Below are 55,077 nucleotides of genomic sequence, written 5' to 3'. Positions count from 1 at the left end.
GGGGGCCAGCCAGCACTGCAGGTTCAGCAGCAGCGGCGCCAGGTGCGACTGGGCGCGCAGGCCGCCCAGGCCGCCGGGCGAGGCGCTGGCCATGCCCACGACCTTGCCGCGAAAGGGCAGGGTGCCATCGGACCAGACCGGATCACCGGCCACGGGGCTGGAAGCCCAGTCAATGGCGTTCTTGAGCAGGGCAGGGTAGCTGCCGTTGTACTCGGGCGAGCAGATCAGCCAGGCCGGGTGGCTGTGCAGCGCGGCCTTGAAGCGCAGCACGTCGGGCGGCGTGCCGCTGGCCTCCAGGTCGGCGTTGTACATGGGGATGTCGAAATCCGACAGCTCCAGCAGCGTGGGCTGGGCGCCCAGTTCGCGCGCCATGTCGGCGGCGGCGGCGGCCAGGCGCCGGTTGTGCGATTGTTGGCGGGTACTGCCCGCGAAGATGAGGATCTGCATGGCCGCCATTGCATCACAGGCCCTGCACATGTTTCTTGCAAGCGGGCCGCCCTGCGGGTGGCGGCGCGCAGCATCCTGCGGTGTACACGCTGGTCCGCCACACGTGTTTCACGTGGAACACCGGTACAGTGCCGGCCCGGTGGCGGGGCCGGCCGACCCCTTGCAAGGCATTGGTGCGGCAAAGGTGGGAAAATCGCGGGTTCCCCGCTGGGTTCCCCTCGCTACATGAACGAGGGCCGCCTGCCATGAGCGCCGGAGCGTGAGTGCTCCGTGTCGGGGGCTTGGGCCGGGCAGGCCCCCGGAGTGATAAGCATGTTGTACCCACAGGAATTTGATGTGATCGTGGTCGGTGGCGGCCACGCCGGCACCGAGGCCGCGCTGGCGGCTGCGCGCATGGGCTGCAGGACGCTGCTGCTGAGCCACAACATCGAGACCCTGGGCCAGATGAGCTGCAATCCCAGCATCGGCGGGATCGGCAAGGGCCATCTGGTCAAGGAAGTGGATGCGCTGGGCGGCGCGATGGCGCTGGCCACCGATATCGGCGGCATACAGTTCCGCATCCTCAACAGCTCCAAGGGCCCGGCCGTGCGTGCCACGCGCGCCCAGGCCGACCGCATTCTCTACAAGGCCGCCATCCGCGACATGCTGGAGAACCAGCCCAACCTGTGGCTGTTCCAGCAGGCGGTGGATGACCTCATGGTCGAGGGCGACCGCGTGGTGGGCGCCGTCACCCAGGTGGGCGTGCGCTTTCGCAGCCGCACCGTGGTGCTCACGGCGGGCACCTTCCTGGACGGCAAGATCCACGTGGGCCTGAACAACTACGCGGCAGGCCGCGCGGGCGATCCGCCGGCCGTCAGCCTGTCGTCGCGGCTCAAGGAGCTGCAGCTGCCCCAGGGGCGCCTGAAGACCGGCACGCCGCCGCGCCTGGATGGCCGCAGCATCGATTTCTCGCAGTGCGAGGAGCAGCCCGGCGACGGCATGCCCGGCGGTGTCAACGAAGGCGTGCTGCCGGTGTTCAGCTTCATCGGCAATGCGGCCATGCACCCGCGCCAGATGCCTTGCTGGATCACCCACACCAACGAGCGCACGCACGACATCATCCGCAGCGGCTTTGACCGCAGCCCCATGTTCACGGGCAAGATCGAGGGCGTGGGCCCGCGCTACTGCCCCAGCGTCGAGGACAAGATCAATCGCTTTGCCGACAAGGAAAGCCACCAGATCTTCCTGGAGCCCGAAGGCCTGACCACCAACGAGTTCTATCCCAACGGCATCTCCACCAGCCTGCCCTTCGACATCCAGTACGAACTGGTGCGCAGCATGAAGGGGCTGGAGAACGCGCATATCCTGCGCCCCGGCTACGCCATCGAGTACGACTACTTCGATCCGCGCTCGCTCAAGAGCAGCTTTGAGACGCGCCAGATCCAGGGCCTGTTCTTCGCGGGCCAGATCAACGGCACGACCGGCTACGAGGAAGCGGCGGCCCAGGGCCTGTTCGCCGGCCTCAACGCCGCGCTGCAGTGCCGCGGCCAGGAAGCCTGGCTGCCGCGCCGCGACGAGGCCTATCTGGGCGTGCTGGTCGATGACCTGATCACCAAGGGCGTGACCGAGCCCTACCGCATGTTCACCAGCCGCGCCGAGTTCCGGCTGCAGCTGCGCGAGGACAACGCCGACATGCGCCTGACCGAGGCCGGCCGCGCCATGGGCCTGGTGGACGATGCGCGCTGGGATGCCTTCAGCCGCAAGCGCGATGCTGTTTCACGTGAAACAGAGCGCCTGAAGTCCACCTGGGTCAATCCGCGCATCGTTACGCCCGAGGAATCGGAGCGTGTGCTGGGCAAGTCCATCGAGCGCGAGTACAACCTGTTCGACCTGCTGCGCCGGCCCGATGTGGGCTACGGCAAGCTGATGAGCCTGAACGAGGGCCGCTATGCCTCGGCCGATGTGCAGCCCGACGTGCTGGGCGATCTCAGCGCCTCCGTGGTCGAGCAGGTGGAAATCGCGGCCAAGTACGCAGGCTACATCGACCGCCAGAAGGACGAGGTGCAGCGCGCCGCCCACTTCGAGAACCTGCGCCTGCCGGCCGAGCTGGACTACATGCAGGTGCCTGCCCTGTCCTTCGAGGTGCGCCAGTCGCTGCAAAAGCACAGGCCCGAAACCTTGGGCCAGGCGTCGCGCATGTCGGGTGTGACGCCGGCGGCGATCTCGCTGCTGATGGTGCATCTGAAGAAGGGCGGCTTTCGGGGCTTTGCACCGGATGTGACTGACGCGAAGGGCGAGGAGGCATCCGCATGAGCCAGGAACTGCGCGCTCCGCTCGAAGCCGGCCTGCAGGCGCTGGGGCTGGACCTCACCCCCGCCCAGATCGATACGCTGATGGAATTCCAGGCCCTGCTGGGCAAGTGGAACAAGGTCTACAACCTCACGGCCGTGCGTGATCCGCAGGAGATGCTGACCCATCACCTGCTCGACAGCCTGGCTGCCGTGCCGGCGCTGCAGCGCCATCTGGCACAGATGCCTGCGCGCGAAGGCCGCACCGCCATGCTGGACGTGGGCTCGGGCGGCGGCCTGCCCGGCGTGGTCTTTGCCATCTGCTGCCCGCAGATCGACGTGCACTGCGTGGACACGGTGGGCAAGAAGGCGGCCTTCATCCAGCAGGCAGCGGCCACGCTGCGCCTGCCCAACCTGCGCGGCATCCACAGCCGCGTGGAGCAGCTGACCACGCGGTATCCGCTGATCAGCTGCCGTGCCTTTGCCTCGCTGGTGGACTTCACCAGCTGGTCGCGTCAGGCGCTGGAGGAGGGCGGCACCTGGCTGGCCATGAAGGGCAAGCACCCCGACGATGAAATCGCCGCGCTGCCCGCCGACGTGCAGGTGTTTCACGTGGAACCATTGAAGGTGCCGGGCCTGGATGCCGAGCGCTGCATCCTCTGGCTGCGCGTTTGCGCCTGATTTTTTTACCGAATGGCACACTGCCGCGTTGCGGCGGGGCCATGTTCCACATGCGCTGGCCATGGCCCTCGCATAAACTCCCAGCTTTCATCGCTCAGGGGTCAGCATGTTCGGCATCTCCGATTTCAGCGCATTCGTTGTTGCCATTCTTCTGTTTTTGCTGATTCCGGGGCCAGGCAATCTGGCGCTGATCACCTCCACCGGCAAGGGCGGCATACGTGCCGGAATGGCGGCCTGCGCCGGCGTGCTGGCGGCCGACCAGGTGCTGATCTGGATGGCCGTGGCGGGCGTTGCCGCGCTGCTGGCCTCCTATCCCACGGCCTTCCATGCCGTGCAGTGGCTGGGCGCCGCCTACCTGGGCTGGCTGGGTTTCAGGATGCTCACCGCCAAGCCCGGCGACAAACCCGTGCTGCACATCGAGCCGCGCCACTACTTTCGCCAGGCCGGCCTGATCACCCTGATGAACCCCAAGTCCATCGTGTTCTACATGGCCTTCTTCCCGCTGTTCGTGGATCCCGCAAGCCACCAGGGCCTGCTCACGTTCGCGGTGATGGCGGCCACGGTGGCCGCGCTGACCTTTCTCTATTGCCTGATCGTGGTGCTGCTGACCGCGCATCTGGCCGAGCGCATGCGCGCCAATCCTGCGGTTTCCCGGGTTCTCGAAAAGACTGCGGGCGTGTTCCTGATCGGTTTTGGCCTCAAGCTGGCCATCGCCAAATAAGCGTGTAAATACCATGGCCAAAATCTTCTGTGTCGCCAACCAAAAGGGCGGGGTCGGCAAGACCACCACCGCCGTCAACCTTGCAGCGGGCCTGGCCAAGGTCGGCCAGCGCGTGCTGATGATCGACCTGGACCCGCAGGGCAATGCCACCATGGGCTCGGGCGTGGACAAGCGTGCGCTGGAGCTGTCGGTCTACGACGTGCTGCTGGAGAACGCCAGCGTCAAGGAAGCCGCCGTGCGTTCCGATGCCGTGGGCTACGACGTGCTGGGCGCCAACCGCGAACTCAGCGGCGCCGAGATCGAGCTGGTCACCCTGGAGCGCCGCAACGATCGCCTGAAGGGCGCCCTCAAGGCGGTCGATGCCGACTACGACTTCGTGCTGGTGGACTGCCCGCCCAGCCTGTCCATGCTCACCTTGAACGGCCTGTGCGCGGCCCATGGCGTGGTCGTGCCCATGCAGTGCGAGTACTTCGCGCTCGAAGGCCTGACCGACCTGGTCAACACCATCAAGCAGGTGCACGCCAACATGAACCCCGACCTGCAGATCATCGGCCTGCTGCGCGTGATGTTCGATCCGCGCACCACGCTGCAACAGCAGGTCAGCGACCAGCTCAAGGAGCACTTCGGCGACAAGGTGTTCGACACCGTGATCCCGCGCAACGTGCGCCTGGCCGAAGCGCCCAGCTATGGCGTGCCCGGCGTGGTCTTCGACCCGGGCGCCAAGGGCAGCAAGGCCTTCATCGATTTCGCGCACGAGATGGTGCGCCGCATCAAGAAGATGTAGCCATGCAAGGTTCACATGAAGCGGCAGGGCAGGGCGTTCCGACCGCGTGGGCTGCCGAGGACGTCTGGCTGCTGCCCGGCTGGCAGAACTCGGACGCCGACCACTGGCAAAGCCGCTGGGAGCAGCGCCACGGCTACCGCCGCCTGGAGCAAAACGACTGGGACCGCCCGCTGCGCGGCGACTGGAGCGCCAGGCTGCAGGAGACGGTGCTCGACGCGCCGCGCCCCGTGGTGCTGGTGGCGCACAGCCTGGGCTGCATCCTTGTGGCCTGGTGGGCGGCGCATTCGCCGCTAGCCGCCCGCAAGGTGCGTGGCGCGCTGCTGGTGGCCCCCGGCGATACCGAGCAGCCCCAGCTGCGCGAGCAATTGCCCGGCTGGTCGCCCGTGATGATGCAGCGCCTGCCGTTTGCCTCCATCGTGGTCGGCAGCGACAACGACATTTACTGCAGCGCCCAGCGCGTGCAAGCCATGGCCGATGCCTGGGGCGCACGCTTCGTCGACGCAGGGCCTTCGGGCCATCTCAACACGGCCAGCGGGCTGGGCGACTGGGACAGCGGACACGCGCTGCTGGCATCGCTTTGACAAGGACAACACCATGGTGACCAAGAAACCCAAGGGACTGGGACGCGGGCTGGAAGCCCTGCTCGGACCCAAGGTCCACGACAAGGAAGAGGGCGGCGGCCCGGTGGCCGAGACCGGCCTGCCCAGCATCCTGCAGCTCGACGTCATGGTGCCCGGCCAGTACCAGCCGCGCACCCACATGGACGAGGGCGCGCTCTACGAGCTGGCCGAAAGCATCAAGGCCCAGGGCATCATGCAGCCCATCCTGGTGCGCCGCCTGGCCAAGGGCGACCACGCCGGCAAGTACGAAATCATCGCGGGCGAGCGGCGCTTCCGTGCGGCCCGCATCGCCGGCCTGGCCGAGGTGCCGGTGCTGGTGCGCGAGGTGCCCGACGAGGCCGCCGCCGCCATGGCGCTGATCGAGAACATCCAGCGCGAGGACCTCAACCCGCTGGAAGAGGCCCAGGGCCTGTCGCGCCTGGTCAAGGAATTCGGCCTCACGCACGAGCAGGCGGCCCAGGCCGTGGGACGCTCGCGCAGCGCAGCCACCAACATCCTGCGCCTGCTCAACCTGGCCGACCCGGTGCAGACCATGCTCATGGCCGGCGACATCGACATGGGCCATGCGCGTGCCCTGCTGTCGCTGGATCGCGCGGCCCAGATCACGGCCGGCAACCAGATCGCGGCCAAGAAGCTGTCGGTGCGCGAGGCCGAGGCTCTGGTCAAGAAGATCGGCGCCGACTTCAGCCTGGTGCGCCAGAAGTCCAAGAAGGACGGCAAGTCGCGCGACATCAAGCGCGTGGAAGAAGAGCTGTCCGACCTGCTCATGGCCGATGTCGAAGTGCGCATCAAGAAGTCCGTGCGCCGTGGCGGCAAGCTGCAGGAAATGGGCGAAGTGGCGATCCAGTTCGGATCGCTCGATGCGCTCAACGGGCTGATCGAACGTTTGCGCGGCGATGCACCCGAGTGATGACAACAGCTTGTAACCGTCTGTGATCTGTCGTTCTCCAGCAAAGCAGCGCTTTTTCGCAAGGGTGAATCCCGGTATATTTGCGCGCTGTTATGCGGGGTAATTGTGTGTAATCGCTGACTGGCGACGCTGCCAGTGCGTGGACGCCCATTGCCCTGGCGCTGATTCACCTAGACCAGACCAAGAGGATTACAACGTGAAGAAGTATCTTGCCCTGACTGCCATCGCTGCCGTGGCGCTGACCGGCTGCGTGACCACCGACATGCGCATGGGCTCGCCCGAAGCCAAGACCGTGGCCACGGGCGCCGCAGGCGGTGCCAGCGCCGAGAACGCCAACACCGAGCTGGAGCGTTGCGACTCCTCGCTGGGCACCATCTCCCTGGTCGAGAACCAGACCGCGGGCTGGTACACCATCCTCACCCAGCAGTACCGCCTGCCGCCCACCTCGCAGCTGCTGCGCCTGATGATCCAGCAGTCCAACTGCTTCATCGTCGTGGAACGCGGCGCGGCCGGCATGGGTGCCATGGCGCGTGAACGCGCGCTGATGGACTCGGGCGAAATGCGCGGCGGCAGCAACCTGGGCAAGGGCCAGATGGTGGCCTCCGACTACGGCCTGTCCCCCGAAGTGATCTTCAACCAGAGCGATGCCGGCGGCATGGGCGGCGCCATCGGCGGCCGCGCAGGCGGCATCTTCGGCGCGCTGGCTGCGGCCACCAAGACGCGCGAGGCTTCGGTCATGCTGGCTCTGGTGGACAACCGCTCGGGCGTGCAGGTGTCGGCTTCCGAAGGCTCATCTTCCAAGACCGACTGGGGCGGCATGGGCGCGCTGTTCGGCGGCTCTGCCGGCGCCTCGCTGGGCGGCTACACGCGCACGGCCGAAGGCAAGGTGATCGCCGCCGCCTTCATGGACGCCTACAACCAGATGGTGCGCTCGCTGCGCAACTACAAGGCGCAGACCGTCAAGGGCCAGGGCCTGGGCGGCGGCGGACGCCTGGGCGTGGACGGCGGTGCCGCACCGTCGCAGACATCGGCTCCGGGCGCCAATGCCGCCGGCATGTCGCTGCGCGCGGCCCAGCAAAAGCTCAATGCCCTGGGCTACACCGCAGGCACGCCTGACGGCTCCATGGGCAAGAACACCCAGAACGCCCTGCGCGAGTTCCAGCGCGACCAGAGCCTGCCGCAGACCGGCCGCCTCGACCGTGCCACCTCGCAAGCACTGCAACAGCAATAAGCGGCTCCCGGCCGGAGGGCGCGCATGATGCGGCGCCTTCCCTGGCCGGCCCCGGCCCTTCTTGCCTGGGCGGGCGCCTGGCTTGTCTACGCCGCGCTGCAATCGACTCTAGGGCCGCTGGCCGCCTGGCTGGCGGCCTGTTTTTTGGGCGTGCTCGCCAGCCTGCTGGCCACGCCCTGGTGGCGGCGCCTGGCCGTGGCGGCGGGCTTTCCGCTGTCCTGCCTGATGCTGTGGGGGCCGGGCGGCCTGGCCGCCATCAGCCCCTGGCTGTGGCTGGCGGCGCTGGGTCTGCTGACCCTGGTCTACCCGCTCAACGCCTGGCGCGATGCGCCGCTGTTTCCCACGCCGACCGATGCGCTGCAAGGCCTGGCCGATGCTGCGCCGCTGCCCGACGGCGCCGCCGTGCTCGATGCCGGCTGCGGCCTGGGTGACGGCCTGCGCGCGCTGCGCGGGCAGTACCCGCAGGCGCGGCTCAACGGCATGGAGTGGAGCTGGCCGCTGCGCTGGCTGTGCGCGCTGCGCTGCCCCTGGGCCCGCGTGCGCCGCGCCGATATCTGGCTGGCCGACTGGAGCGGCTACCAGATGGTCTACCTGTTCCAGCGCCCCGAAAGCATGGGCCGTGCGGCCGTCAAGGCCGCCACGGAGCTGCCCGAGGGCGCCTGGCTGGTCAGCCTGGACTTTGCGCTGCCCGGCGTGGAGCCCTCCTGGCAGCGCCAGGGCCCGGGCCGGCATAGCCTCTGGGTCTACCGCATGCCGCTGGGCGGTGCCGGCGAGGCCGTGGTGCATGTGCCCGAGCCCGAGGAGACGCCCTACGAAAAGGCGCGGCGGGAGCTGCAGCAGCGCCGATGAGAGCCTGTGCCGCTCCAGCCGTGACGTTGCACGGCCGGGGCCAGGCACTGAGTCCGGACGGCGGGCCCACACACTTCGCGCCTTTGTCTTACAGGAGAAAGGCAGGCTCTCCATGCTCCCCGGAATTGACTCTTTGTGTACGTGCGCAAGACTTGCTGTGCCTGCCATCCACAGATGCAGGACCTGCAAGCCTTGACCCATCTGCTGCGCCAGGCTGCGGTGCAGATGACAAACACAAAGATCGCCAAGATGGATATGGAACTGTCTCGTGCATGCACGGCCCGCAGCCGCATGCGTTCGCCTTCTTTTTCGCTGCCTGTGCCCCCTCGGTCCGTGTTGAAAATCCTGGCATGGGGCGTGGCCTTGTGCTGCACCCAGGCGCAGGCCCAAACGGTCACTTCTACCGGCGATGTGGTGCCTGTCCAGGTGCCCAACCCCTCGCCCAGCTGGAATGCGGGCACCACGCTGCACGTCGGCAGTACGGGCACGGGAACGCTCACCATGGACAGCGGAGGCTCAGTGACCCACTCCGGGGTCGGCACCGTGGGCTACGACCTGGGCAGCAATGGCACGGTCACCGTCCGGGGCCCGGGTTCCACGTGGAACGGTTCAAGCAGTCTCGTGATTGGTGGCAGGGGCACAGGCACCTTGAAGGTCGAAGATGGGGGCGTGGTGTCAGGCGTGGTGGGTGCTTTGGGCGATGTCCCTGAAGGCGTGGGCACGGCGACGATCAGTGGAACAGGCTCGGCCTGGCGCAGCACCCAGGATTTCTTCACCAGCTTCAACGGAACGGGCACGGTCACCGTGCGCGATGGTGGTGCGCTGTCTGTGCAGGGGGGCGCCGGGACCATCACCATGGATGCTGACGCGGGCGCTGTCGGAACCCTCCAGGTGGGAGGTGGACCGGCCGACGCCGCCATGGCGCCCGGCGTGGTCGATGCGGCCCGCATCGACTTCCGCCTGGGGACCGGCACCCTGCATTTCAACCATACGGGCGCCAACCTGGGCTTTGCGCTTGCGCTGTCCAGCGTCGATCCCGGCACGCACCGCATCACCCATCAGGCCGGCACGACCACGCTGTCGGTCGACAGCTCCGGCTTCTCGGGCAGCACCGCGGTCTCCGGGGGGCGGCTGGTGGTCGCCAATGCGCTTGGCGGCACGGCGTCGGTCACGGGCGGGCAGCTGGATGTCGATGGCACGCAGGGCGGCACCGTCACGGCCAGCGGCTCCGGCGTGGTGACCGGGGCGGGCACGGTCTCTGGCGACCTGGACCAGACCGGCGGCGGCGTGCTGCTGGGCCAGCAAGGCCGCAAGCTCAGCGTTGCAGGCCTGGCGACGCTGGGCGGCGGTGCGGTGGTACAGGCCGGCCTGGGAGCGCCTTCGGCCACGGCCCTGTTCGATGTGAACGGCAATCTCACGCTGGGCGGCACGCTTGGCATCAATGACCTGGGCGGCTTTGGCGCAGGCGTGTACCGGCTGTTCGACTACCGCGGCACGCTGGCCGGGAGCCTGGCCTTCGGCGCGCTGCCGCCAGGCGTGGTGGCGGACAACCTGACCCTGCAGACTTCTGTGCCCGGGCAGGTGAACCTGCTCTCCACGGTCGGCGTGGCACTGGGCTATTGGGATGGTGGCAATGCCGCGCTCAGGGACAACAACGTGGTCAACGGCGGCACAGGCGTCTGGCGCGCCGATGGCCGCAACTGGACCGGCGCGGGCGGCGCGCTCAACGGCCCTTATCAACCCAACCCCACCGTGGCCCGGTTCCAGGGCGTGGCCGGTGTGGTGACGGCGGATGCCGGTGCGGGGGCCATCGGCATTACCGGCATGCAGTTCGATGTCGATGGCTACCGCCTCCAGGGTGCGGCCCTGGAATTGCAGGGCGCGGGAGCCAACACGGTCAACGTGGCCAGCGGCGCGACGGCGACGGTGGCATTGGTGCTGTCCGGCCCGGGTGGCCTGGCCAAGGCCGGCGCCGGCACGCTGGTGCTGGAAGCTGCCGGCAGCTACGGCGGCGCCACCACGGTCCAGGGCGGCAGTCTGCGTGCCGGCGCTGCCAATGTGCTGACCAGCGTTTCGGCCCATGAGGTGCAGGCTTCGGGCGTGCTGGATCTCGACGGCCTGGCCCAGACCGTGGCCAGCCTGGTGAACGCGGGCACGGTGCGCCTTCCCAGGAACGGCTCTCCGGCCGTACCCGGCACCACGCTGAGCGTGACAGGCAACTACAGCGGCGGCGGCGTGCTGGCCATGGCCACGCAACTGGGCAATGAAGCGTCGCCCAGCGACCGCCTGGTGGTGAACGGCAGCGTGACGGCAGGTGCGCCCACGCGCCTGGACATTGCCAACGCCGCAGGCCTGGGCGCGGCGACCGCGGGCAACGGTATTTTGGTCGTGCAGGTCAATGGTGCGGCATCGCCTGCAGGTGCCTTCGTGCTGGCGGCGCCGCTGCAGGCCGGAGGCTACAGCTACCAGCTGGTGCAGGTGGGCAGCCACTGGTATCTGCAGTCACGCCTGGCGGGCGCCACAGGGGTGCAGCAGATTCCCGCGCTGGGCACGGCGGGCCTGGCAGGCCTGGCCCTGATGCTGGGCGGGCTGGCTGCCTGGCGGCAGCGCCGCCGTCCGGGCGCCGTGCGGGGCTGAGCACGGCGGCCTGCCTCTACTTCTTCGCGCTGGCCTTGCTCACATAGAGCGACAGCGCGGCGATATCGGCCTCGCTGAGCGTGGCCTTGAACGAGGGCATGGCGCCTATGCCGTCGCGCAGGGCACGGGCCACGCGCGCGGCGTCGGGCTTGAGCTCGTCGAGCACGGGGCCGATGGCGCCCTCTGCGCCCGCGTCCTTGAGCGTGTGGCACAGCGCGCAGGCGGGCGTGGCCGTGGCGAACAGCTTCTTGCCCAGGGCCATCTGGGCCGCTTCATCGGCAAAGGCGGGGGCGGACAGCAGGGCGCTGCCGAGCAAAGTGCTGCCCAGCAGGGCGGTGTGGATCAGGTGTTTCATCGTGAACATGGCAATGGGGGTACGGGCCCGCCACGGTCTGGCGCCGTGTGCGGGAAGTGACGGGAGTGAAGAGAAGGGGTGGCGGGATGAGCGCGCGGGCCGTGCTCAGGCCACGGTGACGGTCACGGCGTGGTCGGCCCAGCTGGTGTTGTTGTAGCCACTCTGGTTTTCACCGCGCGTCTCGGGCTGGACCCGGCCGCGCGCGTCGGTGGCGCGGCTGGCCAGCACATGCGTGCCCTTGGGCAGGCGCGCCTGCAGCACGAACTGGCGCCAGGCGTACTTGCCCAGGTCGGGGCCGACCAGGCGCGCGGCCTGCCAGCTCTTGCCGCCGTCCGTGGACACCTCCACGCCCTTGACGGCATCCATGCCGCCAAAGGCCACGCCGTGGATCTGCACCAGGCCGGCGGCCTGCCCGCCGTCCTCGGGCAGGGGCGAGTTGATCCAGGACTTGACGCTCATCTCCTGCACCGAGGGCTGGCTCGGGTCGCCCTTGCTGCCGGGTGGCGAGATGCGGTAGCCGTGGGACATGATGTGGGCCTCGCTCTCGCGCGGCGTGAAGGCCAGCTGCTTGATGTACTTGATGTTGTTCACGCCCGTGTAGCCGGGCACGATCAGGCGCAGCGGCCCGCCGTGGGCCAGCGGGATGGGCTCGCCGTTCATCTCCCAGGCCAGCAGGGCGTCTTCCATGGCCGACAGCGGCACCGAGCGCTCGACGATGACGCTCTTGGGGTCCAGCCCCGCAGGCAGCACCTCGCCGCCCGTGCCGGTCATGTAGAGGCCGCCGTCTGACACACCGCCCAGGGCCTTGACCACCTCGCGCACGGGCACGCCGCTCCAGACCACGCAGCCGGCCGCACCCACGGTCCAGGCCGTGCCGCTGGGCTTGCTGGGAAAGAAGGCCCGGCCATTGCCCGAGCACTGCAGCACCATGGCCACGGTCTCCAGTCCCAGGGACTTGAGCTCGCGCACGCTGAGGCTGCGGGGCTGGCGCACGCCCTCCACCTGCAGCTGCCAGGCATCGCGGTCGGCCACGATGGATTCGGGCGGCGTGGGCAGGTTGTTGCGCACATAGAGCTGGTCGCTGGGCGTGATCACGCTGGTGCCGAAGGCGCCGCGCCGCGTCTCTATGGTGGTGGAGCTGTGGACGATGAGGGCATCGGCCTTCTTCCAGCCCGCGTAGCCGGGCAGGGGCTTGGTGGCCGGTGCTGCCGCAGCTGTCGGTGCCTGGGCCTGGGCCTGGGCCTGGGCCTGGGCCAATGCGCCCTGGTGCAGGCCGGCCAGGCTAGCTGCGGCCAGTGCGCTGGCGCTGCCGGCCAGCAGGCTGCGGCGCGCGGGGGAGGTGGGCGATGTCGGCAAGTGGTTCATGGTTGTCTCCTCGTGGTGGTTGTCAGGGGGCGTGTCATGGCGTCTCATGGCGTCTCATGGGGCAGGGGTGCCCAGGGCCTTGCTGGCCACGGCCAGGGCCTGTTTCTTCTGGGCCACCAGCACCAGCGGCCGGCCTTCGCGCGAGCGGACGACCTGCCAGTGCATGTTGGCCCACCAGCCCTGGCCATCGGCCAGGCGCTGGGGCTGGTCGAAGGCCAGCACGGTGACGATGCCGCCCTTCTCGAAGAAGGTGGTCAGGTGGTAGGCGCGCGTGCCGTCGATGTCGCAGGGCCGCATCAGCTGGGTGTAGCCGGGCAGCTTCTCGCCGGCCGGCAGGTCCATGCGGCGCGCGACCTCGGCCTCGGGCATGAAGCTGCCGCGCAGCGTGCGCTCGTAGTACTCATGCTCGATGGCGGCGCGCACCAGCTCGGGCGGGCGCATGGCGAACACGGCGGTGGCGGCCGAGCTGCCCACCAGCAGCGCGGCGATCAGCCGGCGCACGCCGCTGCGCGCATGCCAGGGCGTGTGGCGCAGCAGATGGGCGGGCGGCTCGCCGTGCGGTCCGGGGTCGAAGGCCAGGGCCAGTTCGGCGCGTGCGCGCAGGTCGAAGGCCGATTCGTCGGTCGTGTCCGGGGCAGTCATTTCAGCCTTGGTATCGGGTGGGGCGCAGCGGGGTGGAGCGCAGCGGAATCACGCTGGCAGTCTCTGGCGCAGGCGCCGGGGCCGCCTGCTCCAGCGCCGCCTTCAGCGCATCGCGGGCGCGTGACAGGCGCGACAGCACCGTGCCTGGCGCAATGTCCAGGGCCTCGGCCATCTGGGCCGTGGGCATGTCGTCGAAGTAATAGAGCACCAGCACCTCGCGGTGGATGGGCGCGATGCGCGCCAGCGCCTTGACCACGTCGAGCCGGTCGTCCAGCGCCGAAGGCGAGGGGGCGGGGGAGGGATGCTGGTCCAGCGCCTCGTCATCGCTGACCAGATGGGCCGATGGCGCAAGGTGCCGGAAGGCATGGCGGCGCATGATCTGGAACAGCCAGGCCCGTGCCATTGCGGCCTCGCGCAGCTGGTGGCGAAAGCGCCAGGCGCTGGTGAAGCAGTCCTGCACCACATCCTCGGCCAGCGCGCGCGAGCCGGTCAGCGCCCAGGCGCTGCGCAGCAGGAATCGGTAGTGCTCGCGCACCCACTGGTTGTAGCGCGACTCGGCGGTGGAGATCATGCGGCATAAGAGCACGCAGGGCGCCGCCGCATTCCATGGCCTGCCTATCGGCAAACCCTATATCGGATCAGCTATCGCGAAGAGGCGATGGCTCCCTGTCATTCCCTGGTCGGCCGCGATACAGCGCCTGTTCCGACCCTGTGGGCAGCGGAGCCGGCCTGCTGCCCGAAGAACCGTGCCGGAGGCATGCCCACCGTGCGGTGCACCATGGCGCTGAAGGCGCTGGGGCTGTAGCCCAGCTCGGCGGCGATCTGCTGTATGGGCAGGCCGCGCGCGGCCAGGCTCAGGCCATGGGCCAGCACGACTTGCTGGCGCCAGGTGGTGAAGCTGCAGCCCAGCTGCTGCTGGAACAGCCGGGCCACGGTGCGCGGGCTGGCGCCGGTGTCTGCCGCCCAGTCGGCCAGGCTCTCGTGCTGGGTGGGGTCGGCCACCACGGCCTCGCAGAGCATGCGCAGCCGCTTGTCCTGGGGCATGTTCACGCCAAGGTGGACTTCGCTGGCCCGGCGAAGCTCTTCCAGCAGCAGGGCGCTCAGATGGTGCTCGCGCTGCAGGGTGGCGGCGTCCGGGGCGGGCTGGTCATCGCTTTGCTTGGGCAGGGCCGTGATCAGCTCGCGCATCAGCGGCGAAACCTCCAGCACGCGGCAGCGTGCCCAGTCCTGCGGGTTGCAGGCCACGCCGCAGGGCGGGAGGTCCGGCAGTACGGGGCCCTGGGCCGGATCGTCCTGTAGCACGTAGATGGAGACGAGGTCGGCTTCCTCGACCATGGCCACGGCGTGGACCAGGCCGGGCGGAATCCACACGGCCTTGGACGGCGGTGCGATCAGCGTGCCCTGGGGGGCCGACAGGTGCAGCACGCCGTCCAGCGAGATGGCGATCTGTGCCCAGCTGTGGCTGTGCGGTATGACGCGCGTGCGTGCCGACAGGCGGTGCTGCTTGGCGCGCACGGGGCGCTGGGGCGTGGGCACGAACAGGTGCGGATGCAGGGCCTCCACCGGCTCCATCGGCCGGGCCCTGCGCACCGACCGCAGCGCGGCTGCGGGGCAGGCGCTGGGCAGGGTGTCGGCACAAGTGTCGGCAAGGGTGTCGGCAAGGGTGTGGGCAGGGGTGTGGGCAGGGGTGCCGGGCGTGGAGACAGGCTTTGGCATGTTTGCGACAGAAGTTGGCAGACTATCGCATACAAGACGAAACGCTGCTGCCTAAGATGCGGCCCATGACCGCCTCTTCTTCTTCCATGCCGGACGCCGTGGCTCCGGACCCGCTGCGCAGCGATGTGCGCACCATCGGCCTGATCGGCCTGGCGCATGGTTCCTCGCATTTCTTCCACCTGCTGCTGCCGCCGCTGTTCCCGTGGCTGATCGCCGAGTTCGGCTACAGCTATGCCGAACTCAGCGTGATGGTGTCGCTGTTCTTCGTGGTCTCCGGCGTGGGACAGGCCATGGCCGGCTTTGCCGTGGACCGCTTCGGCGCGCGCCCCATTCTGTTTGCGGCGCTGGGCAGCTTCACCGTGGCGGGCGTGGTCGCCAGCCTGGCACAGGGCTATGGAATGCTGCTGCTGGCAGCCTTCTTCGCGGGCCTGGGCAATGCGCCCTTCCACCCGGTGGACTTCACCATCCTCAACAAGCGCGTGTCGGCCAAGCGCATCGGCCATGCGTTCTCGGTGCACGGCCTGTCGGGCAATATCGGCTGGGCGCTGGCGCCGCTGTTCATGGCGGGCATCACCACGGCCACGGGCTCGTGGCGCCTGGCCTGCCTGTGCGGCGCGGCCCTGGCCGCCGTCATCCTCACCATCATGGTGCTCAACCGCGAGGCGCTGGACGACCGTGCGGCCGATGCCCAGGCCCCCGCGGCGCGCGCCGCTGCGGCCGCCGTGCCGCAGGAGCATCCCATGGCCTTCCTGAAGCTGCCCTCGGTCTGGCTGTGCTTCTCGTTCTTCTTCTGGAGCACCTGCGCGCTCAGCGCCATCCAGAGCTTTGCCAGCCCCGCCATGCAGTCCATGTACGGACTGCCGCTGAGCGTGACGGCGCTCATCGTCACGGGCTACATGCTCTGCGGCGCGGCAGGCATGCTGGCCGGCGGCTTCCTCGTGGGCCGCGTGCAGCGGCTGGAGAAGGTGATCTCCATCTGCATGCTGGGCTCGGGCGTTGCGCTGTTCCTGGTCGGCACGGGCTGGCTGCCGGCCATGGCGGCCGTGGGCGTGGCCTCCATCGCGGGCCTGGGCACGGGCCTGGCCGGCCCCTCGCGCGACATGCTGATCAAGCGCGCCGCCCCGCCCGGCGCCACCGGCCGCGTCTACGGCACGGTGTATTCGGGCCTGGACCTGGGCTTTTGCCTGGCGGCCCCTGTGTTCGGCTACATGCTGGACCACGGCATGAGCCACGGCGTGTTCTACGGATCGGCCATTGCCCTGGTGCTGAGCGTGGTGTCGGCCGTGGTCGTGGGCGATGGCGTGAGCAAGAAGGGCGGCATGGCGCTGAGCGCGGGCTGATCCCGGGTCTCGCTCCCCACAAGGCCCCGCAGGCCAAGGCTTGCGGGGCCTTTGCTTTTGGGCGGGGAGATGGACAAAACAGGCACGGCAATTGCGTGCGCCCTGCGCGGCGCCTGCTATCGTGCAGGCACAACTTTTTCAACACAGGAGACCTGTCCATGCGTTCCGCCTTCGCACCGCTTTCCCTCATGTTCCGCAGCGCACCGCTGGCGCTGGCCCTTGCCATGGCCGGCCTGTCCGGCAGTGCCCTGGCTGCGCCCAAGGCCGATATCCAGGCGCTGGCGCAAAAGCACCAGCAGCCCTTGCTGGACACGCTGCGCGACCTGGTGCACATCGAGTCGGGCAGCAAGGACATGGAGGGCGTGGAGCAGATCGCCAACTACGTGGCCGGCAAGCTGCGCGAGCAGGGCGGCAAGGTCGAGATCCTGCAGCCCACCGACGTCTACCGGCTGGGTGACACGCCCGAGAAGATCGGTCCCATGGTGCATGCCGAGTTCAAGGGCAAGGGCACCAGCCGCATCATGCTGATCGCCCACATGGACACGGTCTACCTGCGCGGCATGCTCAAGGACCAGCCGTTTCGCATCGACGGCGAGCGCGCCTACGGCCTGGGCATTGCCGACGACAAGCAGGGCGTGGCCCTGATCCTGCACACCGTGGCCATGCTGCGCCAGCTGGGCTTCGACAACTACGGCACGCTGACCGTGCTGATGAACAGCGACGAGGAAATCAGCTCGCCCGGCGCGCGCAGCACCATCACGCGCATGGGCGCCGAGCAGGATGCGGTCTTCTCGTTCGAAGGCGGCGGCACCGACGGCGGCGTGCGCCTGGCCACCAGCGGCATCGGCGCGGCCTACCTCAAGGTCGAGGGCAAGGCCTCGCACGCGGGCGCCAAGCCCGAGGACGGCGTGAACGCGCTGTACGAGCTGTCGCACCAGCTGCTGCAGATGAAGGACCTGTCCAAGCCCGAGACCGGCCTCAAGCTCAACTGGACGGTGGCCAAGGCCGGCACCAACCGCAACGTCATTCCCGCCGAGGCCACGGCCCAGGCCGACGCCCGCGCGCTGCGCGTGGCCGACTTCACGGCGCTGGAGCAGGCCATGCAGGCCAAGGTGGGTAACAAGCTGCTGGACGCCAGCAAGGTGCAGCTCAAGTTCGAAGTGCGCCGCCCGCCGCTGGAGGCCAACGAGGCCTCGCGCAGCCTGGCCAAACAGGCGCAGACCATCTACAGCGATGAGCTGGGCCTGAAGATGAGCGTGATGGAAAAGGCCACGGGCGGCGGCACCGACGCGGCGTTTGCGGCGCTCAAGGCCAAGGGTGCGGTCATCGAGGGCTTTGGCCTGAGCGGCTACGGTGCGCACTCCAATGATGCGGAGTATGTGCAGCTGAACACCATCGTGCCGCGCCTGTACCTGGCCACGCGCATGATCATGGATCTTTCCAAGTAAGCGTCGGCTCCCGGGCTTCTCAGGAGCGGCAGCACCCCATGCGTCAAGCCGTAGCAGACGTTGGCTTGAGTCGCTTTTTCTGACCCTGCCGGGAGGTTGTTTTTCGAGGCCGGGTTTCGGCCCGGCAGCCGACTGCCCTTTCTTGTTTCGCCAAGAAAGGTCAGGTCAAAGAAGGCGACCCGAATGTCCGCGACCCCTTCGCTTCGCTGCGGGGCAACCTGCGTCGTGGCGGTTGCGGGGTTCGCCGTGAAACTCTCTTCGCGCTACGCGCTACGTTCAAACATCACGGCGAGTCAGATCACGAAGCAGTCCTGTCCTTCGGCAGGACTGCAACCCCGCAACCACCACGCCGCAGGCGCGGCCATACGGGAGTGAACAGCGGGCGCCGAGCATTTGCGGACGTAAAAAAGGGCATGCCTTGCGGCATGCCCTGAAGGCGCATCGTGGGGCGCTCTGTGTTCTTTACTGCGAAGAGATGTTCTTGTCCTTGGCGATCTTGCTCCAGCGTGTGAAGTCGGCATTCAGGCGCGCCTTCATGGCCGCGCCGTCCTGGTAGGTGGCGATGGCGCCTGCGGCCAGCATCTTCTTTTGCAGCTCGGGCTCGGCCAGGATGAGCTTGAGCTCCTGGTTCAGGCGCTGGACCACGGCGGGCGGCGTGTTCAGCGGGGCGATCAGGCCGCCCCAGGTGTCGGCGTCGAAGCCGGGGAAGCCCTGCTCGGCCACCGACTTCACATTGGGCAGCAGCTGCTTGGCCTTTTGCGAGCTGACGGCAATGGCGCGCAGCTTGCCTGCCTGGATGTGGGGCAGGGCCGCGACCACGTCGGCGAACATCACGGCGATCTGGCCGCCGATCAGGTCGGTCACGGCCGGCGCGCTGCCGCGGTAGGGCACGTGCTGCATGTCGAAGCCGCCCAGGTCCTTGAGCTGCTCCATGGACAGGTGGCCGAAGCTGCCCGTGCCCGAGCTGGTGTAGTTCAGCGCCGGCTTGGCCTTCTTGGCGTGCTCGATCAGTTGCTGCAGGTTGGTCACGTCCGGCAGCTCGCGCGGGTTGATGACGATGGCCATGGGCAGGTCATAGACCGTGGCCACGGGCAGGAAGTCCTTGCGCACGTCGTACAGGTTGTTGTTGAACAGCATGGGCGCCAGCAGCGCGGGCATGCCGAACATGGACAGCGAGTAGCCGTCGGGCTGCGACTTGATGAAGGCCGCCGTGCCCACCGAGCCCGAGGCGCCAGGGCGGTTGTCGATGACGATGGTCTGGCCCAGGCGCTCGGTCAGGCGCTGCGCGACGATGCGCGCGGCCGTGTCGGTGGGGCCGCCGGGCGGGAAGGCCACGGTCAGCTTGATCAGCTTGTCGGGCCACTGGCTCTGGGCCCGGGCGGCGGGGGCCAGCGTGGCGATGGCGGTGGCGCAGGCGGCGGAAAGGATCTGGCGGCGCGAGGCCTGGAAGGGGGTGGAAGTCATATGTCTCCTCAAGCGGGAAGGGGTGGAAATGAGAGCCGTGGAGCGGTCTGGGGGGGAACGTCTGCGCGCTCTCAGATGATGTTTTTGGCGCGCAGTGCGGCGCGGGCCTGTTCGTCCAGGCCCAGGCGCTGCTGCAGCACCTCGTCGGTGTGTTCTCCCTGGTGCGGCGGCGGGCGGCGCACGGGCAGGCGCTGGCCGTCCAGCGCATAGGGCGGGGCCAGCACGGACTGGCTGCCGGCCTCGCTGTCCTCGAAGCGGTGCAGCAGGCCGGCGTCGGCCGTGCGCTGCGAGTTCAGGGCCTCGAACAGGCCCAGCACCTCGCCGCAGGGAATCTGAGCGGCCGTCAGGCATTCGAGCAGTTGGGCGCGCGTGAAGCGCAGCAGCTCGGCCTGCACCAGCGGCATCAGCAGATCGCGGTTTGCCGAGCGTGCGGTATTGGTGGCAAAGCGTTCGTCGGCGGCCCACTCGGGCTTGGCGATGACGTCGGTGCAAAAGCGCTGGAACTGGCCGTTGTTGCCCACGGTGATGACCAGCGGGCCGTCGGCCGCCTCGAACACGCCGTAGGGCACGATGGACGGATGGGCGTTGCCGAACTTGGGCGGGTCGCCGGCCTTGAGCAAGGCTTCCATGCCGTAGTAGCTGGTGATCATCAGGCCGCAGTCGTACAGGGCCATCTGCACATGGCGGCCGCGCCCGCTGCGCTCGCGCTCGTAGAGCGCGGCCAGGATGGCCTGGGCCGAGTACATGCCCGTGAACATGTCCACGGCGGCCACGCCGAACTTCAGCGGACCCTGGCCCTGCTCGCCGTTCATGGCCATGATGCCGGACTCGCCCTGCACCACCAGGTCGTAGCCGGGCCGCGTGGCCTCGGGGCCGCTGCGCGAGTAGCCCGAGATGGAGCAGTACACCAGGCGCGGGTTCAGCTGCGACAGCTGCTCGTAGCCCAGCCCCAGCTTCTCGGCGCCGCCGACCTTGAAGTTCTGGATGACCACGTCGCTGTCGGCCGCCAGCTCGCGTGCGATGCGCAGGCCCTCTTCGGCCTGCAGGTCCAGCGTGACCGAGCGCTTGTTGCGGTTGGCGCTGTTGAAGTAGGAGGTGTTGCGCTGGCCCACGCGCACGCCCCAGTCGCGCGTGTCGTCGCCGCGGCCCGGGTGCTCGACCTTGACGACATCGGCGCCCAGGTCGGCCAGCGCCATGGCGCACATGGGGCCGGCCAGCACGCGCGAAAGATCCAGGACGCGCACGCCGTCCAGCGGCAGGGAAGAGGGGAGAGCACTCATGCGAAACCTTGTCGAACCACGAAAACCGCAACGGGCCGGTGATGCCCGGGCAGGCCCGCATTCTTCATTCGTTTATGGACTTTGACAATCGTGCTAAAAAATGGACATTGTGTGTACTGAGGTTTGACAATGGATCTGGGCGGACTGTCCCTGCTGGTGGACATCATCGAAGCCGGCAACCTGAGCCGCGCCGCCGTGCGCCTGGGCATGAGCCGCGCCAACGTCAGCCACCGGCTCAACCAGTTCGAGCGCCAGATCGGCCAGCAGCTGCTGCGCCGCACCACGCGCCAGGTCGAGCCCACCGAGCTGGGGCTGCGCCTGTATGCCCATGGCCGCGCGATACGCCAGGAAGCCATGGCGGCGGACGAGTCGGTGGACAGCCTGGGCCAGAGCCTGCAGGGCACCGTGCGGCTGAGCGTGCCCAGCGGCTACGGCCAGCTGCAGATGTCGGGCTGGCTGACGGAGTTCATGCGCATGCATCCGGGCATCACGCTGGAGGTGATCTTCGACAACGACATCGAGGACCTGATGCAGGGCGCGGTGGACTTCGCCGTGCGCGTGATGACCGAGCCCCCCGAAAGCCTGGTGGCCTGCAAGCTCGGTGACGTGCTCTACGAGGCCTGCGCCACGCCGCAGTTTCTGGCTGCGCATGGCCATCCCGACTCGCTGCTGGCGCTCAAGCGCGTGCCGCTGATCACCTCGGCGCTCACGGGCCAGAAGCTGCGCACGGCGGGCATGAACGGCGCCCGGCCCACCGAGCTGCGCATACGCCCGCGCCTGATGTCGCCCAACTTCCATTTCCTGCGCGATGCCGTGCTGCAGGGCCTGGGCGTGGCCGTGGTGCCGCGCTACATGGTGGCGGCCGAACTGGCCAGCGGCGCGCTTGAGCGCCTGCCGCTGCCGCCGGGCAGCCTGGACTTTCTGGCCACGCGCCAGTACCTGCTGTACATGCCGTCCCACTACCAGACGCGGGCCATCACCACGCTGATCGACTTCCTGCGCGAGAAGGCCGCGGCGGAGGGACTCAGAGGCTGAAGATCTTGCCGGGGTTCAGGATGTTCTTCGGGTCCAGCGCCTGCTTGATGGAACGCATCATCTGCACCGCGCCGTCGCCGGCTTCCTCGCGCAGGAAGTCCATCTTGTGGATGCCCACGCCATGCTCGCCCGTGCAGGTGCCGCCCAGCGCAATGGAGCGCGACACCAGCTGGTGGTTGAGCTGCTCGGCGCGCGAGCGCTCGTCCTCGTTGTCCGGGTCGATCAGGTAGCCGAAGTGGAAGTTGCCGTCGCCCACGTGGCCGACGAGGAAGTAGGGAATGCCGCTGTCATCTGCCTCGCGCACCGAGTCCAGCAGCGCATCGGCCAGGCGGCTGATGGGCACGCAGGCGTCGGTGGTGATGCAGCGGCAGCCGGGGCGGCTGGAGACGGCCGCGAAATAGGCGTTGTGGCGGGCCGTGAACAATCGCGTGCGGTCCTCGGGGCGCTCGGCCCATTCGAAGGCGTTGCCGCCGAACTCGCCTGCAATGTCCTGCACCATCTCGGCCTGCTCCTTCACGCCCGTGGGCGAGCCGTGGAACTCCATCAGCAGCATGGGCTCCTCGCGCAGCGTGAGCTTGCTGTAGGCATTGACCATGCGCACCGAGTTCACGTCCACCAGCTCCACGCGGGCGATCGGCACGCCCATCTGGATGGTCTGGATCACCGTGCGCACGGCGGCCTCGATGCTGGGGAATGAGCAGATGGCCGCGCTCACGGCCTCGGGCAGCGGGTACAGGCGCACCGTGATCTCGGTGACCACGCCCAGCGTGCCTTCGCTGCCCACGATCAGGCGCGTGAGGTCGTAGCCCGCGCTGCTTTTCTTGGCGCGCGTGCCGGTGCGCATCAGCTCGCCGCTGGCCGTGACCAGTTCCAGCGCCAGCACGTTCTCGCGCATGGTGCCGTAGCGCACGGCATTGGTGCCGCTGGCGCGCGTGGCGGTCATGCCGCCGATGGAGGCATCTGCGCCGGGATCGATGGGGAAGAAGAAGCCCGTGTCCTTGATGGCATCGTTGAGCTGCTTGCGCGTGATGCCGGGCTGCACGGTGACCGTGAGGTCCTCGGTGTTGACCGAGAGAATGCGGTTCATGCGGCTCAGGTCCAGGCTGATGCCGCCCTCGACGGCCAGCAGATGGCCTTCGAGCGAGGAGCCCGCGCCGTAGGGGATGACCGGCACGGCGTGCTCGTCGGCCAGCTTCAGCGCGTCCTGCACGTCCTGCGTGCTTTCGGCAAAGACCACGGCCGCAGGCGGGGGCGCCTGGATGGCGCCCTCGTCGCGGCCGTGCTGTTCGCGCACCGCCAAAGCCGTGGAGCACTGGGCGCCGAAACGCTGGGCCAGGGCTTGGAGGAAGGCTTCGGGGATGGGGCGCTGAGCGAAGTCAGGCTGCAGGCGGACGGGGGCGACAGGGGCGTTCATCGGTGTTCTCCAGGGGGAACTGGAAAGAATACCACCGGCCCTGCCGCCCAACCGTGTGGGTCAGCCGCCAGGCATCCGGGTGTCAGCGCGGCTGGACAGCCTTGCTGAATTCATCGCGCGACAGCGATCCGTTCTTGTCGGCATCGATTTGGGCGAAATTGCTGCTCACGGCGGGCAGGGCCTCGGCCTCCTTCTTGCTCAGCTTGCCGTCCCGGTTGGTGTCGGCGCGGTCGAATGCGGCCTGGACGTCGTTGGCGCCGGCCGACGATGGAGTGGGTGCGGCTTGCACACCAGTTGCAGGGCCGCTGCCGGCGCCGAAGGAGGCCTGCGATGGGGGCGCTGCCGTAGCAGGCGCCTGCGCCATGGCAGCGACGCTGCCCAGCGAAATGGCCGCGAACAACATCACGCTGCGGATTTCAAAACCAGAGACTTTGCGCAGTTGAGAGGTCATGTGTCGAACTCCTTGTCGAACGTGGAACATGACTGCATTCCACCTGTTGCAGCGCAGCAGGGCCAGCACTTTTGCCGGCTGTTGCCTGCTACAACATTTGCGTGCCGCCTGTAACGCACAATTGGGTGTTGGGCCGTTACGGGTCCGGCTTTCCACCCCCGCACCGCCAAGGAGAACGCCCATGGGCAACCGTTTGACACAGATCGCCACGCGCACCGGAGACGACGGCAGCACGGGCCTGGGCGACAACACGCGCGTCTCCAAGAACAGCGGCCGCCCGCACGCCATGGGCGATGTGGACGAGCTCAATTCCCACATCGGCCTGCTGCTGTGCGAGGCCCTGCCCGACGACGTGCGCGAGCTGCTGGTCGATGTGCAGCACCAGCTGTTCAACCTCGGTGGCGAGCTGTCCATTCCCGGCTATGAACTGCTCAAGGACGAGGCCCTGCTGCAGCTCGATGAAGCGCTGGCCCACTACAACGCGCAGCTGCCCCGGCTGCAGGAATTCATCCTGCCGGCCGGCAGCCGCGCCGCGGCCCAGGCCCATGTCTGCCGCACCGTGGCACGCCGCGCCGAGCGCATGGTGGTGGCGCTGGAGCAGGGCGAGGCCATGCGGCCCGCGCCGCGCCAGTACCTGAACCGCCTGTCGGACCTGCTGTTCGTGCTGGCGCGCGTGCTCAACCGCATGGATGGCGGCGACGACGTCTACTGGAAGAGCGATCGGATGGCCCGCGCGCAGTCCGCCGAAGAGTGAATCCGCGCTGAACCCGCGCTGAACCTGCGCCAATTCCGCATTTAGGACGGCCCATGCGCCTGCGCCACATCGAGGTCTTCAATGCCGTCATGCAGACCGGCAGCGTCAGCGCTGCCGCACGGCTGATCAACATCACCCAGCCGGCCGTCAGCCGCACCCTGCAGCACGCGGAGCTGCAGCTGGGCTTTGCGCTGTTCCAGCGCGCACGCGGGCGGCTCACGCCGACCAATGAGGCGCTGGCGCTGTTCCCCCACATCGAGAAGCTGTTCGAGCAGCTCGACGAGGTCCAGCGCCTGGCCGACAACCTGCGCCATGGCCAGGCGGCGGACCGGCTCACCGTGCTCACCGTCTTCGCGCTCAGCCGCGAGGTGCTGCCGCGCGCCGTGGCGGGCTTTCGGCGCCGCCACCCGCAGGTGCAGGTCCATGTGCAGGCACTGCACACCCCCCAGGTGGTCTCGGCCCTGCTGCTGCAGGAGGCCGACGTGGGCTTCGTCATCAGCTCCGTGGGCCAGCCCGCGCTGGAGCATGAACTGCTGGCCGAGGTGGACATGTTCTGCGTGCTGCCCAAGGGCCTGCTGCCACCCTCGCGCGTGCGCGAAGAGGGGATGGAGCTCAAGGACCTGGCCGAGCTGCCCGTGGTCGCGCTTGATGCGCGCGACCCGCTGGGCATGCGCCTGGGCCAGGCCTGCCGCGAGCACGGCGTGGGCCTGTCGCCCGTGGTCACCGTGCAGACCTACCACGCGGCCCTGTCCATGGCCGAGTACGGCCTGGGCGCCGCCATCATGGACGGCTGCACCGCCCTGGCCGCCGACCGCCGCAAGGTCCATGTCGTGCCCCTGCTGCCGCGCATCACGGTGGGTGTGAATGCACTCAGCCTGCCCCAGCGGCCGGGGTCCGTGCTGGCGCGGGCAATGACCGAGGAAATGCGCAAGGCCTTGCGCGAGTTGCTGGCTGGTTGAGGCCGTTCAGACAAGCATGCCTGCTGGACTGCGGCTGGTGCGCCGTGGTCATTGGCACGATCGATTGTCAAATTCAACTGAATTCTCATGATCGATTGATTTGTTAATGAGAATTATTCACAATCATTACCCGGGATCTGACAACGGCATCGTCATGAAGGAGGGTCATGAGAAATTCAGGAGCTTTGCGCCCGCGCTGGCAGGTCGTTGCCTGCGCATGTGCTGCTCTTGCCTTTGCCGGTGGGCTGGCGCTCATCTTTTTTGCCGAACCAGCGCCTGAGGTCAGGCATGCACAGGTGAGCGCAACCAAGCCACCTGCGCAAGCTTCCGGGCCTGCTGCGCCAGCACCTGAAACTCCCGCTCCACCGACGATCGCTTCCGTACCGGCGCCCGTGCCGGTGGCGCCCCCCACGACACCTCGAGCCAAGGCGTTTCCTGCCGTTGTCGTGGATGCATCGGCGGAGATTCTGTACAACCGGCTTGCCCGCAGCGAGGTCACGCTGGACCAGGCCGGCGAAGTCGCCAAACTCCACAAGGCATTAGAGCGTTGCTGGATGGTGTCCCTCTACGGGCGCATGGCGCAGTGGGCTTCCCCGGCTTCCGATCCTGAAGGACATGCGATGGCCCAGACGCTGCTGCGTGAGGAAGGGGCCAAGGCGCGGCCCGGCTGTGGTGAGCTTCCCGAGGACGCATATGCCAGGGCAGATGAATGGACCGCCCTGCTAGCGGCCCAGGGCGATCCCCAGAGCATGATGAATTACGGGGGGGCCTACTGGACCCGTGATCTGGAGCATGTGATGAAGGACCCAGAGCGCCTCGACGAATTCCGGCGCACCACCCTGGCCAACCTCAATGCCCTGATTGACCAAGGCTATGTCGATGCCCTGATCATGATGGCCTCCATCCGATACAACCCCACATGGGGAGAGCCGCGGCCGGCCGAGGTATGGGCCTACTTATATGCCAATGCCAAAGCCAGCGGCGATGTGTCCTTGCAAGCCAATTTGCTTCAGAGCATAGACCAGCGGGTGCCGCCGGAAGGCCGACAGCGTGCGACTGATATGGCTCAGGAGCTACTGAGGAGATGCTGTGGTGGCTAGTCAGACAACATCAATCTCACCACGCTTCTCCGAAACGTGGCGCTCACTGGTGATCATCGCGCTTGCCGCATTGCTCATTGCCGCGAGTTGGCGTGGCGTATCCGACACCCAAGAAGATCCGCGCGGTTGGAACGATGCCGATATTGCTAAATTTATCTTGGGGACGGTCAACTCATCGTTGTCGATTGGACAATGGAAGCGTGGAGATACGGTGACCATTTGTCAGGCAGGATCCAGCAGATGCATTTTGGTGGTCTACGCCAACATAATGTCTCACGACGCTTGGCTTAAAGCGCGTGACACCGACTCACGGAATGCGCCGCCCGATGTTTCGCTCTGGGAGCGCTTTCTCAAGTGATTTTTGGGTCGAGGCGGCGTGCCTTCAACGGTTTCGCTGGAGACGCTTATCGCTGAATGGGGCGAAGTGCCGACAGGCACGGTCACGGTCGAACCACTCCGGCCTGATGACACGCTGACAAAGTGCACTGGTTGCCATGGTTCGGATTGGCAGCAAATAGCCCAGCGGCCGGCATGGGAGCCGTTGCGAAGTGTGGAGGCCAGCGGTTGGCTTGCCTTGATTGGCGCCGCAGCCATGTCGGTGGATGCCCGACATGGCTGGTCCAAGGACGACTGGCAACTCGTACGGAGATTGAGCGGCGACATGACATAGGTGGCTGCGGGACCGGGTTCTACAGATCGTCCGCCTCCATCTGCCCCACCAGCCTCTGCGCCGACCCGAACGCCAGCGTCAGCCCCAGCGCGCCGTGCCCTGTCTGCAGCCACAGGTTGCGCGGCCCGCCGCGCTGGCGGCCGGTGAGGGGCAGGCCGGTGGGTGTGGCGGGGCGCATGCCGGTCCAGGGGTGCAGGTTGCCGTCCAGCGGCAGGTCGGCGAAGACCTCCTGCGTGGAGCGGCGCAGGCTGGCGATGCGGCGCGGGTCGGTGCGCGTGTCCCGGCCCACGATCTCCACCATGCCGGCCGCGCGCAGGCGTTCGCCGATGCGTGCGAAGACGACTTTGCGTGCGGTGTCGGTGACGCTGACCCGGGGCGCGGCGTGCGGCAGCTGCGCGGCGGCATCGGCGGTGATGCTGTAGCCCTTGAGCGGATAGACGGGAATGCGCAGGCCCAGCTGGCGCGCGTGGACCGCGCTTTCCCAGCCGCTGGCCAGCACGTAGTGGTCGGCGCGCAGCGGCAGCGGGCCTGCGGCGGTGCGCAGGCCGGTGATGGCGTCGCCTTCGCGCTCGAAGCCCTGCAGCTCCACGCCGTAGCGCAGTTCGGCGCCGCGTGCGGTGAGCCGGGCGGCCAGTTGCTCGCACAGCAGGCGGCAGTCGGCGGCGGCCTCGCTGGGCGTGTGCACGGCGCCTGCAATGCGTTGCGCGTAGCCGGCGAGCGCGGGTTCGATGCGCGCCACTTCGGCGGCGTTGACGATGCGCTGCGGCGCGCCGCCCAGGCCCGCTTGCAGTGCCACCTGCTGCGCGGCGGCATCCAGCGCCTGCTGGGTGGGATAGAGCACCAGCTTGCCCGGCGTGTGCAGGTCGCAGGCCAGTGCTTCGTCGGCCTGGAGCGACTCGAAGGCCTGGCGGCTTTCGGCGGCCAGGGCCAGCAAGGCGCGCGTGCCTTCGGCCGAGGCATGGGCATTGCAGGCGCCCAGGAAGCGCAGTCCCCAGGCCCATTGCGCGGGGTCGGCGCGCAGGCGGAAGGCCAGCGGCGAATCCTTTTGCAGCAGCAGGCGGGGCAGCATCTTCCAGATGCCGGGATCGGCCAGCGGCTGCACGTAGGAATAGCTCAGCTGCGCGCCATTGCCGCCGCTGGCGCCCTGGGCGGGGCCCGGTGCGCGGTCCAGCACGGTGATGCGATGGCCGGCCCGCTGCAGCGCCCAGGCCGTTGCCAGGCCGACGATGCCGGCGCCCACGATGCAGACATGCATTGATCGTTTCTCCATGCAGCCGCACTGTAGGCCGCGCGCGGCAGGCTGCGCCATGGCATTTGGCACAGGGGGTATGCATGCAGGTTATGGCCGGGGGCTGCTACTGCGGGCAGGCGGCCAGCCCATAACCGGCGGGCATGGACCGGCCCGATATTGTCATTCCGCAAAGGCCGCCGCCCTTCCTACACTGGCCGCACATCCACCAAAGACGAGGAGACAAGCATGCAACTTCACACCACCGCGCTGTGCGCGGCCCTGGCCCTGGGAGGCCTGGCTGCAGCCCATGCCGACACGCTGGCCAAGGTGCGCGACAGCGGCCGCATCACGCTGGCCTACCGCGAGTCCTCCGTGCCCTTCAGCTACCTGGACAACGGCAAGCCCATCGGCATGACGGTGGAGATGTCCCAGGCCGTGGCCGAGGCCGTGAAGAAGGCGGTGAACCGGCCCGATCTCAAGGTGCAGTGGCAGGCCGTGACCTCGCAGAACCGCATGCCGCTGCTGGCCAACGGCACCATCGACCTGGAATGCGGATCGACCACCAACAACACGGTGCGCGGCAAGGAGGTGGCCTTTGCCATCAACCACTTCTACACGGGCACGCGGCTGCTGGTGAAGAAGAGCTCGGGCATCAAAAACTACGCCGACCTCAAGGACAAGACCGTGGCCATCACCACGGGAACCACCAACCTGCAGGTGCTGCGCAAGGCCAATGCCGACAAGGCCTGGGGCATGAACATCGTCATGGCCAAGGACCATGCGGACGGCTTCCTGCTGGTGGAGAACGACCGCGCCGCGGCCTTCGGCATGGACGACATCCTGCTCTTCGGCCTGATCCCCACGGCCAAGAACCCCGGCGACTTCGAGGTGGTGGCCGACTCGCTGCAGGTCGAGCCCTATGCCTGCATGCTGCGCAAGGACGATGCCCAGTTCAAGCAGCTGGTCGATGGCGTGATCGGCGACATGATGAAGTCGGGCGCGTTCGCCAGGCTGTATGACAAGTGGTTCATGCAGCCCATTGCCCCGAGGAACGTGGCCCTGGGTCTGCCGATGAGCGAGCAATTGCAGAAAAACCTGCAGGACCTCAGCGACAAACCCGCTTTTTGATTTCGGATCGCAGCATGCAGCAGCAGCTTCAGCCCCCGCGCGCGGTGGGCATTCTCGGGGGCATGGGCCCGGCCGCAGGCGCGGATTTCGTGCGCCTGTTCGTGCAGGCCTGCACGGCGCACCTGCAGCAGCAGGGCCTGCCCGTGCATGACCAGGCCTATCCCGAGCACTGGCTGGTGCAGCTGCCCATGCCCGACCGCAGCGCGGCGCTGCGCGCGGACCCGCAGTCGCCCACGGGGCCGGCCCAGCACCTGCTGCAGGGCGTGGGCCGCATGGCGGCGCTGGGCGTGCGCAGCGTGGCCCTGGCCTGCAACACGGCCCATGCATGGCATGGGCAGCTGCAGGCGCTGTTTCCGCAGCTGCATGTACTGCACATCGCGCGCCAGGCCGCCCTGCACCTGCAGGCCGGCGGCGCGCAGCAGGCCATCGTGCTGGCCACGCAGGGCACCTATGACAGCGGCCTGTACGACGCGGCACTGGCCGAGTGCGGCATCACCGCGCTGCAGCCCGATGCACAGGGCCGCGCGCGGCTCATGCAGGGCATCTACGACGGCGTCAAGCAGGGCGACATGGACCTGGCCGCGCGCTGCTTCGGCGAGGTGCTGGCGCCGCTGCTGCAGCGCCATGGCGATGTGCCCGTGATCATGGGCTGCACCGAGATCCCGCTGGCCCTGCCGCAGTCGCCGCTGGCGCGCGGTGCCACGCTGGTGGACCCGGCCTGGATCCTGGCCCAGGCCCTGGCCGGCGATGCCTATGGACAGGTCCGAACTCCAGCGCATTAGTTTTTCAAGGTGTTGCGCGCCATTCAATAACTGCCTAGGAACCTGGCGCGGCTCAACTCAGGGACACCGAGGAAGGGCCGCCCCGCACCGAGGGTGTCGTCCCCCTTCGGGGGGAAGGCGCGAAGCGACTCAGGGGGGGGTCAATAAGTCTCCAGATGCAGCCGGCCTTCGCGCTTGAGGCGCGCGCCCACCTGCTCCCAGTCCAGTCCCGATTGCTGCGCCACGTCGCGCAGTGCCAGCACCACGCCTTCCTCCATGCTCTTGAGCCCGCAGACGTAGAAGTGCGCGTTGTCGTCGCGCAGCAGGGCCGCCAGGTCGGCCGCACGTTCGCGCAGCAGGTCCTGCACGTAGCGCCGGGGCTGGCCGGCCACGCGCGAGAAGGCCAGGTTGTTGTCGATGAAGTCGCGCGGCAGGCTTTGCAGCGGGCCGAAGTAGGGCAGCTCCTGCGGCGTGCGTGCGCCGAAGAACAGCATGAGCTTGCCGCCCTCGAACCTGCCGCTCTTGCGCAGCCGCCTGCGCCATTCGGTCATGGCGCGCATGGGGGCGCTGCCCGTGCCCGTGCAGATCATCACGATGTGCGAGCGGGGATGGTTGGGCATCAGGAACGACTGGCCAAAGGGGCCTATGACCTGGACCCTGTCGCCGATGCGTGCGTCGCACAGGTAGTTGCTGGCCACGCCGCGCACGGGGCGGCCCTGGTGGTCCTGGGTGACGCGTTTCACGGTCAGCGCCAGGTTGTTGTAGCCGGGCCGCTCGCCATTGCGCGCACTGGCCACCGAGTACTGGCGCGCCACATGCGGGCGGCCCTGGGCGTCGGTGCCGGGCGCGATGACGGCGATGGACTGGCCTTCGAGCACGGGGAACGGCTGGCTGCCGAAGTCCAGCACGATGTGGTGGGTCTCGCTGTCGAAGCCCGCCTCCGTGCAGTTGAGGTTGCCGACCACGGTGGCCGTGACGGGGCTCCTGGGGCCGTGCAGGTTGGTGTACGGATGGGCGGCCGACCAGGGCGGCACGGTGGCGCCGTAGCTGGCGCTGCGCAACACCTGGGTATCGGCCTGGTCGTCGGGCCGGGACGCATCCGCACCGCGCGTGGCGGCCGCCGCGATCACGGCCTGGGCCTGGCTCAGGTCCTCGGCGGCAGGTGCGTCCCCTGTGTCCTGTGCCTTGGCCCGTGCCTGGACCAGCGCCTCAGGCGGCAGCTCCTCGGGCAGCTCGTCCCAGAGCAGCTGCTCGGCCACGGGATAGGCGCTTGCCAGCGGCACCTTGCGCCAGTTGTCGATGGCGCCCGTGGGGCAGGGCGAGACGCAGTCCATGCAGCCGTTGCACTGCTCGGCCAGGACCACGTAGTTGCGGTCATCGTGCGTGATGGCGCCCACGGGGCAGGTGGCCTCGCAGGTGTTGCAGCGTATGCAGATCTCCGGGTCGATCAGGTGCTGGGTGAGGATGCCGTGTTCTACCAAGGCGACTGTCATGGGCGACTCCCTGCTGGCGCGGCGCTTCAGTTGAAGCGCACGTATTCGAAATCCACGGGCTGGCGGTTGATGCCCATGACCGGCGGCGCGATCCAGCCCGCGAACTGGCCCGGCTCCACGCAGCGGCCCATGAGCGAGGCGACAAAGGCGCGGTCGGCGTCCGTGGGCAGCCATTCGGCCTCGCGCATGCGCCATTCCTGCTCGCTGACCACGCGGCCGTCGGGGCTCATGCGCACGCCGGCCAGCGCGCCGATCTGGCGGTTGAAGGCCTTGTGCGGCACGGTGAGGCGGAAATCGATGCCGGCCTTTTCCATGACCTTGTTCCAGCGGCCCACGCCCGCGTTGGAGTCCTTGATGTAGTCGTCGCGCAGCACCTCGTTGAGCGCGTTGAGCATGGGCACTTCCTTTTCCTGCAGCCTGCCGTCAACCACTTCCAGCACCTTGTAGTGCTGGTCGTGCAGGCGGTGGTCGTCCGCGCGCTTGCCTTCCTCGTAGCGGCCCTTGAGGCCGCTGCTGTAGAAGGTGGCGGCATTGCTGGACTGGTCGGCGCCGAACAGGTCGATGGTCACGCTGTAGTGGAAGTTCAGGTAGCGCTGCAGCGTGGGCAGGTCGATCACGCCGGCCGCGCGCAGGCGGCCCACGTCGTCGGTGCGCAGCTCGTTCATGACCTGGCAGGTGCGCTGCAGCACGCGCGAGACGCCGGACTCGCCCACGAACATGTGGTGGGCCTCCTCGGTCAGCATGAACTTGGTGGTGCGCGCCAGCGGGTCGAAGGCGCTTTCGGCCAGCGCGGCCAGCTGGAACTTGCCGTCGCGGTCGGTGAAGTAGGTGAACATGAAGAAGGACAGCCAGTCGGGCGTCTTCTCGTTGAAGGCGCCCAGGATGCGCGGGTTGTTCTCGTCGCCGGACTGGCGCTCCAGCAGGGCCTCGGCCTCCTCGCGGCCGTCGCGGCCGAAATGCTTGTGCAGCAGGTAGACCATGGCCCACAGGTGGCGGCCTTCCTCCACGTTGACCTGGAACAGGTTGCGCAGGTCGTACATGGACGGCGCGGTCAGGCCCAGGTGGCGCTGCTGCTCCACCGAGGCGGGCTCGGTGTCGCCCTGGGTGACGATGATGCGGCGCAGGTTGGCGCGGTGCTCGCCGGGCACGTCCTGCCAGGCCTTCTCGCCCGCGTGGTCGCCGAAGTGCACCTTGCGGTCGGCCTCGGCAGGGTTCAGGAAGATGCCCCAGCGGTAGTCGCGCATCTTCACGTGGCCGAACTGGGCCCAGCCCTGGGGGTCCACGCTGATGGCGGTGCGCAGGTAGACGTCGTAGTCGGTGGAGCCTTCGGGGCCCACGTCGCCCCACCAGTTCAGGAAGTTGGGCTGCCAGCTCTCCAGCGCGCGCTGCAGGGTGCGGTCTTCGCCGAGGTTGACGTTGTTGGGGATCTTCTCGCTGTAGTTGATGGCGCTCATGGTGGGGTCTCCGTGGATGTTTCGGGGCGTGCCTGCGGTCAGACGCGGTTGAAGTCGAAGCCGGCCTTCTGGCCCGTGCCGTAGAGCTTGAGAGCGCCCTTGTCGCCCACGGCATTGGGGCGGTTGAAGATCCAGTTCTGCCAGGCCGACAGGCGCCCGAAGATGCGCGTGACCATGTTCTCGCGGCTGGCAAAGCGCAGGTTGGCTTCCAGGCCCGTGAGCGCATCGGGCGACATGGCGGCGCGCTCTTCCATGGCGATGCGGATCTCGTCGTCCCAGTCGATGTCGTCGGGCGCGGCCGTGACCAGGCCCAGGGCCAGGGCCTGGTCGCCGTCCAGCGCGCGGCCCGTGGCGGCGCGCGCGGCCTCCAGCGGTGCGGCCTCCTCGTAGAAGCGGCGCTGCAGGCGCGACTGGTCGTTGACCAGGGGCAGCAGGCCGAAATTGAATTCGTCCAGCTGGATGCGCGGGGCGTGCTCGGTGTCATCGGGCAGCACCAGCATGTAGGCGCGGTCGGCCGCGAAGGCCAGCTCGGCCAGCATGCCCACGAAGCAGGAGCCGGGCTCGATCAGCGCGAACAGCGTGCGCGAGGACACATCCAGCCGCGCAAAGCTGCGGCGCAGCAGGCCCAGCGTCTCGCGCGCCAGCCAGTGGTCCTGGTGGGCCAGCAGGGCGGCGTCTGCGGCCAGCACGGCGGCGGCATCGCCTTCGGTCTTGAGCAGCCAGGTGCCCACGTCCAGCTCATTGGTGCGCAGGTGCAGGATGGCGTCGTCCAGCTCGCGGCCCATGGCCAGCGGCCACCAGGCGTCGCCGGCCTGCTCGATGGCTTCGAGGGTGGCGGGCTGCGGGCCTTGCCCAAGCGTGGGCGCCTTCACGGTCAGCGTGGCGCTGCGGCGCGCGCGGTCGATTTGCACGCTGACATGGCGGTAGTGCAGCGCGTCGTCCGTGGCCTCGCGCTCCAGGCGCGTGAGCGTGATGCCCTGCGCATTGGCGGGGCGCGTGCTGCCCTCGGCCAGGCGCTGCGCGCGATCGGCCACCACGGCGTCGAACTGCGCGGGCTTGGCCACGGCATCGACCAGGCGCCAGTCCACCGCGCGCTGGCCGCGCACGCCTTCGACGCTGGTGCAGAAGATGTCGGCCAGGTCATGGCGCACATGGCGCTTGTCGGTCACGCGCGTGAGGCCGCCCGTGCCGGGCAGCACGCCCAGCAGCGGCACCTCGGGCAGGGAGACGGAGGAGGAGCGGTCGTCGATCAGCACGATGTCGTCGCAGGCCAGGGCCAGCTCGTAGCCGCCGCCTGCGCAGGCCCCGTTGACGGCGGCCAGGAACTTCAGGCCCGAGTGGCGCGAACTGTCCTCGATGCCGTTGCGCGTCTCGTTCGTGAACTTGCAGAAGTTCACCTTCCAGGCATGGCTGGACACGCCCAGCATGAAGATGTTGGCGCCCGAGCAGAAGATGCGGTCGCGCCCGCTGGTGACGATGACGGTGCGCACCTGCGGATGCTCGAAGCGGATGCGGTTGAGCGCGTCGTGCAGCTCGATGTCCACGCCCAGGTCGTAGCTGTTGAGCTTGAGCTTGTAGCCGGGCCGTATGCCGCCGTCCTCGGCGATGTTCAGCTGCATGCGGGCGATGGCGCCCTCGACGGTGAACGACCAGTGGCGGTACTGGGCGGGCTCGGTGCGGTAATCGACAGTGGGGCTGGACGGGTGCATGGACGGCCTCTTGGATGAAAAATAGTGCAGTCGCAGATACGGTGCAGGCACAATTATGCAGATTCATCCCAAAAATGCACGCAGAAACACGCACGATAGTGCGTGTTTTGGCCATATCAAGGGTAAACACCAGCCAGCACAGGCGAAAAAAATCCAGGCCTGGGGCCTGGATGCCGTGGGTTGCTGCCGCCGTCTCAGCGTGGGGGCAGGAACAGTGCCTTCAACTGATCGAAGCTCTGCTCCAGCGTCTGGCCGCTGGTATCCACCACGTGGTCGGCCTTGGCGTAGAAGCCGGCGCGGCCTTCGAGGATGCTGCGCAGATCGTCCATGGCCTCGGGATTGGCAGCCATGGGGCGGGTGTCGCCCTGGGCCACGACGCGGGCCATGTGTTCCTCGGGCTGGGCCTTGAGCCAGACCGTGGTGCAGTGCGACAGCAGCTCGTTGAAGGTGGCCGGGTCGGAGACGATGCCGCCCGGCGTGGCGATGACCACGTCGCTGTAGATCTGAACGGCTTCCTCCAGCGCGCGGCGCTCGTAGCGGCGGTAGGCGTTGGCACCGTACAGGTCGTGGATGGCGCGCACGCTGCAGCCCGCAATGCGCTCGATTTCCTGGTTGAGTTCGAGGAAGGGCACGCCCAGCTGCTCGGCCAGCATGCGGCCCAGCGTGGACTTGCCCGCGCCGCGCAGTCCGATCAGGGCGATGCGCGTGTGGCGCTGGCGGTCGCTGGGCGCCGTGCCCAGCAGCTCGCCCGCAGCCAGGCGCACGCGGCGCAGGTCCTCTTCATTGCGGCCTTCCAGCAGTTCGCGGATCAGCAGCCATTCGGCGCTGGTGGTGGTCACGTCGCCCAGCAGCTCGGCCATGGAGCATTGCAGGGCCTGTGCAATATGGTGCAGGACCAGCACCGACACATTGCCCGTGCCGTATTCGAGGTTGGCCAGGTGGCGCTCCGAGACATCGGCCGCCGCCGCCAGGGCGCGCCGCGTCATGCCCCGGCGCGAGCGCAGGCTGCGCACACGCTCGCCCAGCGCCTGCAGCACCTGGTTCCTGGGGGCTTCTGAGAGGGAATCCGCCGCCCCGGCGGACTGGGCTGCCGTCTCGAACTGGTCCATAGAGTTTCCTTGAAGAGGGCGTGAATGATAAACAGTCGGGGTTAACACCAGCCATGCAATATAGTGCTTGACGCTCGATGGTGTTCTAACTATCTTTCTGATGCACGCACAATATTGCATGTTGTGCGGAAGATCACAAGTCGGGCCGGATGCCCGATGTCGAAGGAGACCCCGATGATCGACTTCACCCAGCCCTTCAATTTCGCCGCGCACCTGTTCGCGCTCAATGAGGGGCGGCCCGGCAAGATCGCCTACATCGACGACCACGGCACGCTGAGCTACGGCCAGCTGCAGCAGCAGGCGCAGCGCATGGCCAGCGGCCTGCTGGCGGCGGGCATCCACCGCGAGGAGCGTGTGCTGCTGCTCATGCACGACCGCCATGAATGGGCCGTGGCCTTTCTGGGCGCGCTGTATGCGGGCGTGGTGCCGGTGGCGGTGAACACCTTGCTCACGGCCGACGACTACGCCTACATGCTGGGCCACAGCCGCGCCCAGGCCGTGCTGACCTGCGATGCGCTGCTGCCCCTGCTGCGCCAGGCGCTGGACCGGGCGCCCAACGAGGTGCGCCATGTTTGGGTGGCCGGCGACGAAGCGGCGGCTCGCGCCGCAGGCTTTGCGCCGCTGCAGCCCTGGCTGGCGGCGCAGCCGCCGCTGCCCGCACCGGCGCCCACGCTGGGCGATGACCCGGGCTTCTGGCTGTATTCCTCGGGCTCCACGGGCAAGCCCAAGGGCGCGGTCCACACGCATGCCAATCCGTACTGGACGGCCGAACTCTATGGCGGCCCGGTGCTGGGTCTGGGCGAGGGCGACATCTGCTTTTCCGCCGCCAAGCTCTACTTCGCCTACGGCCTGGGCAATGCCCTGAGCTTTCCGCTGAGCGTGGGCGCCACCGTGCTGCTGATGGCCGAGCGGCCCACGCCCGAGGCCACCTTCGCGCGCTGGGTGCAGCACCGGCCCACGGTGTTCTTCGGCGCGCCCACGGGCTTTGCGGGCATGCTGGCCTCGCCGCTGCTGCCCGCGCGCGAGCAGGTCAGCCTGCGCATGTGTTCCTCGGCCGGCGAGGCGCTGCCGGCCGAGATCGCCCAGCGCTTCAAGGCGCATTTCGGCGCCGACATCGTGGATGGCATCGGCTCCACCGAGATGCTGCACATCTTCCTGTCCAACCGGCCCGGCGACATCCGCTACGGCACCACGGGCAAGCCCGTGGACGGCTACCGCGTGGAGCTGCGCGGCGAGGACGGCCGCCCCGTGGCCGATGGCGAGGTGGGTGACCTGTTCATCCAGGGCCCCAGCGCCGCCCTCATGTACTGGGGCAACCGGGACAAGACGCGCGAGACCTTCCAGGGCGGCTGGCTCAAGAGCGGCGACAAGTATGTGCGCGACGCCGATGGCTACTACACCTATGCCGGGCGCAGCGACGACATGCTCAAGGTCAGCGGCATCTATGTCTCGCCCTTCGAGGTCGAGGCCACGCTGATGCAGCACCCGGCCGTGCTGGAGGCCGCCGTGATCGGCAAGACCGACGCCGACGGCCTGCTCAAGACCAAGTCCTTCGTCGTGCTCAAGGACGGCTGCAGCGCCACCGAGGCCGAGCTCAAGGCCTTCGTGAAGCAGCGCCTGGCCGCCTACAAGTACCCGCGCTTCATCGAGTTCGTGGACGAACTTCCCAAGACCGCCACCGGAAAGATCCAGCGTTTCAGGCTCCGAGAGCGCGAGGCCAGCGTCGGCTGAACAGCCCCTTCCGATTCCCCTGACAAAAGCAAGACCCATCCACCACAAGGAGACACGCATGAACACCGATCGCAAACACTGGGCCGTCCTCGCCCTGACGGCCTCCCTGTCCTGCGGCGCATATGCGCAGGACAAGATCAAGGTCGGCTTCATGCTGCCCTACAGCGGCACCTATGCGGCGCTGGGCTCGGCCATAGAAAACGGCTTTCGCATGTTCGTGAACGAGCAGGGCGGCAGGCTGGGCGGGCGCGAGATCGAGTTCTTCAAGGTCGATGACGAGTCCGATCCGGCCAAGGCCACGGACAACGTCAACCGCCTGATCAAGCGCGACAAGGTCGATGTGCTGGTGGGCACCGTGCATTCGGGCGTGGCCATGGCCATGGCGCGCGCGGCCAAGGAAAGCGGCACCGTGCTCATCGTGCCCAATGCGGGCGCCGATGCGGTCACGGGCGCCATGTGCGCGCCCAACATCTTCCGTTCGTCCTTCTCCAACTGGCAGTCCTCCTACCCCATGGGCGTGGTGGCGGCCAGGCAGGAAGGCAGGAAAACCGCCATGACCATCACCTGGAAATACGCGGCCGGCGAGGAGATGACCAATGCCTTCAAGGAAGGCTTCGAAAAGGAGGGCGGCAAGGTCAGCAAGCAGCTCACCGTGCCCTTTCCCAACGTGGAGTTCCAGGCCCTGCTGACCGAGATCGCAGCCGCCAGGCCCGATGCGGTGTTTGCCTTCTTCGCGGGCGCGGGCGCCGTCAAGTTCGTCAAGGACTACCACGCGGCCGGCCTGCACAAGACCATCCCGCTGTACGGCTCGGGCTTTCTGACCGACGGCACGCTGGAGGCCCAGGGCGAGGCCGCCCAGGGCGTGCTGACCACGCTGCACTACGCCGACGAGCTGGGCACGGAGCGCGACCGGCGCTTTCGCTCCGCCTATGCCCAGGCCTACAAGCTGATGCCCGATGTGTATGCCGTGCAGGGCTACGACGCCGCCCAGATGCTGGGCATGGGCCTGAAGGCGGCGGGCGGAGACATCGCGAAGAAGGCCGAGTTCCGCCAGGCCATCGAGAAGGCCACCATCCCCAGCCCGCGCGGCGACTTCACCATCAGCAAGTCGCACAACCCCGTGCAGGACATGTACCTGCGCAAGGTCGTGGGCAAGGAGAACCAGCGCATGGGCGTGGCCATCAAGGCCCTGGGCGATACCGGCCGCGGCTGCCGCATGTGAGGCGCGGGGCGCACTCATATACGGACGCATACGGACATCGCCATGGACCTTGCCACCTTTCTCGTGCAGTGCCTGAACGCCGTCCAGTACGGGCTGCTGCTGTTCCTGCTGGCCTCGGGCCTGACGCTGATCTTCGGGATCATGGGCGTGATCAACCTGGCCCATGGCAGCTTCTACATGATCGGCGCCTACATGGCCTTTGCGCTGTCCCCGCTGCTGGGCCAGCACTTCATCACCATGCTGCTGGCCGGCGTGGCGCTGACCGTGGTGCTGGGCTATGCGCTGGAGTGGGCCTTCTTCAGCTACCTCTACGAGCGCGAGCACCTGCAGCAGGTGCTGATGACCTTCGGGCTGATCCTGGTGTTCGAGGAGCTGCGCTCGCTGCTGGCGGGCAACGACGTGCATGGCGTGCCGCTGCCCGGCTGGCTGTCGGGCAGCTTCTCGCTGGGCGGGCTCATGAGCTATCCGTGGTACCGGCTGTTCGCCTCGGGCGTGTGCCTGCTGGTGGCGCTGGCGCTGTACTGGGTGGTCAACCGCACGCGCCTGGGAATGATGGTGCGCGCGGGCGCCAGCAACCGCGACATGGTGCGCGGCCTGGGCATCGACGTGAAGCGCCTGTACCGCATCGTCTTCGCCATCGGCGTGGCGCTGGCGGCACTGGCAGGCATGATCGCCGCGCCCATGAGTTCGGTCTATCCGGGCATGGGCGGCAACGTGCTCATCATCTGCTTCGTGGTGGTGGTGATCGGCGGCATCGGCTCGATCACGGGCGCGCTGCTGGCCTCGCTGCTGGTGGGCTTTGTCGATACCTTCGGCAAGCTGTTCTTCCAGGAGCTCAGCGGCATGAGCGTCTACCTGCTGATGGCGGTGGTGCTGGTGTGGCGGCCCCAGGGCCTGATGGGGCAAAGGAGCTGAACAATGGCCGTATCCAATCCTTCTCCGGCCCTGCTGGCGGCCGCCGTGCAGCCCCTGCAGCCTGTGCAGCCCGTAGAGATGCCGCAGCGCGCCTGCCGATGGCAGGCCTGCGCCGTGCCGCTGGCCTGCGTGGCGCTGCTGGCGCTGGCCGGCCCCTGGTGGTCGGACTATCTGTCGGGCCTGGTGGTCAAGACCATGATCCTGGCCATCTTCGCGCTCAGCCTGCAGCTGCTGGTGGGCGGCACGGGCCTGGTGAGCCTGGGGCATGCGGCCTTCATGGGCCTGGGCGCCTATGCCGCCGTGCTGTCCGCAGGCAACGAAGGCGGCAGCCTGCCGGCCATGCTGGGCTGGGCGCTGCTGGCCTCGGGCGGCTATGCGCTGCTGGTGGGCCTGCTGAGCCTGCGCACGCGCGGCATCTACTTCATCATGGTGACGCTGGCCTTCGCACAGATGGCCTACTTCGTGGTCCACGACACGGGCATCGGCGGCGGCAGCGATGGCATCTACCTGATGGCCCGGCCCGCGCTGGGCGCCATCGACATGGAAATCCCGCGCGTGCAGTACTACGTGGTGCTGGCGGCCCTGGTGCTGGTCTATGCCTTCCTGGCCGGGCTGCGCCAGTCGCGCTTCGGCGCGGCGCTGGCGGGCATACGCGTCAACGAACAGCGCATGCGTGCGGCCGGCTTCACCACCTACGGGTACAAGCTCGCGGCCTTCGTGCTGGCCGGCATGCTGGCCGGCGTGGCGGGCTTTCTGCTGGCGGTGCGCGATGCCGTGGTCAACCCCGAGCTGCTGTCCTGGCACCACTCGGGAGAGGTGCTGCTGATGGTCATCCTCGGCGGCCTGGGCTCGCTGCGCGGCGCCGTGCTGGGCACGATAGCTTTCATCGCGCTCAAGGAGGTGCTGTCCACGCATGCCATCGTCGGCCCCATGGCCGATCACTGGCAGCTGAGCCTGGGCCTGGCCATCATCGTGCTCGTGGCCCTGCTGCCGAAAGGACTGATGGGGCTGATCGGGCTGGCGGGCCTTGCACGGCAACGCGCTGGAGTGCACAACGAGGTCCACCACAAGGAGGCCGGACATGGCTGATGCGGCACTGCTTTCGGTGCGCGGCCTCACGCGCCGCTTCGGCGGGCTCACGGCCGTGGGCGGCGTGGACCTGGACCTGCATGAGGGCGAGGTCCATGCCGTGATCGGCACCAACGGCGCGGGCAAGTCCACCCTGGTCAACATGCTCTCGGGCGAACTGGCGGCCAGCGCGGGGCGCATCGCGCTCGCGGGCCAGGACGTCACGCGCATGCCCCAGCCCCGGCGCGCGCGCGCCGGCGTGGGCCGCAGCTACCAGCGCACCACCATCTTTCCCGAGTTCTCGGCGCTGGAGAACTGCCGGCTCGCGGCCCAGGCGCAAATGGCGCTCAGGCCCTGGCAACTGGGCCTGTCCGCACAGCGCTGCGCGGCCAGCCTGCGCCAGGCCCATGCGGCCCTGGAGCGTGCGGGCCTGGCCGGGCAGGCGCTGGCCGTGGCCGGCACGCTGAGCCACGGCGCCAAGCGCCAGCTGGAAGTGGCCATGTGCCTGGCCACCGGCCCGCGCGTGCTGCTGCTGGACGAGCCGCTGGCCGGCATGGGCGCCGAGGAGACCGAGCGCATGCTGGCCCTGCTGCAGGAGCTCAAGCGCGGCCACGCGGTACTGCTGGTCGAGCACGACATGGACGCCGTGTTCCGCATCGCCGACCGCATCACCGTGATGGTCAATGGCAGCGTGGTGGCCACGGGCACGCCCGCGCAGATCCGTGTCGATCCTGTGGTCCGTACTGCGTATCTGGGAGAAGACCATGACTGAGCCCATGTTCGCCATCGACGAGCTGCACACGTACTACGGCGACAGCCACATCCTGCAGGGCGTGAGCCTGGCGCTGGGTGCGGGCCAGGCCGTGGGCCTGCTGGGGCGCAACGGCATGGGCAAGACCACGCTGATCCGCACGCTCATGGGCTATGTGCCCGCGCGCCGTGGCCGCCTGCGCGCCGATGGCCGCGACTGCACGGGCGCACCGCCCGAGCGCATGGCGCGGCTGGGCATTGGCTATGTGCCAGAGGGGCGCGGCATCTTCCCCAACCTCAGCGTGCGCGAGAACCTGGTCATGAGCGCCCGCCCCGGCCTGCAGGGCGAGCGTCACTGGACGCTGGAGCGCGTGCTCGACACCTTCCCCCGGCTCGCGGAGCGCCTGGCCAACGGCGGCGACCAGCTCTCTGGCGGCGAGCAGCAGATGCTGTCCATAGGCCGCGCGCTGATGACGCACCCGCGCCTGCTCATCCTCGACGAAGCCACCGAAGGCCTGGCCCCCCTGGTCGTCGCCGAAATCTGGCGCGTGATCGCCGCCATCCGCAGCACCGGCATCTCCACCCTGATCGTGGACCGCGACTACAAAAAGGTCCTGGCCCACACCGACCGCGCCGTGGTCATGGCCAAGGGCCGGCTGGCGCTGCAGGCCGACTCGCGGGAGCTGCTGGCGCAGCCGGAGCGCCTGTCGGAGTTGCTGGGGGTTTGATCAGGGCTGGGCCGCCACCGGCGGCTGCGCCGCGAGCTTGACGTTCTGCGCATGCGTGGGCGGCAGCAGCGCCATGGTCAGGCTGCAGGTGCAGGTCAGGCGGCCGGTTTCGTCGTGCAGTTCGATGGCCCAGACATGGGTGGTCTGGCCCAGGTGCACGGGGCGGGCCGTGCCCGTGACCCAGCCCTGGCGCGCGGCGCGCACATGGTTGGCCGAGACGTTCAGGCCCACGCTGCGCCAGCCTTCGGGGATGGAGCAGGCCGCGGCCACCGAGCCCAGGGTTTCGGCCAGCACCACGTTCACGCCGCCGTGCAGGATGCCGTAGGGCTGGCAGGTGCGCTGGTCCACGTGCACGCGGCCGCGCAGGAAGTCGTCACCGATCTCGGTGAACTCGATGCCCAGGTGCGAGACGGCCGTGTCGGCGCTCAGCGAGGTGATGTCTTCAAGGGTGAAGCTGCGCTTCCAGATCGGCATGGGAGAAGTCCTGTGGGTGCAACGAAAAAGACGGCCCCGTGGGCCGTCCTTGCATGCTACGCCAGTCCGGGCAGCCATGCCGATGGCCGCCTGTAGCCCAGGAGACTGCGCGCTGGCGCGCTAACGCGCTTGCGCGGTTCAGGCGCGCATGTCGCCCGTTTCGACAAAGCGCTGGTGCCAGCTCAGCGCTTCGCCCAGGATGTGCGGCGTGTGCAGCGCGCCCTGGCGCTGGGCGCGGTCGAAGTAGTCCTGCAGCTGGGGGCGGAAGTCGGGATGGGCGCAGCGGTCGATGATGACCTGGGCGCGCTTGCGCGGCGACAGGCCGCGCAGGTCGGCCAGGCCCTGCTCGGTGACGATGATCTGCGTGTCGTGCTCGGTATGGTCCACGTGCGAGCACATGGGCACGATGCAGCTGATCTTGCCGCCCTTGGCCACCGAGGGCGTGACGAAGAAGGACAGGTAGCCGTTGCGCGCGAAGTCGCCCGAGCCGCCGATGCCGTTCATCATCCCCGTGCCCATGACGTGGGTGGAGTTGATGTTGCCGTAGATGTCGGCCTCGATCATGGAGTTCATGGCGATCACGCCCAGCCGGCGCACCAGCTCGGGGTGGTTGCTGATCTCCTGGGGGCGCAGGATGATGCGCTCGCGGTAGAAGTCGATGTTCTCCTCGAAGTCCCTGTAGGCGCTGCCGGACAGCGAGATCGAGGTGGCCGAGGCGCGGCTCATCTTGCCTGCGCGCAGCAGGTCCAGCATGCCGTCCTGCAGCACCTCGGTGAAGCCCAGCAGGTTCTCGAACGGCCCCGTCAGCAGGCCGGCCAGCACGGCGTTGGCCACGTTGCCCACGCCCGACTGGATGGGCAGCATCTCCTTGGGCAGGCGGCCCATCTTCATCTCGTGCGCGAGGAAGTCGATGATGGACGCGGCGATCAGGTTGGAGTTGGCGTCGGGCTGGGCGAAGACGTTGTCGCGGTCGCCCTTGTGGGTCTCGACCACGGCGACCACCTTGGCCGGGTCCACGCGCAGGTAGGGCTCGCCGATTCGGTCATCGGCATGGGTCAGGGCAATGGGCACGCGGCGCGGCGGGATGGCCGTGCCGTAGTAGATGTCGTGCATGCCTTCCATCTTGGCCGGCGGCTTGGTGTTGACCTCCAGAATCACCTTGTCGGCGATCTCCAGCCAAGTCTTGTTGTTGCCCACGGCGGTGGAGGGGATGAGGCGTCCGTCCTCGGTCACGCCCAGCACCTCGACCACGGCCACGCTCATGGGGCCGAGGAAGCCGAACCACGCATGCTGGGCCACGTGGGACAGGTGCATGTCGATGAAGTCGATCTCGCCGGCATTGATCCTGGCGCGGCAGGTCGGGTCGGTGTTGAAGGGCAGGCGCTGGCCCAGTGCGCCGGCCTCGGCCAGGGCGCCGTCCATCTCGGCGGCCGTGGAGGCGCCGGTCCAGACATTGATCTTGTAGGGCCGGCCGGCCGCGTGTTCGCTCTTGGCGTGCTGGGCGATGGCCTGGGGCAGGGCCTTGGGGTAGCCCGCGCCCGTGAATCCGCTCATGCCGACGTTGACGCCGTGGGGGATCAGGGCGGCGGCCTGCTCGGCCGTCATGGTGCGCGAAAGGAATTCTGGGAAACGTACGCGGTCTGCGAGGGACATCTATGGCTCCGGCTGACGGCTCGCGCCAGCCGGCAGGGTGCCGCAGCGCTGGCTTGCAAGCCTAAAAAAAACCGCCCCATGCAAGAACGCAAGGGCGGTATATCTCCGGAAACCGATGGTAGCAGCGCTGGCAGCGGCCCTCGGGTTTCCCCGTAAAGGCCCTGCCGCGCAGTCAAAGGTTCAAAGAATGTTTGCGTGTGCTCACATTCAATGAATCAGTGGCTGATCGTCGCGTGCGTGATCCAGCAGCGCGTACAGGATGATGGCGCCGAAAGTCGCGGTCCCGATGCCGCCCAGCGCGAAGTCGCCGAACTTGAGCGTGAAGTCGCCCGTGCCCAGGATCAGGGTGATGGCCGCCACGATCAGGTTCTTGTTCTGCGAGAAGTCCACGCGGTTGTCCACCCAGATCTTGGCGCCGGCCACGGCGATCAGGCCGAACACCACGATGGACACGCCGCCCATCACGGGCAGCGGGATCGCCTGGATCAGCGCGCCGAACTTGGGCGAGAAGCCCAGCAGCACGGCCAGGACGGCGGCCACGAAGAACACGGCCGTCGAGTAGATGCGCGTGGCGGCCATCACGCCGATGTTCTCGGCATAGGTGGTCACGCCGGTACCGCCGGCCGCGCCGCTGACCATGGTGGCCACGCCGTCGCCGATGAAGGCCCGGCCCATGTACTGGTCCAGGTTCTTGCCGGTCATGGCGGTCACGGCCTTGATGTGGCCCAGGTTCTCGGCCACCAGGATGATGACCACGGGCACGATGAGCACCATGGCCGGGCCGCTGAACACGGGCGCGTGGAACTGGGGCAGGCCGAACCAGGCGGCGTTGATCACGCCCGACAGGTCCACGGGCTTGCCCATGCCCAGCACATTGGTGAACAGGCCGTACAGCAGGCTGGCCGCGATCAGGCCCACCAGGATCAGCAGGCGCTGCACCATGCCGCGCGTGAACACGGCCACCAGGCCCACGCAGACGAAGGTCAGGGCCTGCATCCACGACTCGAAGTTGTTGGCCGCCATGTTCTTGACGGGTATGGCCGCCAGGTTCAGCCCGATCACGGCCACCACGGCGCCCGTGACCACGGGCGGCATGAAGCGCTCGATCCAGCGCGTTCCCACCATCTGCACCACCAGGCCGATCAGCGCATAGACCGCGCCGCAGGCAATGATGCCGCCCAGCGCCACGCCGATGTTGCCGTTGGCGCCCTTGCCGCCATAGGCCGTGGCTGCGATCACCACGCCGATGAAGGCAAAGGACGAACCCAGGTAGCTGGGCACCTTGCCGCCCGTGATCAGGAAGAAGATCAGCGTGCCGATGCCGCTCATGAGCACGGCCACGTTGGGGTCGAACCCCATGAGGATGGGCGCCAGCACGGTGGAGCCGAACATGGCGATCACGTGCTGTATGCCCATCAGCCCGGTCTGGGGCCAGGGCAGGCGCTCATCGGGGCCGATCACGCCTCCCCGTTGCAGCTGGTTGGCGGATTTTTCCGTCCATTGGAAAAGGCCCATGTGGCATCGCTCCTTGTAAAAAATTGGCGCGATATTAGAGGCATTTGTTTTCTGGCAGGTGGGGTGAAGCGGAAATTTTTTCCCCAGTGTTTGTGCGGAGATACGCGATCCGGCCCGCAGACTTTGTCGCCCAGGTGCCAGGCTAGTGGCTTTCCCGTCTGGGCTCGCGGGCAGCGCGCGCGTACCGTGGCCGGTCATGAGCCATACCCCTGCCTTCATCCCCCAGATCCGCCTGTACCAGGACTGGCTGCGCGAGCGCCACGGCCTGCAGTTCGACAGCTACGACGCCCTGTGGCGCTGGTCGGTGACCGACCTGGACGCCTTCTGGCAAAGCATCTGGGACTACAACGCGCTGCAGTCGCCCACGCCGCACACGGCCGTGCTGGAGCGCAACACCATGCCCGGCGCCCAGTGGTTTCCGGGTGCCCAGATCAACTACACGCGCCAGGCGCTGCGCCATGTGGATGCCGCCCATGCGGCCGGCATGCCCGCCGTGGTCAGCCGCAACGAGACGGGCCGCCACCGCGAACTGTCCTGGCCCGAGCTGCGCCGGCAGGTCGCCGCCCTGGCCCTGCACCTGAAGGCCCAGGGCGTGGGCCGCGGCGACCGCGTGGCTGCCTACCTGCCCAACATCCCCGAGGCCATGGTCGCCCTGCTGGCCACGGCCAGCCTGGGCGCCGTCTGGAGCATCTGCGCGCCCGACATGGGCACCAACGCGGTGCTGGACCGCTTTCGCCAGATCGCGCCCAAGGCGCTGATCGCCGTCGATGGCGTGCACTACGCCGGGCGCGATATCGACCGCATGGCCGTGCTGGCGGAGCTGCGCGCAGGCCTGCCCAGCGTGGAGCATGTGGTCCTTGTGCCCAACCTGGACCTGCAGGCCAGCCTGGCCGATGCCGCCGACTACGGCCAGGTCACAGCGCGCGACGACGCGGCCACGGCGGCCTTCGAGCCCGAATGGCTGCCCTTCGACCACCCGCTGTGGATCGTCTACTCCAGCGGCACCACCGGCCTGCCCAAGCCCATCGTCCACGGCCATGGCGGCATGGTGCTGGTGGCCCTGCAGCTCAAGGCCCTGCACAACGACGTGGGCTGCAGCTACCACCCCAACAGCTGGGGCGAGCGCTACCACTGGTACAGCTCCACGGGCTGGGTGATGTGGAATGCCCAGGTCTCGGGCCTGCTGGGCGGCACCACCTGCGTGATCTTCGACGGCAGCCCCGGCGGCAGCAAGGACAGGCCCGACTGGGGCGTGCTGTGGCGCTTCGCGGCCGAGACCGGCGTGACCAGCTTCGGCTCGGGCGCGGCCTTCTACGCCAACTGCATGAAGGCCGGCGTGGACCTGGCCCAGTGCGGCGACCTGTCGCGCATCCGCAGCCTGGGCACCACGGGCTCGCCGCTGTCGCCGGAGGTGCAAAGCTGGGGCACGGCGCAGTTCGCAGGCATGGGGCGGCCTGACATCTGGTGGAACAACATCTCGGGGGGCACCGACTTCGCGGGCGCCTTCATCGGTGGCCACCGCGAACTGCCCCAGCAGCCGGGCATCATGCAGTGCCGCCAGCTGGGTGCGGCCGTGGAGGCGTGGAACGAGCAGGGCCAGCCCGTCATCGACGAGGTGGGCGAGCTGGTCTGCACCCAGCCCATCCCCTCCATGCCGCTGTACCTGTGGGGCGATGCGGACGGCAAGCGCTACCTGTCCAGCTACTTCGACATGTACCCGGCCGGCCATGGCCGCGCGCCCGGCGGCGGCGACGGCCCCGCCGCCATGGGCCCGGTCTGGCGCCACGGCGACTGGATACGCATCCTCCCGGACGGCGGCTGCATCATCTACGGCCGCAGCGACGCCACCATCAACCGCCACGGCCTGCGCATGGGCACCAGCGAGATCTACAGCGCCGTCGAGGCCCTGCCCGAAGTGCTGGACTCCATGGTCGTGGACCTCGAATACCTGGGCCGCGAAAGCTACATGCCGCTGTTCGTGGTGCTGCGCCCGGGCGTGGATCTGGACGACGCCCTGCGCGCCCGCCTGCAGGGCGCCATCCGCCAGGCCCTGTCGCCGCGCTTCGTGCCCGACGAGATCGTGCAGGTGGCCGAGATCCCGCGCACGCTCAGCGGCAAGAAGCAGGAGCTCCCCATCAAGAAGCTGATGCTGGGCCAGCCGCTGGACAAGGTGGTCAACAAGGAGGCCATGGCCAACCCGGGCTGCCTGGACTGGTATGTGGGCTTTGCGGCGCAGCATGCCAAGGCACAGGCTGCCTGATATTCAAACGGTATCAGTGGCTCGGTTTTTAATATTGGACTGCGACAGACCGGCTGCCTAGAGTGGGGTCCAACCATGGAGCCCTGCAATGAGCGTGCTTGATTCCCTTGCCCTGACCCGCATCCCCGCCGAGGACGAAGCCCTGCGCGCCGAGGTGCGCGCCTTCCTCGCCCAGGCCATAAGCGGCCTGCCGCCCCATGTGCGTGCGCGCTCCTGGGGCGGCTACAGCGCCGAACTGAGCCGGCAACTGGGCGAAAAGGGCTGGATCGGCGTCACCCTGCCGCGCGAGTACGGCGGCGGCGGGCGCAGCGCCTTCACGCGCTACGTGCTGGTGGAGGAATACCTGGCCTGCGGCGCGCCCGTGGGCTCGCACTGGATTGCCGACCGCCAGAGCGGCCCGCTGATCCTCAAGTACGGTACCGAGGCGCAAAAGCGGTTCTACCTGCCGCGCATCTGCCGGGGCGAGGCCTTCTTTTGCATCGGCATGAGCGAGCCCGGCGCGGGATCGGACCTGGCCAGCGTGAAGACGCGCGCCGTGCCGAACGACAAGGGCTTGGTGCTCAACGGCCAGAAGATCTGGACCACCAACGCCCACCACTGCCACTACATGATCGCCCTGGTGCGCACCTCGGGCGAGGCGGGTGACCGGCACAAGGGCCTGTCCCAGGTCATCGTGGACCTGTCGCTGCCGGGCGTGACCGTGCGGCCCATCACCGACCTCTCGGGCGACAGCCATTTCTGCGAAGTCTTCTTCGACAACGTGCAGCTGCCGCCCGACGCCCTGATCGGCCAGGAAGGCCAGGGCTGGGAGCAGGTCACGGCCGAGCTGGCCTTCGAGCGCAGCGGGCCCGAGCGGCTGTTCTCCAGCATCGTGCTGTTCGACGAATGGCTGGCCTGGCTGCGTGCAACGGGCGAGCGCAGCGAAGGCGCGCTGCGCCTGGCCGGCCGCGTGTTCACCGAGCTGGCCCCGCTGCGCGCCATGTCGGTGGCCGTGCAGGACAAGCTGGTGCGCGGCGAAAGCCCCATCGTCGAGGCGGCCCTGGTCAAGGAGCTGGGCACGACGCTGGAGCAGTCCATTCCCGCCGCCATCGCCGACGACCTGTTCGCACGCGAGGCGTCCGAGGTTCCGCTCGAGCTGCTGCGCACCCTCAACTACGTGACGGAGGTTGCGCCTTCGTATTCGCTGCGCGGCGGCACGCGCGACATCCTGCGCGGAATGATCGCGCGTGGCCTCGGCCTGCGTTGAATAAGGTTCCCCTGAGTTGGGGCGCGCCAGTTTCAAGCGGAACGCCCAAGGCCTGGCGTCATGTGTCATGAATGGAGAGAGACATGGAAGACGATTTGTTTGCCGACGCCGCACGCCAGTTGCTGCAGGGCGAGTGCACGCCCGCGCGGGTGCGCGCCATCGAGGCCGGGGGCTCGCCCCGGGCGCTGTGGCAATCGCTGGAGCAGGCCGGCTTTGCCGATGCCCTGGTGCCTGAGCACGCGGGCGACGCGGGGCTGGCGCTGGCGCAGCTGTTCGATGTGTGGTCGCAGGCCGGCGCTCATGCGCTGCCCGTGCCGCTGGGCGAAACCATGCTGGCCCGCGCGCTGCTGGCTGGCGCGGGGGCGGAGCGTCCACCAGGGGCCATCGCGTTGGCGCAAGGCCTGCTCCAGCCGGATGGCAGCCTGCACTGCGCACCCGTGCGCCTGGGCGCGGTGGCGGACAGCGTGCTGGTGCAGCACGCCCAGGGCTGGAGCCTGCTGCCCGTGGCGCAGGCGCAGTCCGAGCCAGCGGCCTTCTGCCTGGACGTGAACCTGCGCTGGAGCGCCGATCAGGTCCGCGCAGCATCTGCTCCCGCTATCGCCCTGCCGGATGGGCTGGACCTGCGCACGCTGCAGGCCGGCCTGGTGGCGGCGCAGCTCGCGGGCGCGCTCATGGAGGTGTTCCAGCGCACGCTGCAGTACGCGAATGACCGCCAGCAGTTCGGCCGCCCCATCGGCAAGTTCCAGGCCATCCAGCACCAGCTGGCGGTGATGAGCGAGCATGTCTTCGCCGCGCGCATGGCCGCCCGGCTGGGCTGCGCGGGGCAGGGCATCTTCCCCGAGCGGCTGCGCGTGGCCGTGGCCAAGGCGCGCTGCAGCCAGGCCGCGCTGGCCGTGGCCGAGGCGGCCCACGCCATCCACGGCGCCATGGGCTTCACCGAGGAATACGACCTGCAACTGCTCACGCGCCGCCTGCATGCCTGGCGCCAGACGGCCGGCTCCGAGTCGTACTGGCATGGCGTGGCAGGCGCCGCGCTGGTCCATGGCCACGCGGGCAGCACGCTGGACCTGATCCGCTCCACCACCGATATCACCACCGATATCACCGCCTGACAGGCTCTCGAAGGAACCCCATCCATGCCCTTTCTGAACATCGAGCGCGACGGCGCCATCTGGACCCTCACCATGAACCAGCCCGAGACGCGCAACGCGCTCACGGGCAACACCGCCGTGGAGGAATTCGTGCAGGTCTGCGACGAGATCCGGCGCGATGCCTCGGTCAAGGCCGTCATCCTCACGGGCGCGGGCCCCATCTTCAGCTCGGGCGGCAACGTCAAGGACATGCAGCGCTTCTTCGACGACGCGCTCACGCCCGACGCCATCCGCGAGGAGTACCGCCAGGGCATACAGCGCATTCCGCGCGCCCTCAACCAGCTGGACGTGCCCGTGATCTGCGCCGTCAACGGCCCGGCCATCGGCGCGGGGCTGGACCTGACCTGCATGTGCGACATCCGCATCGCCAGCGAGACGGCCACCTTTGCCGAGAGCTTCGTGCGCGTGGGCATCGTCCCCGGGGACGGCGGCGCCTGGCTGCTGCCGCGCGCCGTGGGCCGTGCCAAGGCGGCCGAGATGGCGTTCACGGGCGAGGCCATCGACGCGCAGCAGGCCCTGGCCTGCGGCCTGGTCAGCCGCGTCGTGTCTGCGGACCAGCTGCTGCCCACGGCGCGTGCGCTGGCCGACAAGATCGCCGCCAACCCCGGCGCCGTCATGCGCATGACCAAGCGCCTGCTGCGCGAGGGCGAGCACAGCACGCTGGAGTCGCTGCTGGAGCTGTCGGCCGGCTACCAGGCCCTGGCCCACAAGACTGCCGACCACCGCGAGGCCGTGATGGCCTTCGTGGAGAAGCGTAAGCCCCGGTTTCAGTGACCGGGCCCGCCCGGCCCCCGCCACGGGGGCATGGGCCCTGTGTGACACAACACAAATGGACACTCCCCGGTGCCGGCCTCCCGGCGGGAGTGGGCGCCCATGTACTGCGCACACAGTACACTTTGCGCGTCGAGAGGCAACTCTCCCATCCACCGCACTCCCAGTCCCATGGCCGTTGAAACGACGAGTACTGCCCGCCCCAGCTTCGACCTCAAGAGCGCGCAGCTGCCCGTGGTGGCCGTGACCCTGCGGGATACCGACGTACGTGCGCTCGTGGCCGACCTGGCCCAGCGCCTGGCCGACGACCCGGATTTCTTCGACAACGACCCCGTGCTGATCGACCTGGCCCATGTGCGCGAGGCCGAGGAGGCCATCGACTTCGCCGTGCTCGTGGAGGCGCTGCGCTTTCACCGCACCGTGCCCGTGGCCGTGCGCGGCGGCAGCCCGGCGCAGATGGAGGCGGCGCGTGCCGCAGGCCTGGCGCCCGCGCCCGAGGCCGCACCCGTGCGGCCCACGGTGCCCGAGATCGAGATCCAGGAAGTCGTGCGCGAGATCGAGGTGGTGCGCGAGGTGCCTGCTCCCCAGGCCGACGCCCTCATCGTGGACAAGCCGCTGCGCTCGGGCCAGCGCGTCTATGCGCGCGGCACCGACATCGTGGTGCTGGCCATGGTCAGCTATGGCGCCGAAGTCATCGCCGACGGCAACGTCCATGTCTACGCGCCGCTGCGCGGCAGGGCCATCGCCGGGGCACGCGGCAACACCGAGGCGCGCATCTTCAGCACCTGCATGGAAGCACAGCTGCTGTCGATTGCCGGCATCTATCGCACAATCGAGACCGATCTCCCGGCGGACGTGGCTGCCAGGCCCGCCAAGGTGCGTCTCGACGGCGAGAAAATCCTCATCGAGCCGGTATGACACCGGACCCCTCTTCTTTGCTCTCCAGTCTTTAAGGAACCGTGCAAACATGGCCAAAATAGTCGTCGTGACCTCCGGCAAGGGTGGCGTGGGCAAGACCACCACCAGTGCCAGCTTCGCATCGGGCCTCGCATTGCGCGGGCACAAGACCGCCGTCATCGATTTCGACGTGGGCCTGCGCAACCTGGACCTGATCATGGGCTGCGAGCGCCGCGTGGTCTACGACCTGATCAACGTCATCCAGGGAGAGGCCAACCTCAACCAGGCCCTGATCAAGGACAAGCAGTGCGACAACCTCTTCGTGCTGGCCGCCTCCCAGACGCGTGACAAGGATGCGCTGACGCAGGAAGGCGTCAAGAAGATCCTGGACGACCTGGCGGGCATGGACTTCGAGTACATCATCTGCGACTCGCCGGCCGGCATCGAAAGCGGCGCCCTGATCGCCATGCACTTCGCCGATGAGGCCCTGGTCGTGACCAACCCGGAAGTCTCCTCCGTGCGCGACTCCGACCGCATCCTGGGCATGCTCAGCTCCAAGACCGCGCGCGCCATCGCGGGCGAGAGCGTCAAGGAACACCTGCTGATCACGCGCTACAACCCCAACCGCGTGCAGGACGGCCAGATGCTGTCGCTGGAGGACATCCAGGACATCCTGCGCATCGAGCTGATCGGCGTCGTGCCCGAATCCGAAACCGTGCTGCAGGCCTCCAACCAGGGCATTCCCGCCGTGCACATGCAGGGCTCGGACGTGGCCGAGGCCTACCAGGACGTGGTCGCGCGCTTCCTGGGCGAAGAAAAGCCCATGCGCTTCACCGAAGCGCAAAAGCCCGGCTTCTTCAAACGCATGTTCGGGGGGAGGTAAGCGGCCATGTCCATGCTCTCTTTCCTGCTCGGAGAAAAGAAGAAGACGGCCTCGGTGGCCAAGGAGCGCCTGCAGATCATCCTCGCGCGCGAACGCGTGGGCGGCAACGGCGGTGGCCCCGACTACCTGCCTGCGCTGCAAAAGGAGCTGATGGCGGTGATCTCCAAGTACGTGGACATCGACGTCAACGACATCAAGGTGCACCTGGAGCGCCAGGAAAACCTGGAAGTGCTCGAAGTCAAGATCGAACTGCCCGACGCCTCGCGCTGAGCGCCGCCCGGCGCCGTGCTCAGCCCAGGCGCAGCGTGCAGCGCAACCCGCCCAGCGGGCTCGGCCCCATCTCCAGCGATCCACCATAGGTCTCGGCGATGTCGCGCACGATGGCCAGGCCCAGGCCGTGGCCCTGGGCCTGTTCGTCGAAGCGGACACCGCGTTCCATGGCCTGCGCGAGATGCTCCGGCGCCAGGCCTGGGCCGTCGTCATCGATCTGCAGCAGCGTCGTCGTGCCATCCTGGCGCACGGCCAGCGTGACGCGGCTGCGCGCCCACTTGCCGGCGTTGTCCAGCAGGTTTCCCGCCATCTCCTCCAGGTCCGAGGCCGCGCCGCGCCAGCGCAGCCCATGGCCGGGCAGCGGCGTGGAGGTCTGGATGGACCAGGACAGGCGCCGCTGGGCGTGGATCTGGCGCATGGCATCCAGCAGCCGGGCCAGCACCTCATCCAGCGCCACGCTGCCAGCGCTGCCGGCGCCGCTGGCGAAGCGCGCCAGATGGCGGTCGATGGTGTGGGACATGGCCTGTACCTGGTCACGCAGCCACGGGCCATCGACCTGATGGCCGCGTGCCTGGATGCCGAGCACGGCCAGCGGCTTCTTGAGCGCATGGCTCAGGTCGGCCGCCTGGTGGCGCGCGCGCTCCACGACCTGGGCATTGCGCTGCAGCACCTGGTCCACGGCCTCGGCAATCGGGTCCAGGTCGGGGCCGAAGTGCCGCCCCAGCTGCGTGCGTGTGCCGTCTTCCATGTCCTGCAGCGCCTGCTGCAGGCTGCGCAGCGGCTGCAATCCCAGGCGCACCAGCGCCACCGTGCACAGCAGCAGCGCGGCGACCAGGCCCAGCTCGGTGACCAGCAGGATGCGGTCGATGCGGCGCCATTCCTGGCGCGTACCGTCCAGCGGGCCGAAGACATGCAGCTGCACGCGCCGGCCCGCGACATCGAAGCTGCGGCGCAGGCCCAGCAGTTCGCGCCCCTGCGGCCCGCGCAGCGACAGCAGCGTCTCGCTGCCCTTGTGCCGGGGCCAGGGACGGGCGTCGTCCAGCTCCAGGCTGTCGTCCCAGACCGACCGCGACTGCTGCAGCCGCCCGTCCTGCTCCAGTGTCCAGTACCAGCCCGAGAAAATGCGGCCGAACTCGCCGCGATTGAGCCGCGTGCCCTGTCCGGTCAGGGGCCCAGGGGACTGCAGCTCGGCCTGCAGCCGCTCGGCACGGTCCTGCAGGCCGGCCTTGAAGCTGCGCAGCACCGCGTCGTGCAACTGCTCGCGCAGCAGCCAGCTGGCGGCCGTGCCGCAGGCCAGCGTGGCCACCAGGCTCAGTGCCAGCAGGCGCTCCGACAGGCCCCAGTGCCTAGGACGCATGGTCGCCGCTGGCCTGCTGCAGGCGAAAGCCCCGTCCGCGCTCGGTATGGATCAGGCCATGCGGGGACAGTTTGCGGCGGATGCGGCCGACCAGCACGTCCACGGTGTTGGAGTCCGGATCCAGGTCGCGTGCGTAGACATGCTCGCTGATGTCGGCGCGG

The 55,077-nt window shown here is 68.3% G+C and carries 51 protein-coding genes (2 of these 51 only partly in view); 31 read left to right on the top strand and 20 right to left on the bottom strand.

The window, feature by feature from the left end; all coding sequences use genetic code 11:
• Positions 1-456, bottom strand: the 5' portion of a protein-coding gene (locus tag A4F85_RS23655) for an NADPH-dependent FMN reductase (RefSeq protein ID WP_063327851.1). Its footprint begins 132 nt before the window's first position; the window shows 456 of its 588 coding nt (coding positions 1-456); it begins with the start codon at positions 454-456; the stop codon falls past the left edge of the window.
• Positions 457-759: 303 nt separating this feature from the next.
• Here A4F85_RS23655 and mnmG point away from each other — a divergent pair, with 303 nt between their 5' ends.
• The 9 genes from mnmG (at position 760) to A4F85_RS23610 (ending at position 11,147) form a co-directional block, all read left to right on the top strand.
• A complete protein-coding gene (gene mnmG, locus A4F85_RS23650; protein WP_012201986.1) occupies positions 760-2,739 on the top strand; it encodes a tRNA uridine-5-carboxymethylaminomethyl(34) synthesis enzyme MnmG in 1,980 nt (659 codons plus the stop codon).
• The gene (gene rsmG / locus A4F85_RS23645) at positions 2,736-3,395 is read left to right on the top strand and encodes a 16S rRNA (guanine(527)-N(7))-methyltransferase RsmG (protein ID WP_013799961.1); all 660 of its coding nucleotides are present in this window, start codon (positions 2,736-2,738) and stop codon (positions 3,393-3,395) included. The genes mnmG and rsmG overlap by 4 nt, the downstream gene beginning before the upstream one ends.
• A gap of 106 nt (positions 3,396-3,501) precedes the next feature.
• On the top strand, positions 3,502-4,116 hold the full coding sequence (locus A4F85_RS23640; RefSeq protein WP_012201988.1) for a LysE family transporter: 615 nt from the start codon (positions 3,502-3,504) through the stop codon (positions 4,114-4,116).
• A 13-nt stretch (positions 4,117-4,129) separates the two neighbouring features.
• Positions 4,130-4,900, top strand: coding sequence for a ParA family protein (locus A4F85_RS23635; protein ID WP_034397528.1), 771 nt, complete (start codon positions 4,130-4,132; stop codon positions 4,898-4,900).
• 2 nt (positions 4,901-4,902) lie between these two features.
• Entirely contained in the window at positions 4,903-5,481 is a 579-nt protein-coding gene (locus A4F85_RS23630) for an RBBP9/YdeN family alpha/beta hydrolase (RefSeq protein WP_063327850.1), read from the top strand.
• 13 nt (positions 5,482-5,494) lie between these two features.
• Positions 5,495-6,430, top strand: coding sequence for a ParB/RepB/Spo0J family partition protein (locus tag A4F85_RS23625; RefSeq protein ID WP_013799965.1), 936 nt, complete (start codon positions 5,495-5,497; stop codon positions 6,428-6,430).
• 196 nt (positions 6,431-6,626) lie between these two features.
• A complete protein-coding gene (locus tag A4F85_RS23620; RefSeq protein WP_013799966.1) occupies positions 6,627-7,661 on the top strand; it encodes a peptidoglycan-binding domain-containing protein in 1,035 nt (344 codons plus the stop codon).
• A gap of 24 nt (positions 7,662-7,685) precedes the next feature.
• Positions 7,686-8,510 carry a hypothetical protein gene (locus tag A4F85_RS23615; RefSeq protein ID WP_063327849.1) on the top strand — a complete coding sequence of 275 codons (825 nt, stop codon included), beginning with the start codon at positions 7,686-7,688 and terminating at the stop codon, positions 8,508-8,510.
• 336 nt (positions 8,511-8,846) lie between these two features.
• The gene (locus A4F85_RS23610) at positions 8,847-11,147 is read left to right on the top strand and encodes an IPTL-CTERM sorting domain-containing protein (protein WP_197485507.1); all 2,301 of its coding nucleotides are present in this window, start codon (positions 8,847-8,849) and stop codon (positions 11,145-11,147) included.
• 16 nt (positions 11,148-11,163) lie between these two features.
• Here A4F85_RS23610 and sorU read toward each other — a convergent pair whose 3' ends face one another.
• The 5 genes from sorU to A4F85_RS23585 form a co-directional block, all read right to left on the bottom strand.
• Positions 11,164-11,511: a SorU family sulfite dehydrogenase c-type cytochrome subunit gene (gene sorU, locus A4F85_RS23605; protein WP_034368558.1), complete on the bottom strand. Its 348-nt coding sequence runs from the start codon at positions 11,509-11,511 to the stop codon at positions 11,164-11,166.
• 96 nt (positions 11,512-11,607) lie between these two features.
• On the bottom strand, positions 11,608-12,867 hold the full coding sequence (gene sorT / locus A4F85_RS23600; protein WP_063328070.1) for a SorT family sulfite dehydrogenase catalytic subunit: 1,260 nt from the start codon (positions 12,865-12,867) through the stop codon (positions 11,608-11,610).
• A gap of 54 nt (positions 12,868-12,921) precedes the next feature.
• Positions 12,922-13,509 (bottom strand): hypothetical protein, encoded by a 588-nt coding sequence (locus A4F85_RS23595; protein WP_012201996.1) that lies wholly within the window; start codon positions 13,507-13,509, stop codon positions 12,922-12,924.
• A 1-nt stretch (position 13,510) separates the two neighbouring features.
• Complete coding sequence (locus A4F85_RS23590) at positions 13,511-14,080, bottom strand: RNA polymerase sigma factor (RefSeq protein WP_063327847.1); 570 nt, start codon at positions 14,078-14,080, stop codon at positions 13,511-13,513.
• Between the two features lie 98 nt (positions 14,081-14,178).
• Entirely contained in the window at positions 14,179-15,225 is a 1,047-nt protein-coding gene (locus A4F85_RS23585) for an AraC family transcriptional regulator (protein ID WP_082848249.1), read from the bottom strand.
• Between the two features lie 65 nt (positions 15,226-15,290).
• Here A4F85_RS23585 and A4F85_RS23580 point away from each other — a divergent pair, with 65 nt between their 5' ends.
• Complete coding sequence (locus tag A4F85_RS23580; RefSeq protein ID WP_063328069.1) at positions 15,291-16,565, top strand: MFS transporter; 1,275 nt, start codon at positions 15,291-15,293, stop codon at positions 16,563-16,565.
• A gap of 158 nt (positions 16,566-16,723) precedes the next feature.
• On the top strand, positions 16,724-18,013 hold the full coding sequence (locus A4F85_RS23575; RefSeq protein WP_063327846.1) for a M20/M25/M40 family metallo-hydrolase: 1,290 nt from the start codon (positions 16,724-16,726) through the stop codon (positions 18,011-18,013).
• A 462-nt stretch (positions 18,014-18,475) separates the two neighbouring features.
• Here the strand turns inward: A4F85_RS23575 and A4F85_RS23570 are convergent, their stop codons facing one another.
• Together A4F85_RS23570 and A4F85_RS23565 are read right to left on the bottom strand one after the other, a co-directional pair.
• Positions 18,476-19,477, bottom strand: a complete 1,002-nt coding sequence (locus A4F85_RS23570; RefSeq protein WP_013799975.1) for a Bug family tripartite tricarboxylate transporter substrate binding protein — start codon at positions 19,475-19,477, stop codon at positions 18,476-18,478.
• Between the two features lie 71 nt (positions 19,478-19,548).
• Entirely contained in the window at positions 19,549-20,757 is a 1,209-nt protein-coding gene (locus A4F85_RS23565; RefSeq protein ID WP_013799976.1) for a CaiB/BaiF CoA transferase family protein, read from the bottom strand.
• A 129-nt stretch (positions 20,758-20,886) separates the two neighbouring features.
• Between A4F85_RS23565 and A4F85_RS23560 the strand changes: the two genes are divergently transcribed.
• Positions 20,887-21,792 (top strand): LysR family transcriptional regulator, encoded by a 906-nt coding sequence (locus A4F85_RS23560; protein WP_047217545.1) that lies wholly within the window; start codon positions 20,887-20,889, stop codon positions 21,790-21,792.
• Here A4F85_RS23560 and A4F85_RS23555 read toward each other — a convergent pair.
• Together A4F85_RS23555 and A4F85_RS23550 are read right to left on the bottom strand one after the other, a co-directional pair.
• A complete protein-coding gene (locus A4F85_RS23555) occupies positions 21,782-23,206 on the bottom strand; it encodes an FAD-binding oxidoreductase (protein ID WP_063327845.1) in 1,425 nt (474 codons plus the stop codon). The genes A4F85_RS23560 and A4F85_RS23555 overlap by 11 nt on opposite strands.
• A gap of 82 nt (positions 23,207-23,288) precedes the next feature.
• Positions 23,289-23,657 (bottom strand): EF-hand domain-containing protein, encoded by a 369-nt coding sequence (locus A4F85_RS23550; RefSeq protein WP_063327844.1) that lies wholly within the window; start codon positions 23,655-23,657, stop codon positions 23,289-23,291.
• Positions 23,658-23,838: 181 nt separating this feature from the next.
• On the opposite strand from A4F85_RS23550, the gene A4F85_RS23545 reads away from it, so the two are divergent.
• The 4 genes from A4F85_RS23545 to A4F85_RS30750 all read left to right on the top strand — a co-directional run bounded on the left by A4F85_RS23545 (position 23,839) and on the right by A4F85_RS30750 (position 26,828).
• Positions 23,839-24,411: a cob(I)yrinic acid a,c-diamide adenosyltransferase gene (locus tag A4F85_RS23545; protein WP_063327843.1), complete on the top strand. Its 573-nt coding sequence runs from the start codon at positions 23,839-23,841 to the stop codon at positions 24,409-24,411.
• A gap of 53 nt (positions 24,412-24,464) precedes the next feature.
• A complete protein-coding gene (locus A4F85_RS23540) occupies positions 24,465-25,370 on the top strand; it encodes a LysR substrate-binding domain-containing protein (RefSeq protein ID WP_012202007.1) in 906 nt (301 codons plus the stop codon).
• A 167-nt stretch (positions 25,371-25,537) separates the two neighbouring features.
• The gene (locus A4F85_RS23535; RefSeq protein WP_156517047.1) at positions 25,538-26,470 is read left to right on the top strand and encodes a hypothetical protein; all 933 of its coding nucleotides are present in this window, start codon (positions 25,538-25,540) and stop codon (positions 26,468-26,470) included.
• Positions 26,463-26,828 (top strand): hypothetical protein, encoded by a 366-nt coding sequence (locus A4F85_RS30750; protein WP_156517046.1) that lies wholly within the window; start codon positions 26,463-26,465, stop codon positions 26,826-26,828. Before A4F85_RS23535 ends, A4F85_RS30750 begins: the two co-directional genes overlap by 8 nt.
• Before the next feature lie 331 nt (positions 26,829-27,159).
• Here A4F85_RS30750 and A4F85_RS23530 read toward each other — a convergent pair whose 3' ends face one another.
• A complete protein-coding gene (locus tag A4F85_RS23530; protein WP_063327841.1) occupies positions 27,160-28,395 on the bottom strand; it encodes a D-amino acid dehydrogenase in 1,236 nt (411 codons plus the stop codon).
• 222 nt (positions 28,396-28,617) lie between these two features.
• On the opposite strand from A4F85_RS23530, the gene A4F85_RS23525 reads away from it, so the two are divergent.
• Both A4F85_RS23525 and A4F85_RS23520 read left to right on the top strand, forming a co-directional pair.
• Positions 28,618-29,499, top strand: a complete 882-nt coding sequence (locus tag A4F85_RS23525; protein ID WP_016447309.1) for an amino acid ABC transporter substrate-binding protein — start codon at positions 28,618-28,620, stop codon at positions 29,497-29,499.
• Positions 29,500-29,513: 14 nt separating this feature from the next.
• On the top strand, positions 29,514-30,281 hold the full coding sequence (locus tag A4F85_RS23520; protein WP_063327840.1) for an aspartate/glutamate racemase family protein: 768 nt from the start codon (positions 29,514-29,516) through the stop codon (positions 30,279-30,281).
• A gap of 140 nt (positions 30,282-30,421) precedes the next feature.
• On the opposite strand, the gene boxA is transcribed toward A4F85_RS23520, so the two are convergent.
• From boxA to A4F85_RS23500, 4 genes are all read right to left on the bottom strand, one after another.
• Positions 30,422-31,753, bottom strand: coding sequence for a benzoyl-CoA 2,3-epoxidase subunit BoxA (gene boxA, locus A4F85_RS23515; RefSeq protein WP_063327839.1), 1,332 nt, complete (start codon positions 31,751-31,753; stop codon positions 30,422-30,424).
• Between the two features lie 26 nt (positions 31,754-31,779).
• Positions 31,780-33,207 carry a benzoyl-CoA 2,3-epoxidase subunit BoxB gene (gene boxB, locus A4F85_RS23510; protein WP_047217550.1) on the bottom strand — a complete coding sequence of 476 codons (1,428 nt, stop codon included), beginning with the start codon at positions 33,205-33,207 and terminating at the stop codon, positions 31,780-31,782.
• 38 nt (positions 33,208-33,245) lie between these two features.
• Positions 33,246-34,916 carry a 2,3-epoxybenzoyl-CoA dihydrolase gene (gene boxC / locus A4F85_RS23505; protein WP_063327838.1) on the bottom strand — a complete coding sequence of 557 codons (1,671 nt, stop codon included), beginning with the start codon at positions 34,914-34,916 and terminating at the stop codon, positions 33,246-33,248.
• A gap of 194 nt (positions 34,917-35,110) precedes the next feature.
• The gene (locus A4F85_RS23500) at positions 35,111-36,025 is read right to left on the bottom strand and encodes a helix-turn-helix transcriptional regulator (protein ID WP_047217552.1); all 915 of its coding nucleotides are present in this window, start codon (positions 36,023-36,025) and stop codon (positions 35,111-35,113) included.
• 174 nt (positions 36,026-36,199) lie between these two features.
• Here A4F85_RS23500 and A4F85_RS23495 point away from each other — a divergent pair, with 174 nt between their 5' ends.
• The 6 genes from A4F85_RS23495 to A4F85_RS23470 are packed head-to-tail and all read left to right on the top strand — an operon-like array spanning position 36,200 to position 42,439.
• Entirely contained in the window at positions 36,200-37,756 is a 1,557-nt protein-coding gene (locus A4F85_RS23495) for a benzoate-CoA ligase family protein (protein ID WP_012202016.1), read from the top strand.
• 58 nt (positions 37,757-37,814) lie between these two features.
• Positions 37,815-38,978, top strand: coding sequence for an ABC transporter substrate-binding protein (locus tag A4F85_RS23490; RefSeq protein WP_063327837.1), 1,164 nt, complete (start codon positions 37,815-37,817; stop codon positions 38,976-38,978).
• 42 nt (positions 38,979-39,020) lie between these two features.
• Positions 39,021-39,893 carry a branched-chain amino acid ABC transporter permease gene (locus A4F85_RS23485; protein WP_013799989.1) on the top strand — a complete coding sequence of 291 codons (873 nt, stop codon included), beginning with the start codon at positions 39,021-39,023 and terminating at the stop codon, positions 39,891-39,893.
• A gap of 3 nt (positions 39,894-39,896) precedes the next feature.
• Positions 39,897-40,982, top strand: coding sequence for a branched-chain amino acid ABC transporter permease (locus tag A4F85_RS23480; RefSeq protein ID WP_063327836.1), 1,086 nt, complete (start codon positions 39,897-39,899; stop codon positions 40,980-40,982).
• Complete coding sequence (locus tag A4F85_RS23475; protein WP_043823391.1) at positions 40,975-41,733, top strand: ABC transporter ATP-binding protein; 759 nt, start codon at positions 40,975-40,977, stop codon at positions 41,731-41,733. Before A4F85_RS23480 ends, A4F85_RS23475 begins: the two co-directional genes overlap by 8 nt.
• Entirely contained in the window at positions 41,726-42,439 is a 714-nt protein-coding gene (locus tag A4F85_RS23470) for an ABC transporter ATP-binding protein (protein ID WP_016447319.1), read from the top strand. Before A4F85_RS23475 ends, A4F85_RS23470 begins: the two co-directional genes overlap by 8 nt.
• On the opposite strand, the gene A4F85_RS23465 is transcribed toward A4F85_RS23470, so the two are convergent.
• From A4F85_RS23465 to A4F85_RS23455, 3 genes are all read right to left on the bottom strand, one after another.
• Positions 42,440-42,913 carry a hotdog fold thioesterase gene (locus tag A4F85_RS23465; protein ID WP_012202024.1) on the bottom strand — a complete coding sequence of 158 codons (474 nt, stop codon included), beginning with the start codon at positions 42,911-42,913 and terminating at the stop codon, positions 42,440-42,442. It lies immediately after the preceding gene.
• A 138-nt stretch (positions 42,914-43,051) separates the two neighbouring features.
• Positions 43,052-44,566, bottom strand: coding sequence for an acetyl-CoA hydrolase/transferase family protein (locus A4F85_RS23460; RefSeq protein ID WP_012202025.1), 1,515 nt, complete (start codon positions 44,564-44,566; stop codon positions 43,052-43,054).
• Positions 44,567-44,773: 207 nt separating this feature from the next.
• A complete protein-coding gene (locus A4F85_RS23455; protein ID WP_012202026.1) occupies positions 44,774-46,081 on the bottom strand; it encodes a solute carrier family 23 protein in 1,308 nt (435 codons plus the stop codon).
• A 196-nt stretch (positions 46,082-46,277) separates the two neighbouring features.
• On the opposite strand from A4F85_RS23455, the gene A4F85_RS23450 reads away from it, so the two are divergent.
• From A4F85_RS23450 to minE, 7 genes are all read left to right on the top strand, one after another.
• Positions 46,278-48,341 (top strand): acetoacetate--CoA ligase, encoded by a 2,064-nt coding sequence (locus tag A4F85_RS23450; protein ID WP_063327835.1) that lies wholly within the window; start codon positions 46,278-46,280, stop codon positions 48,339-48,341.
• An 88-nt stretch (positions 48,342-48,429) separates the two neighbouring features.
• Positions 48,430-49,587 (top strand): acyl-CoA dehydrogenase family protein, encoded by a 1,158-nt coding sequence (locus tag A4F85_RS23445; RefSeq protein ID WP_063327834.1) that lies wholly within the window; start codon positions 48,430-48,432, stop codon positions 49,585-49,587.
• 83 nt (positions 49,588-49,670) lie between these two features.
• On the top strand, positions 49,671-50,699 hold the full coding sequence (locus A4F85_RS23440; RefSeq protein ID WP_063327833.1) for an acyl-CoA dehydrogenase: 1,029 nt from the start codon (positions 49,671-49,673) through the stop codon (positions 50,697-50,699).
• Between the two features lie 24 nt (positions 50,700-50,723).
• The gene (locus A4F85_RS23435; protein ID WP_063327832.1) at positions 50,724-51,512 is read left to right on the top strand and encodes a crotonase/enoyl-CoA hydratase family protein; all 789 of its coding nucleotides are present in this window, start codon (positions 50,724-50,726) and stop codon (positions 51,510-51,512) included.
• 168 nt (positions 51,513-51,680) lie between these two features.
• Complete coding sequence (gene minC, locus A4F85_RS23430) at positions 51,681-52,427, top strand: septum site-determining protein MinC (RefSeq protein WP_034348623.1); 747 nt, start codon at positions 51,681-51,683, stop codon at positions 52,425-52,427.
• Positions 52,428-52,476: 49 nt separating this feature from the next.
• On the top strand, positions 52,477-53,289 hold the full coding sequence (gene minD / locus A4F85_RS23425; protein WP_063327831.1) for a septum site-determining protein MinD: 813 nt from the start codon (positions 52,477-52,479) through the stop codon (positions 53,287-53,289).
• A gap of 6 nt (positions 53,290-53,295) precedes the next feature.
• A complete protein-coding gene (gene minE, locus A4F85_RS23420; RefSeq protein ID WP_012202033.1) occupies positions 53,296-53,559 on the top strand; it encodes a cell division topological specificity factor MinE in 264 nt (87 codons plus the stop codon).
• Positions 53,560-53,578: 19 nt separating this feature from the next.
• On the opposite strand, the gene A4F85_RS23415 is transcribed toward minE, so the two are convergent.
• Both A4F85_RS23415 and A4F85_RS23410 read right to left on the bottom strand, forming a co-directional pair.
• Complete coding sequence (locus A4F85_RS23415; RefSeq protein ID WP_043823372.1) at positions 53,579-54,916, bottom strand: sensor histidine kinase; 1,338 nt, start codon at positions 54,914-54,916, stop codon at positions 53,579-53,581.
• Positions 54,906-55,077: the final stretch of a response regulator transcription factor gene (locus A4F85_RS23410; RefSeq protein WP_013800000.1), read on the bottom strand. Its footprint extends 509 nt past the window's final position; 172 of the gene's 681 nt are visible here — the last part of the coding sequence; its start codon lies beyond the right edge, outside the window; its stop codon occupies positions 54,906-54,908. The genes A4F85_RS23415 and A4F85_RS23410 overlap by 11 nt, the downstream gene beginning before the upstream one ends.

Source organism: Delftia sp. GW456-R20 (assembly GCF_001622915.1).
In the GTDB taxonomy this organism is placed as follows: Bacteria; Pseudomonadota; Gammaproteobacteria; order Burkholderiales; family Burkholderiaceae_C; genus Comamonas; species Comamonas acidovorans.
Note: the sequence above shows the minus strand (reverse complement) of the source record. Positions and strands in the feature narration are given on the sequence as shown.

What these genes read in the sequence shown, in the direction of transcription:
- mnmG (WP_012201986.1), top strand. Translation starts at nt 760, where the DNA reads ATGTTGTACCCACAGGAATTTGATGTGATCGTGGTCGGTGGCGGCCAC.
- rsmG (WP_013799961.1), top strand. Translation starts at nt 2,736, where the DNA reads ATGAGCCAGGAACTGCGCGCTCCGCTCGAAGCCGGCCTGCAGGCGCTG.
- A4F85_RS23640 (WP_012201988.1), top strand. Translation starts at nt 3,502, where the DNA reads ATGTTCGGCATCTCCGATTTCAGCGCATTCGTTGTTGCCATTCTTCTG.
- A4F85_RS23635 (WP_034397528.1), top strand. Translation starts at nt 4,130, where the DNA reads ATGGCCAAAATCTTCTGTGTCGCCAACCAAAAGGGCGGGGTCGGCAAG.
- A4F85_RS23630 (WP_063327850.1), top strand. Translation starts at nt 4,903, where the DNA reads ATGCAAGGTTCACATGAAGCGGCAGGGCAGGGCGTTCCGACCGCGTGG.
- A4F85_RS23625 (WP_013799965.1), top strand. Translation starts at nt 5,495, where the DNA reads ATGGTGACCAAGAAACCCAAGGGACTGGGACGCGGGCTGGAAGCCCTG.
- A4F85_RS23615 (WP_063327849.1), top strand. Translation starts at nt 7,686, where the DNA reads ATGATGCGGCGCCTTCCCTGGCCGGCCCCGGCCCTTCTTGCCTGGGCG.
- sorU (WP_034368558.1), bottom strand. Translation starts at nt 11,511, where the DNA reads ATGTTCACGATGAAACACCTGATCCACACCGCCCTGCTGGGCAGCACT.
- sorT (WP_063328070.1), bottom strand. Translation starts at nt 12,867, where the DNA reads ATGAACCACTTGCCGACATCGCCCACCTCCCCCGCGCGCCGCAGCCTG.
- A4F85_RS23595 (WP_012201996.1), bottom strand. Translation starts at nt 13,509, where the DNA reads ATGACTGCCCCGGACACGACCGACGAATCGGCCTTCGACCTGCGCGCA.
- A4F85_RS23590 (WP_063327847.1), bottom strand. Translation starts at nt 14,080, where the DNA reads ATGATCTCCACCGCCGAGTCGCGCTACAACCAGTGGGTGCGCGAGCAC.
- A4F85_RS23585 (WP_082848249.1), bottom strand. Translation starts at nt 15,225, where the DNA reads ATGCCAAAGCCTGTCTCCACGCCCGGCACCCCTGCCCACACCCCTGCC.
- A4F85_RS23580 (WP_063328069.1), top strand. Translation starts at nt 15,291, where the DNA reads ATGACCGCCTCTTCTTCTTCCATGCCGGACGCCGTGGCTCCGGACCCG.
- A4F85_RS23575 (WP_063327846.1), top strand. Translation starts at nt 16,724, where the DNA reads ATGCGTTCCGCCTTCGCACCGCTTTCCCTCATGTTCCGCAGCGCACCG.
- A4F85_RS23570 (WP_013799975.1), bottom strand. Translation starts at nt 19,477, where the DNA reads ATGACTTCCACCCCCTTCCAGGCCTCGCGCCGCCAGATCCTTTCCGCC.
- A4F85_RS23565 (WP_013799976.1), bottom strand. Translation starts at nt 20,757, where the DNA reads ATGAGTGCTCTCCCCTCTTCCCTGCCGCTGGACGGCGTGCGCGTCCTG.
- A4F85_RS23560 (WP_047217545.1), top strand. Translation starts at nt 20,887, where the DNA reads ATGGATCTGGGCGGACTGTCCCTGCTGGTGGACATCATCGAAGCCGGC.
- A4F85_RS23555 (WP_063327845.1), bottom strand. Translation starts at nt 23,206, where the DNA reads ATGAACGCCCCTGTCGCCCCCGTCCGCCTGCAGCCTGACTTCGCTCAG.
- A4F85_RS23550 (WP_063327844.1), bottom strand. Translation starts at nt 23,657, where the DNA reads ATGACCTCTCAACTGCGCAAAGTCTCTGGTTTTGAAATCCGCAGCGTG.
- A4F85_RS23545 (WP_063327843.1), top strand. Translation starts at nt 23,839, where the DNA reads ATGGGCAACCGTTTGACACAGATCGCCACGCGCACCGGAGACGACGGC.
- A4F85_RS23540 (WP_012202007.1), top strand. Translation starts at nt 24,465, where the DNA reads ATGCGCCTGCGCCACATCGAGGTCTTCAATGCCGTCATGCAGACCGGC.
- A4F85_RS23535 (WP_156517047.1), top strand. Translation starts at nt 25,538, where the DNA reads ATGAGAAATTCAGGAGCTTTGCGCCCGCGCTGGCAGGTCGTTGCCTGC.
- A4F85_RS23530 (WP_063327841.1), bottom strand. Translation starts at nt 28,395, where the DNA reads ATGCATGTCTGCATCGTGGGCGCCGGCATCGTCGGCCTGGCAACGGCC.
- A4F85_RS23525 (WP_016447309.1), top strand. Translation starts at nt 28,618, where the DNA reads ATGCAACTTCACACCACCGCGCTGTGCGCGGCCCTGGCCCTGGGAGGC.
- A4F85_RS23520 (WP_063327840.1), top strand. Translation starts at nt 29,514, where the DNA reads ATGCAGCAGCAGCTTCAGCCCCCGCGCGCGGTGGGCATTCTCGGGGGC.
- boxA (WP_063327839.1), bottom strand. Translation starts at nt 31,753, where the DNA reads ATGACAGTCGCCTTGGTAGAACACGGCATCCTCACCCAGCACCTGATC.
- boxB (WP_047217550.1), bottom strand. Translation starts at nt 33,207, where the DNA reads ATGAGCGCCATCAACTACAGCGAGAAGATCCCCAACAACGTCAACCTC.
- boxC (WP_063327838.1), bottom strand. Translation starts at nt 34,916, where the DNA reads ATGCACCCGTCCAGCCCCACTGTCGATTACCGCACCGAGCCCGCCCAG.
- A4F85_RS23500 (WP_047217552.1), bottom strand. Translation starts at nt 36,025, where the DNA reads ATGGACCAGTTCGAGACGGCAGCCCAGTCCGCCGGGGCGGCGGATTCC.
- A4F85_RS23495 (WP_012202016.1), top strand. Translation starts at nt 36,200, where the DNA reads ATGATCGACTTCACCCAGCCCTTCAATTTCGCCGCGCACCTGTTCGCG.
- A4F85_RS23490 (WP_063327837.1), top strand. Translation starts at nt 37,815, where the DNA reads ATGAACACCGATCGCAAACACTGGGCCGTCCTCGCCCTGACGGCCTCC.
- A4F85_RS23485 (WP_013799989.1), top strand. Translation starts at nt 39,021, where the DNA reads ATGGACCTTGCCACCTTTCTCGTGCAGTGCCTGAACGCCGTCCAGTAC.
- A4F85_RS23480 (WP_063327836.1), top strand. Translation starts at nt 39,897, where the DNA reads ATGGCCGTATCCAATCCTTCTCCGGCCCTGCTGGCGGCCGCCGTGCAG.
- A4F85_RS23475 (WP_043823391.1), top strand. Translation starts at nt 40,975, where the DNA reads ATGGCTGATGCGGCACTGCTTTCGGTGCGCGGCCTCACGCGCCGCTTC.
- A4F85_RS23470 (WP_016447319.1), top strand. Translation starts at nt 41,726, where the DNA reads ATGACTGAGCCCATGTTCGCCATCGACGAGCTGCACACGTACTACGGC.
- A4F85_RS23465 (WP_012202024.1), bottom strand. Translation starts at nt 42,913, where the DNA reads ATGCCGATCTGGAAGCGCAGCTTCACCCTTGAAGACATCACCTCGCTG.
- A4F85_RS23460 (WP_012202025.1), bottom strand. Translation starts at nt 44,566, where the DNA reads ATGTCCCTCGCAGACCGCGTACGTTTCCCAGAATTCCTTTCGCGCACC.
- A4F85_RS23455 (WP_012202026.1), bottom strand. Translation starts at nt 46,081, where the DNA reads ATGGGCCTTTTCCAATGGACGGAAAAATCCGCCAACCAGCTGCAACGG.
- A4F85_RS23450 (WP_063327835.1), top strand. Translation starts at nt 46,278, where the DNA reads ATGAGCCATACCCCTGCCTTCATCCCCCAGATCCGCCTGTACCAGGAC.
- A4F85_RS23445 (WP_063327834.1), top strand. Translation starts at nt 48,430, where the DNA reads ATGAGCGTGCTTGATTCCCTTGCCCTGACCCGCATCCCCGCCGAGGAC.
- A4F85_RS23440 (WP_063327833.1), top strand. Translation starts at nt 49,671, where the DNA reads ATGGAAGACGATTTGTTTGCCGACGCCGCACGCCAGTTGCTGCAGGGC.
- A4F85_RS23435 (WP_063327832.1), top strand. Translation starts at nt 50,724, where the DNA reads ATGCCCTTTCTGAACATCGAGCGCGACGGCGCCATCTGGACCCTCACC.
- minC (WP_034348623.1), top strand. Translation starts at nt 51,681, where the DNA reads ATGGCCGTTGAAACGACGAGTACTGCCCGCCCCAGCTTCGACCTCAAG.
- minD (WP_063327831.1), top strand. Translation starts at nt 52,477, where the DNA reads ATGGCCAAAATAGTCGTCGTGACCTCCGGCAAGGGTGGCGTGGGCAAG.
- minE (WP_012202033.1), top strand. Translation starts at nt 53,296, where the DNA reads ATGTCCATGCTCTCTTTCCTGCTCGGAGAAAAGAAGAAGACGGCCTCG.
- A4F85_RS23415 (WP_043823372.1), bottom strand. Translation starts at nt 54,916, where the DNA reads ATGCGTCCTAGGCACTGGGGCCTGTCGGAGCGCCTGCTGGCACTGAGC.